We start from the raw sequence: 56,688 nt of genomic DNA, 5'->3' as shown, positions 1-56,688 counted from the left end.
CTTGTTGATCATACCGCGTACACACGGAGTATCTTCAAGTTCTACTGTATGGTTGATTTTACGAAGGCCTAATCCGCGCAAAGTAGCTTTGTGCTTAGGTAGGCGACCAATTGAGCTTTTAGTTTGAGTTACTTTAATAGTTGCCATCGTGTTCTTACTCCGAAATAGATTCAACAGTTAGACCACGCTTAGCAGCAACCATTTCTGGTGACTTAACGCTAGCTAGAGCATCGATCGTTGCACGAACGATGTTGATAGGGTTCGTTGAACCGTATGCTTTAGATAGAACGTTGTGTACACCTGCAACTTCTAGTACTGCACGCATCGCACCACCTGCGATAACACCCGTACCTTCAGCAGCTGGCTGCATGTAAACTTTAGAGCCCGAGTGACGACCTTTCACCGGGTGGTGAAGAGTGCCTTCGTTAAGCGCGATCGTAGTCATGTTACGACGTGCTTTTTCCATTGCTTTTTGAATCGCAGCAGGTACTTCACGAGCTTTGCCGTAACCGAAACCTACACGACCATTACCGTCACCAACTACAGTTAGTGCAGTGAAGCTCATGATTCGACCACCTTTAACCGTTTTAGAAACACGGTTAACAGCGATTAATTTTTCTTGCAAATCATTCGCTTGAACTTGTTGTTCTTTAGCCATCTTCCAACCCTACCTTAGAATTTCAGACCAGCTTCGCGAGCAGATTCTGCTAGCGCCGCTACTCGACCGTGGTATTGGAAACCAGAACGATCAAATGCAACAGCTGTTACGCCTTTTTCAAGAGCGCGCTCAGCAACAGCTTTACCAACTGCCTTAGCTGCATCAACGTTACCAGTGTATTTAACTTGCTCACGGATCGCTTTTTCTACAGTAGATGCTGCTGCGATAACCTCAGAGCCGTTAGCTGCAATCACTTGTGCGTACACGTGACGAGGAGTACGGTGTACTACTAGGCGAGTTGCACCCAGTTCTGCAATCTTACGACGTGCACGTGTAGCACGACGGATGCGAGATGCTTTCTTATCCATAGTGTTACCTTACTTCTTCTTAGCTTCTTTAGTACGCACATTTTCATCTGCGTAACGAATACCTTTACCTTTATAAGGTTCAGGCGCGCGGTAAGAACGAATGTCAGCCGCAACTTGACCAACTACTTGCTTATCGCAACCAGTTAGAACAATTTCAGTTTGGCTTGGACACTCGGCTTTAATACCCACTGGCAACTCGTGCTCAACTGGGTGAGAGAAGCCTAGAGTTAATGCTACAGCGTTGCCTTTCATAGCAGCACGGTAACCAACACCCTTAAGAGTTAGCTTCTTAGTAAAGCCTTCAGTAACACCAACAACCATGTTGTTTACTAGTGCACGAGCAGTACCTGCTTGTGCCCAAGCATTCACGACACCTTCTTTAGGGCCGAATGTTAGGTTGTTTTCAACTTGAGCGATCACAACTGCATCATTAAGAACGCGAGTTAATTCACCCTTAGCGCCCTTTACAGTGATCTCTTGACCGTTCAATTTCACCTCTACGCCAGCTGGAATAGCGACAGGTGCTTTAGCAACACGAGACATGTTCTACTCCTTAATTATGCTACGTAGCAAAGGATTTCGCCGCCTAGACCTGCTTTACGAGCAGCACGGTCAGACATAAGACCCTTTGACGTTGAAACAACAGCAATACCAAGACCACCCATTACAGAAGGTAGTTCGCCTTTCTTCTTGTAAACACGAAGACCAGGACGTGAAACACGTTTGATTTGCTCAATTACTGGTTTAGCTTGGAAATACTTAAGAGTGATTTCTAGCTCAGGTTTTGCTCCGCTTTCTACAGCGAAGTCTGCGATGTAACCTTCAGCTTTAAGTAGTGCAGCAATTGCAACTTTAAGCTTTGAAGAAGGCATTTTTACAGCAACTTTATTTGCTGCCTGACCGTTACGAACACGGGTCAGCATATCCGAAATCGGATCTTGCATGCTCATAGTCTTTACTCCAAATGATTAAGTGGCAATTACCAGCTAGCCTTACGAAGTCCAGGAATCTCGCCTTTCATGCAAGCTTCACGAACTTTGATACGGCTTAGACCGAATTTACGTAGGTAACCGTGTGGGCGACCAGTTTGGTTGCAACGGTTGCGCTGACGTGATGCACTTGAGTCACGTGGAAGAGTTTGCAGTTTAAGAACCGCATTCCAACGATCTTCTTCTGATGCGTTTACATCGCTGATGATAGCTTTAAGCGCTGCACGCTTTTCAGCGAACTGTGCTACTAGCTTCGCACGCTTAGCTTCGCGCGCTTTCATTGAATTTTTAGCCATAACAGTAACCCGTCACCTTACTTGCGGAATGGGAAGTTAAAGGCAGCCAGCAGAGCTCGGCCTTCCTCATCGGTAGCAGCAGACGTCGTGATAGTGATATCAAGACCGCGTACTCGATCGACTTTATCATAGTCGATTTCCGGGAAGATGATTTGCTCGCGAACGCCCATGCTGTAGTTACCGCGACCGTCAAAAGACTTAGCGCTAACACCACGGAAATCTCGTACACGTGGAAGAGCGATAGAAATCAAACGCTCCAGAAAATCCCACATGCGCTCGCCACGCAAGGTTACTTTACAACCAATTGGGTAGCCTTCACGGATTTTGAAACCAGCAACAGATTTACGCGCTTTAGTGATAAGTGGCTTTTGACCAGAGATGGTCGCCATATCAGAAGCTGCGTTTTCTAGTAGTTTCTTATCGTTGATTGCTTCACCAACGCCCATATTGAGGGTGATTTTCTCAATTCTAGGGACTTGCATGACGCTTGTGTAACTGAACTGTTTGGTCAGATCAGCGACTACAGACGACTTGTAGTAATCATGCAGTTTCGCCATAGTAGAACTCCAAATTACTTCTATTAGTTAGAAACGATTTCGTTGTTAGATTTAAAGAAACGAACTTTCTTACCATCTTCGAAACGGAAACCGATACGGTCAGCTTTACCAGTAGCTGCGTTGAAGATTGCCACGTTAGAAACGTCGATCGCTGCTTCTTGCTCTACAACACCACCTTGGATGCCTAGTGCAGGAACAGGTTTCTGGTGTTTCTTAACAAGGTTAATACCTTCTACGATAACTTTACCAGTTGCTAGTACCTTAGTTACTTTACCTTTCTTGCCTTTATCTTTACCAGCAAGAACGATTACTTCGTCATTACGACGGATTTTAGCTGCCATCTTTTTACGTGCTCCTTACAGAACTTCTGGAGCCAGTGAGACAATTTTCATGAATTTCGCAGTACGAAGTTCACGTGTCACTGGACCAAAGATACGTGTACCGATAGGTTGCTCACTGTTGTTGTTTAACAGTACGCAAGCGTTACGGTCGAAGCGAATGACAGAACCGTCTGGACGACGAACGCCTTTACGGGTGCGAACTACCACCGCCTTCAGTACATCACCTTTCTTAACTTTACCGCGAGGAATTGCTTCCTTAACAGTAACTTTAATGATGTCGCCAACGTGGGCGTAACGACGGTGAGAGCCACCCAGAACCTTAATACACATTACGCTGCGAGCGCCTGAGTTATCAGCTGCGTCCAGCATACTTTGCATTTGGATCATGTTAGTGCTCCGCTAAATATTAAAAAACTAGACCCATCTCGGGTCGGGCTGCCTCTTTAAAGGGACGCGAATTGTACCACCCTTTTTTTACATTGGGTAGTCAAAAAATAAACGGCCCCAAAATTATTTTTGGAGCCGTTTATTCAGTCAGAAAAAACTAATTAAATCTTAGCTTTCTCTAGAACTTTAACCAAAGTCCAAGACTTAGTCTTAGACAGTGGACGACACTCTTTGATTTCAACTAAGTCGCCTAGGCCACATTCGTTGTTCTCATCATGTGCGTGTATTTTAGTCGTGCGCTTAACGAATTTACCGTAGATTGGGTGCTTTACGAAACGCTCGATAGCAACAGTGATAGACTTGTCCATCTTGTCGCTAGTAACACGACCTTGTTGGGTACGAATTTTGTCGCTCATTATGCGCCTGCCTTCTCAGTCAAAACAGTTTTCACACGTGCGATATCACGGCGGACAGCTTTCAGAGTATGAGTTTGCTGTAGTTGACCAGTCGCAGCTTGCATACGCAAGTTGAACTGCTCTTTAAGCAACGCTAATAACTCAGTGTTAAGCTCTTCAACGCTCTTTTCGCGTAGATCTTGTGCTTTCATCACATCACCTGCTTAGTTACAAATGTAGTCTTGAATGGCAGTTTACGAGCCGCTAGGCGGAACGCTTCACGTGCCAATTCTTCAGGTACACCATCAACTTCGTACATAACCTTACCAGGTTGGATTTGGGCTACCCAGTACTCAACGTTACCTTTACCCTTACCTTGACGAACTTCAAGTGGTTTTTCAGTGATTGGTTTGTCTGGGAACACACGGATCCAGATTTTACCTTGACGCTTAATGTGACGTGTCATCGCACGACGTGCCGCTTCGATTTGACGAGCAGTTAGGCGACCACGGCCTACAGCTTTCAAACCAAAAGAACCAAAGCTAACTTCAGTACCTTTTGCTAGACCACGGTTACGACCAGTATGAACCTTACGGAACTTAGTACGTTTAGGTTGTAGCATCTGTCGACTCCTTACTTACGGCCTTTACGCGGTTTCTTCGCAGGCTTGTCAGCCTTAGGCTCAACAGCGTTTGCAGCTGGCATACCACCAAGGATTTCGCCCTTGAAGATCCAAACTTTAACGCCGATTACACCGTATGTGGTGTGAGCTGAAGAAGTTGCGTAATCAATGTCAGCACGTAGAGTGTGTAGAGGCACACGGCCTTCACGGTACCACTCAGAACGTGCAATTTCAGCACCGCCTAGACGGCCACTTACTTCCACTTTGATACCTTTAGCGCCTAGACGCATAGCATTTTGTACCGCACGCTTCATAGCACGACGGAACATAACGCGACGCTCTAGTTGAGACGCGATGCTATCAGCCACTAATTGACCGTCTAGCTCAGGCTTGCGTACTTCAGCGATGTTGATTTGCGCTGGTACACCTGCAATTTTAGCTACAGCTGTGCGTAGCTTCTCAACGTCTTCGCCTTTCTTACCGATAACAACGCCAGGACGAGCAGTGTGAATAGTCACACGGATGCTCTTCGCTGGACGCTCGATAACGATACGTGAAAGAGACGCTTTTGACAGTTCTTTAGTTAGGAACTGACGTACCTTGAAGTCGCCGTCTAGGTTGTCAGCGAAATCTTTGGTATTAGCAAACCATGTAGCATTCCAAGGCTTAACGATGCCTAGACGAATACCATTAGGATGTACTTTTTGACCCATTGCTTACTCTCCTAGTCTCTTAGCGATCTGCGACAACCACAGTAATGTGGCTTGAACGCTTCAAGATACGATCCGCACGGCCTTTAGCACGAGGCATAATACGCTTCATGACAGGGCCCTCATCTACGAAGATTTTAGCGACACGTAGATCGTCAATGTCAGCACCTTCGTTATGTTCCGCGTTAGCGATTGCTGACTCAAGAACTTTCTTAACTAGCTCAGCAGCTTTCTTGTTGCTGAATGTTAGAAGTTCTAGAGCTTGGTCAACTTTCTTACCGCGAATTTGATCTGCAACTAAGCGAGCTTTCTGAGGCGAAATGCGAGCAAAGTTATGTTTAGCTAATGCTTCCATCATTTACTCCTTAACGCTTCTTAGCTTTCTTATCCACGACATGGCCGCGGTAAGTGCGAGTTGGTGCAAATTCACCAAGTTTGTGACCGATCATCTCGTCAGTTACGAAAACTGGAACGTGTTGACGACCATTATGGACAGCGATGGTCAAACCGATCATTGTAGGAATGATCATTGAACGACGGGACCAAGTCTTAATAGGCTTTTTGTCTCCGCTTTCCACCGCTTTCTCTACCTTCTTCAGCAAGTGTAGGTCAATAAATGGACCTTTCTTGAGAGAACGTGGCATGGCTTATCCTCTTAAATAGATTACTTATTGCGACGACGTACGATGTACTTGTCAGTGCGTTTGTTGCTACGAGTCTTGTAGCCTTTAGTTGGCATACCCCAAGGAGAAACTGGGTGACGACCACCAGACGTACGGCCTTCACCACCACCATGTGGGTGGTCAACCGGGTTCATTACCACACCGCGAACGGTAGGACGAACACCACGCCAACGGCTTGCACCAGCTTTACCTAATTCACGTAGCATGTGCTCTGCGTTGCCTACTTCACCGATTGTTGCACGGCCTTCAGACAATACTTTGCGCATCTCGCCAGAACGTAGACGGATAGTTACGTATGCACCGTCGCGAGCAACGATTTGAGCATATGCACCAGCCGAACGAGCTAGCTGACCACCTTTACCAGGCTTAAGTTCAACGTTGTGTACAGTTGAACCTACTGGGATGTTACGCATTGGCATTGCGTTACCAGCTTTGATTGGCGCATCAACGCCAGACTGGATAGCATCACCAGCTTGAACACCTTTAGGTGCTAGGATGTAACGACGCTCACCGTCTGCGTACAGAACTAGAGCGATGTTTGCGCTACGGTTTGGATCGTATTCAAGACGCTCAACTTTCGCTGGGATACCATCTTTAGTACGTTTAAAGTCAATCAGACGGTAGTGTTGTTTGTGACCACCACCGATGTGACGTACTGTGATACGACCGTTGTTGTTACGACCGCCGTTCTTAGAGTTTTTCTCTAGAAGTGGCGCGTAAGGCTTACCTTTATGTAGGTCAGCATTAACAACCTTAACAACGTGACGGCGACCAGCCGAAGTCGGCTTACATTTAACAATAGCCATTTTTCAACTACTCCTGTTATTCCGCGCCGCCAACAAAGTCAAGATCTTGACCTTCGTTCAAAGTAACGTACGCTTTTTTCACGTCTGAACGACGGCCTTGGCGTAGCCCTTGACGCTTGGTCTTACCCTTAGTGATAAGAGTGTTTACAGACTTAACTTCAACTTCAAATAGCTTTTCTACAGCTGCTTTGATCTCTTTTTTAGTAGCATCCATTGATACTTTGAAAACGATAGTGTTCGCTTTCTCAGCAGCCATAGTTGCTTTTTCAGAGATGTGCGGTGCACGTAGAACTTTTAGTAGACGCTCTTCACGGATCATGCCAGCATCTCCTCAACTTGCTTAACTGCATCAGCAGTCATAAGAACCTTGTCAAATGCGATTAGGCTAACTGGGTCGATACCAGTAACGTCACGCACGTCAACTTTGTACAGGTTACGCGCAGCTAAGAATAGATTCTCGTCTACTTCACCAGTAACGATTAGAACATCGTTAAGTTCAAGTTCTTTCAGCTTAGCTGTTAGCTCTTTAGTTTTTGGTGCATCAACTGAGAAGCTTTCAACAACGATTAAACGCTCTTGACGAACTAGCTCAGAGAAGATGCTCTTCATAGCACCACGGTACATTTTTTTGTTTACTTTTTGGCTGTGATCTTGTGGTTTCGCAGCAAAAGTAACACCACCTGTACGCCAGATTGGGCTACGGATAGTACCAGCACGCGCACGGCCAGTACCTTTTTGACGCCATGGCTTAGCGCCACCGCCAGAAACTTCTGAACGTGTTTTTTGAGCACGAGTACCTTGACGAGCACCTGCTGCGTACGCAACAACTACTTGGTGTACAAGAGCTTCGTTGAACTCACGTCCGAAAGTAGTTTCGGAAACAGTTAGTGCGTTAGCACCTTTAACCATCAATTCCATTACTTACTCCTAGACGTTATGCTTTAACTGCTGGTTTGACGATAACGTTACCGCCAATTGAGCCAGGGACTGCACCTTTAATAAGAAGCAGATTGCGCTCAGCGTCAACACGTACGATCTCAAGGTTTTGAGTCGTTACACGCTCAGCACCCATGTGACCAGACATTTTTTTGCCTTTAAACACGCGACCTGGAGTCTGACATTGACCGATAGAACCAGGAGCACGGTGAGACAAAGAGTTACCGTGAGTCATATCTTGAGTACGGAAGTTCCAACGTTTAACAACGCCTTGGAAGCCCTTACCTTTAGATGTACCAGTAACGTCTACTTTTTTGATTTCGTTGAAAAGTTCAACAGTTAGTTCAGCACCAACTTCAAACTCTTCACCGCTTTCTAAGCGGAATTCCCAAAGACCACGACCAGCTTCAACACCTGCTTTCGCAAAGTGACCAGCTTCTGGCTTTGAAACACGGCTAGCTTTCTTAGCACCAGCAGTTACCTGGATAGCTGTGTAACCATCGTTCTCAAGAGTTTTAACTTGAGCAACGCGGTTCGCTTCAACTTCCACAACAGTTACTGGGATAGAAACGCCTTCTTCAGTAAATACGCGGGTCATACCCACTTTACGTCCGACTAGACCAATCATTCTTCTAATCTCCCTTAACCTAGGCTGATTTGAACATCAACACCAGCAGCAAGGTCTAGACGCATTAGAGCATCTACAGTCTTGTCAGTTGGTTCAACGATGTCGATCAGACGCTTGTGAGTACGAATTTCGTACTGGTCACGTGCATCTTTGTTTACGTGTGGAGAGATAAGAACAGTGAAACGCTCTTTACGAGTAGGTAGTGGAATAGGACCACGAACCTGCGCGCCGGTACGCTTAGCTGTTTCAACGATTTCCGCTGTAGAAGCGTCGATTAGTTTGTAATCGAAAGCTTTTAGGCGGATACGGATGCGTTGGTTCTGCATGAGACAGAGCTCCAATAATTAAAAATTACACAAACAATATCGCCACTCAAACTCGTTAAAACGAGAGAATGCCGATTGATTTATGTGAAACCGTAGTACCCAGATTGGGCACATTGTCAGCTAATAGGTGATTAACCTCAGTTATCTAAATTAGATAACTATGAGCTAAATTTTAATTAACTGCGAACATAAGCTGAGTATACATTACCTGACAAACCTGAATTTTATAAAAAACCTAGGACTTATCAGCTCCTCGCTGCTCATTGGTTCACAACTGGCTTAACCAGTGCGCTGCATTATACAGATCACAGTTTTACATGCAAGGGTTGTTTGAAAAATAAACGAACAAAATTCAACCAAACAAAAGGCAGGATAAGTGGAATGAAAGAGGGTTGATAATGACTATCAACCCTCTTTATATATAAGATATATGAGCTTTTTATTTAGCCGCAATACGCTGGCGCACGGCTTCAAATAAACAAATTCCCGAAGCAACAGAAACATTCAGACTTGATACTGAACCCGCCATTGGAATCTTTATCAGGTCATCACAAGTTTCTCGGGTTAAACGACGCATACCGTCTCCCTCAGCCCCCATGACGATGGCTAACGGTCCTGTTAGTTTGCTTTGGTAGATATCGTGAGTCGCTTCACCAGCCGTACCGACAAACCATACGCCTTTTTCCTGCATCGCACGCATGGTACGAGCTAAGTTAGTAACGCGAACAAGTGGCACCGTTTCTGCTGCGCCACATGCCACTTTGCTTACCGTCGCAGTCAATGGTGCTGATCTGTCTTTTGGTACGATAACCGCAGCCACACCCGCGGCATCAGCATTACGCAGACACGCGCCTAAGTTATGTGGGTCAGTGACACCATCAAGAACTAAGAATAGCGGTTGCTCAGCTTGGTCAACGATGAGCTCTAAATCGTGCTCGTTGAGCTGTCTAGCTGGTTTTACTTTGGCTATCACGCCTTGGTGGTTAGCACCTTGTGCTTTGTCATCCAGAACTTTACGGTTCATTTCTTGAATCGACACGCCTAGACGTGCAAGTTCATTCAGAACAGGCAGTAATCGATCATCCTGACGACCTTTCAGTACATAAGCTTCCACAAAACGAGCAGGGTCTCGTTCTAACACCGCTTTTACTGCGTGGATGCCATAAATTAATTCGTTACTCATGAGTTACCTATTTGTTCTTTTTTGCTCTTGCTTTGCCAGCTTGAGCTCGAGCTTTCTGTTTACGAGACTTAGCGGATTTACTCGTTTTGTCTTTTTGCTTACCACTACCGTCATCTGGACGTTTAGTGGGTTCAATCATTGGTACAGCTTTACTACCAAGGTTTGCAGCCGCTTTTTTGCCTTTCGCTTTTGCTTTCGATTCTGTCGCTCGTTTCTTAGCAGTCTTACCAGCGCCGCGTAGCTTACGACTTGTTTCAACGATTTCAAAGTCAATTTGTCTATCATCAAGGTTCACTGACAACACTTTAACTTTGACAGAATCGCCTAAGCGGTAGGTATTACCAAACGACTCTCCGATAAGTCTTTGACCAATCGGGTCAAATCGGTAGTAGTCATTCGCTAAAGTAGAAATATGCACCAAACCATCAATGTGCAAATCAGCTAAACGAACGAAGAAGCCAAATCCAGTCACGTTGGCAATGACACCTTCCAGCTCTTCACCAACATGGTCTTGCATGTACTCACATTTCAGCCAATCGGATACTTCACGAGTAGCATCATCTGCGCGGCGTTCAGTCATTGAACACTGCTCACCATAGTAGTTCATATCGTCAAATGAATAGTGGAAGCCACCCGTCGGAGTCCAACGGTCTTGGTTACGCCCTTCATGTTTGGCAATTAGATATTTAATTGCACGGTGCAACAACAAATCTGGATAACGACGGATCGGCGAAGTGAAGTGAGCATAACGCTTCAACGCCAAGCCGAAGTGACCAGCATTGTCAGGGCTGTATATCGCTTGCTTCATCGAGCGCAGCAACATAGTTTGAATCAGTTCTTTGTCTGGACGCTCACCGATCTGTTGCATCAAATGTGCATAATCGGTTGGGGATGGTTCAAGACCACCTGACAGCTCTAAGCCTAATTCACCAAGGAAATCTCTGAAGCCCATCAGACGTTCTTCACCCGGAGTTTCATGAATGCGGTATAACGCTGGCTCTTTTGCTTTTTCCACCAATGAGGCAGAAGCAATGTTCGCCATGATCATGCACTCTTCAATCAGCTTATGAGCATCATTACGGATAAGTGGCTCAATACTGTCAATCTTACGATCTGGCGTAAAAATGAACTTGGTCTCGACGGTTTCAAATTCGATTGCACCACGCTGCTCGCGCGCCACTTTCAATACTTGATACATCTTATGCAGCTCTTCAAGGTGCGGTACTAAATCACGATAACGCTCACGTAACTCTTCATCACCTTCTAAGATCTCGTGCACTTTAGTGTACGTCAGGCGAGCATGTGAGTTCATCACCGCTTCATAGTGTTTGTAACTCGATAACTTACCACTTTCAGAAATGGTCATTTCACACACCATACACAAGCGATCCACTTGTGGGTTCAGTGAACATAAGCCATTTGAAAGCACTTCCGGCAGCATAGGCACGACTTGTGACGGGAAGTAAACCGAGTTACCACGGTTAATCGCTTCTTTATCTAGCGCGGTATCAGGGCGAACGTAATAACTTACATCTGCAATCGCTACCCATAAACGCCAGCCGCCACCTTTTTTCGCTTCACAGAAAACCGCATCATCAAAGTCTCGCGCATCTTCGCCATCAATGGTCACTAACGGTAGTTCACGCAGATCGACTCGTCCCACCTTAGCTTCTTCTGGAACTTCTTCACCTAATCCTGCGACCTGTTTTTCAACTTCGTCTGGCCACACATGAGGAATTTGATGCGTACGGATGGCAATTTGTGTTTCCATTCCCGGTGCCATGTTTTCACCGAGTACTTCAACCACGCTACCCATCATACCGCGACTACGTGAGCCTCGGTCTGTAATCTCAATCACCACTACATTGCCCATTCGAGCACCGCTACGCTGCTCATTAGGGATCAAAATATCCTGATGAATACGTGAGTCGTCTGGCACCACATACGAGTAACCATGCTCGAAGAAGAAGCGACCGACGATTTGTGTTTTACGTTCTTCCAATACGCGAACTAAGCGCCCCTCTTTTCTTCCGCGCTTATCCGTACCTGCTGGTTGAACCAACACGTAATCACCATGGATGATGGTTCTCATCTGATGGTGAGGTAATAAAATGTCGTTGTCTTTGTTGGTGTTGCCTTCTGGACGTACCCAACCATAGCCATCTTTGTGACCAATTACATACCCTTTAATTAGTTCTAGTTTTTCAGGCAGTGCATAGCATTGACGACGAGTAAAGATGAGTTGTCCATCTCTCTCCATGGCACGAAGACGCCGACGTAGGCCTTCATACTGATCTTCGCCGGTGAGTTTTAGTGCTTCAAACAAATCGTTGCGATTCATTGGCACATTAGCTTGAGTTAAAAATTCGATGATGAACTCACGACTCGGGATCGGATTTTCGTAATTATCGGCTTCGCGATCCGCAAACGGATCAATATGGGTGGAATCAGACATAGGCAGACCTACTTAAAGTAAGAGGGGAATTAAAGTATATCCTACTGCGTGGTTAAGCTTAAGGATAAAAAGTGAGTAATACTAATAAGATAGTTCTGTTGCACTATCTTTGAAGTAATAAAAGTGAAATACAGTGAGGAAAGGTAAGAAATTCATGTTCAACCCTAGAGGCTGAACATGAACAGATAAATGTGTTTGCAGAATCAATTACGAGCTTTACCAGAAGGTTTCACGACGCTTCGCGCGCGCAATAATGTTCTCTGGCATTCGCATCTCTAACCCCTGTCGTAAGATATTAATACGACTATGCACTCTTTGATCTGCTGTTGCAGAGTTATAGAGCCAGCGATAAGCATCTTCATAATCCAGAGGGCTGCCGTAGTCTCTCAACAGCAATTCAGCCAACTGAATACGGGCGTTCAAATTCCCCATAGAAGCAGCTTCACGGAGATACGGAATAGCGCGCTCTTTATCTTGCTGCACTAACGTTCCGCGCGAGTAATAACGACCTAACTGCTCAAGTGCGGTTGGCAAACCTTGATGAGCAGCATTTTCCATGTAATACAGACCTAGCTCGACATCCTGATCGACACAGACACCCCACGCCAGCATATCGCCATACAAAAACTCGTATGACGGTAAATTGATGCGAGTGGCACGTGCAACGATATCTTCCACCAACTGACAATTGTCGGCTTTGACACGCTCCAAATGCTTGTTTTCTTCAATCAATTTTATGAGTTCAGCTTCTGTATAAATTGGTACAGGCTCCCCCACATCGGCCACAGCAGCGTGACTAAACGAGGAATGCAATGCCAATAATAGAGAAGCTGCCACCGTTCGTAGCTTCATACATGCACTCTTACTTAATTCCGATAGCCACACAACACCGCTTTTTTGAGTATAGCGTTATTACGCATAATGGCTGGTTTGATTTTTTATCGGCGATTAAGTGAATCTCTTTAGGTCAATCTTGTAAATAATCGGCAATTTATTGCCACCGACGTACAAAATAGCATCACTTGCGGCATAAAAAAACCGGCTCAATGAGCCGGTTCTATAAACAAGTATCTAGCTTACACGCTGAATGGGTGTACTTTGATGATTGTTTCGTTACGGTCAGGGCCTGTAGAGATGATGTCTACTGGAACGCCTGTTAGCTCTTCAATACGCTTGATGTAGTCAAGTGCAGCTTGAGGAAGAGCGTCGATAGACTTAGCACCGAAAGTTTTTTCAGACCAACCTGGCATGGTTTCGTAGATTGGCGTTACGTTATCGTAAGCATCTGCTGCCATTGGTGAAACTTCAGCGATTGAACCATCTGCCATTTGGTAACCAGTACAGATTTTGATTTCTTCTAGACCGTCTAATACGTCTAGTTTCGTCATACAGAAACCTGTAATTGAGTTGATTTGAATTGCACGACGCATTGCAACAGCATCGAACCAACCGGTACGACGTAGACGACCCGTTGTTGCACCAAATTCAGCACCTACAGTACCTAAATGCTTACCAACTGGATCTTGCTTCTCTTTACCATCATACAGCTCAGTCGGGAAAGGACCAGAACCTACACGAGTACAGTAAGCTTTAGCGATACCTAGAATGTAACCTAGGTGACGAGGACCAAAACCAGAACCTGCAGCAACACCACCAGCTGTCGTGTTAGAAGAAGTTACATATGGGTAAGTACCGTGGTCGATATCAAGCAGAGTACCTTGAGCGCCTTCGAACATGATCTTATCGCCACGCTTACGCGCTGCATCAAGTTCGTCAGTTACGTCGATAACCATTGACGTCAATAGGTCAGCATAACCCATTGCTTGCTCAAGCACGTCTTCGTAGCTTACGGGCTCAACTTTGTAGAAGTTTTCTAGTTGGAAGTTATGGTAAGCCATAACTTCTTTTAGTTTCTCAGCGAATGCTGCGCGATCGAATAGGTCACCAACACGTAGACCACGACGAGCAACTTTATCTTCGTAAGCAGGACCGATACCACGACCAGTCGTACCAATTGCTTTATTACCACGAGCAGTTTCACGCGCTTGGTCTAGAGCAATATGGTATGGAAGAATTAGAGGACAAGCTTCAGAAATGAAAAGACGCTCTTGAACAGGAACACCACGGTCTTCTAGACCTGTCATTTCTTTGATTAGTGCATCTGGTGAAAGTACAACACCGTTACCGATAATGCATTTCACGTTATTGCGAAGGATACCTGATGGAATCAAGTGAAGAACTGTTTTCTCGCCATCAATAACTAGAGTATGGCCAGCGTTGTGACCACCTTGGTAGCGAACCACATATTTTGCATCTTCAGTTAAAAGGTCTACGATTTTACCTTTACCTTCATCACCCCATTGGGTGCCAAGAACGACTACGTTATTACCCATCTTTCCAAATCTGATTGCTAGTTAAAAATGGATTCTAGCATCGAATTTGATTCGTTGCAGTCATTTTTTAGGCAAAAAATAGTCGAATAAATTCGTGCGCAGACATTCTCGTTTTTCAGATTAAAACTCAATCATCTGCATATATTTTTATGAGCAGATCACCTTTAGTATCAACACTTGCTCGATACATTCCTAAGCTATTCATCGCAAAGTGAATTTCACCATTAGCATCAACCGCAATAAGGCCTCCCTCACCGCCAATTGCCTTCAAATCACCTTGAATAATGTGTTCACAGGCGGTGTGAATATCTTCTTTTAAATAGCGCATTCTCGCCGCTACATCTGATGCGACCATTTTGCGAATGAAGAACTCGCCCATCCCCGTTGTTGATACAGCAACATTGCCATTTTCAGCAATCGTACCTGCACCTATGATTGGCGAATCACCAATGCGGCCAAACTTTTTGTTGGTGATTCCACCAGTACTTGTAGCTGCTGCTAAATTGCCTTGCTGATCAAGCGCTACGGCGCCAACCGTGCCAAATTTTTTGTCATCTGGATACTGTTTTTCTGTCGAGTACTTAGCTTCCGACAGTGCAAACAGGCCTTTCTCTTTCATGGACTGCAGTTGTTCATAGCGGCGTTCAGTAAAGAAGTAATCCTGCTCGGTATACTCATAACCCAAGCTAAAAGCGAACTCTTCGGCTCCTTCACCCATCAACAAAACATGGTCGCTTTTCAACATCACATCACGTGCAAGTTCAATCGGATTTTTAATATGGCGAACTCCCGTTACGGCACCTGCATCCATCTCTCGTCCATGCATCACGGAAGCATCCATCTCAACCATTTCTTTATTGGTTAATACCGAGCCTTTGCCTGCATTAAATTGAGGCGCATCTTCCAACACTTTTACCGCTGCGACCACAGCATCTAAAGCATCGCCCCCTTGCGCAAGAATGGCATGCCCCGTTTTAACCGATTTCTCTAACGCAGCCTCGATTTCACCTTTGAGTTCATCACTCATTTGTTCACGCAAAATTGTTCCGGCACCACCATGAATCGCAATAGAAAAAGGTTGCGGCATAAAAAGTCCTTACATATTGATAAAGCGAACATAAAAAAGCGTGAACCGATTGCTCGACTCACGCTTTCTTTTATAGGGCTAGGAGCTGCTTATAGCAAGCCCACCGCACAGTTTAGTGGCAGTGACCGCCGCCACAACAACCATCTTTGTGGTCATGGTCGTGATCATGGCTATGACCGTGACCACCACAACATTCGTGGTCATCATGATCGTGACCGTGGCCGCCACAGCCACCCGCTTGGTGTACGTGACCGTGTTCAAGTTCTTCAGCAGTTGCTTCACGAACTGCAACAACTTCTACATCGAAAGTCAGAGTGTGACCAGCAAGCATGTGGTTACCGTCAACCACAACTTCATCACCATCAACTTCTGTAATTTCTACAGGGATTGGACCTTGGTCAGTATCCGCTAGGAAGCGCATACCTACTTCGATCTCATCAACACCTTGGAATACGTCTGCAGGAACGCGTTGAACAAGATCATCGCTGTGCTCACCGTATGCATCTTCAGGTGCGATAGTTGCAGTGAACTTGTCACCTGCTACTTTGCCTTCTAGCTCTTTTTCAAGGCCAGTGATTAGGTTGTTGTGACCATGTAGGTAATCTAGTGGTGCTTCCACTGTGGATTGGTCAACAACGATGCCATCTTCCAGTTTTACTTGGTAAGCAAGGCTTACAACCACGTTCTTTTCAATTTTCATAACGGCTCCAGGGCGGTTTTGGTGCTTTTAGACACATTAAGTCATGCCTAAAAATAATCTAATGGTGGATATTATGGGGATCGTGAGCAGAAACTCAATTATTCCGGCTTAAAAATACCGATCATTTGCTCCTGAGCGTGTTCACTTTTCTCTACAGCTTTCGGTTTACGCTGTTCTGAATAATCACATTCAACGCATTCCACCAGCTCTATGTTGTTCTCTATCCACCAGCGTAAGGTATCTTGAGCTTTACAACTCGGACAACTCGCCCCTGCAATAAAGCGTTTTTTTATATTCACGTATTGGTTCCTACTACTTACTTGTTCTTTTAGTCTTTTTCCCAATAGCTACGAGACTGCTTATCACCGTCCATCTCGCGGCCAAAAATTTCTTCCAACTCTTTACGAGCTTCTTTGGCTCTTAAGTTAAGTCGCTTACCTTCATTGTGCTGAGGTAACAACTCTTTAAGCATTGCCATGTCCAACTTACGAAAATGAGCTTCGGCTCTTTTAGCTTCATAAGGATGCATACCTAACGAGATTAACGTTTGTCGACCAAGATCCAACGCACCTAAAAAGGTTTCGCGAGAGTAACGCTCAACACCGTGATTCATTAATTGGTAGGCTTCAACACGGCTACGTGCACGCGCCAATATTTGCAATTTAGGGAAGTGATGTTTGCAAAGCTCAACTATTTTCACCACTTCATCAGGCGCGTCGGTACAGATAACAATTGCCTCTGCTTCATCTGCACCCGCCGCTCGCAATAACTCAAGCTGAGTGGCGTCGCCATAGAATACTTTATATCCGTATTTGCGTAGTAATTTTATTTGGCTGGCATCACTTTCTAATACCGTAATTTTGATCTTGTTGGCATACATCAAGCGGCCAACAATCTGCCCAAAACGACCAAATCCAGCAATAATGACTCTCGGTTCTTTATCGAATACGTCCGATGCCAACTTTTCTTCATCGGAGTTATTCAAATTAAGTGCGAACCAGCGATTTTGAGCCGATAGCAATAACGGCGTAGTCACCATCGATAAGCTCACCACTACCAACAAAAAGGCGACTTGCTCTGATTTGAGCAGCCCTTGGCTGCTCGCGGCAGTAAAGATAACAAAAGCAAACTCACCGCCTTGGCTCAGTATTGCAGCCATTCGGCTACGAGCTTTAGCCCGAGTACCTGAAAAACGGGCGAGCACATAAAGAAGTAAACCTTTGACTGTCACCAGAGCGATCACAGCTAGCAATATGCTTAATGGTTCAAGAGCCAACAACCCTAAATCAACCGCCATTCCGACAGAGATAAAGAACAGGCCAAGCAACAAGCCTTTGAAGGGCTCGATAGCAATTTCCAGCTCGTGACGGAACTCACTTTCGGCCAACAGCACCCCAGCTAAGAAGGTACCAAGCGCCATCGACAAACCTAATTGCTGCATCAACAGTGCGATACCAATCACCAGCAGTAGCGCAGCAACGGTAAACAACTCTCGCACACCACTTAATACGATGTAGCGAAACAGAGGGCTCAGAAGGTAATGACCGCCCACCAATAAACCAACAATGCCACATAACATCCAGACGACATCAAGCCAGCTTCCGCCAGTATTACCTGCCAGTACGGGCAACAACGCCAACATAGGAATAACAGCAATATCTTGGAATAGCAGAACAGCAAAACCGGATTGCCCCGTTTCCGTTCGAGTTAAACCTCTTTCTTCTATCACGCGTAATGCAATTGCGGTTGAAGAGAGCGCCAACCCCATACCAATAACTAAACTGCTTTGCCAGCCGATGCCCAGCAACGAAGTCAAGCTTGCAATCACGGCTGTCGTCACCACAACCTGCGCGCCACCCAGTCCCAAAATTGGCCCACGCATTTGCCACAGTTTTCTCGGGTTTAACTCTAAGCCAATCAGAAACAGCAGCAAAACCACGCCAAACTCAGCAAAGTGCATAATCGCTTCAACATCGCTGATTAAGCCCAATCCCCAAGGTCCGATGATCACCCCCGCCAGTAAATACCCCAGAACAGAACCAAGCCCTGCCCTTTGCGCTAAAGGTACTGCCACCACAGCTGCGGTAAGGAAAACGGCTGTACTTTGTAGAAAATCACTACTTACTTCAGCCATGATGCTCTCCTTGCTCAGCTAACGGGTCCAATAACCACTGTCTATAGGCTTCTGCGTGTTGATATCGCTCAATGTCACTAACATTGCGTGACCAATACAGCACCATGGGGTCTATCCATTGCATACGACACAATGCCGCTGTCAGCTCAAATGGTTGTAAAATGTCTTTCAACGGATAACGGTTATAGCCCTTCTCACCAAAAGCATCGATGTTACCGCCAGTGGTGATGACACTACGCCAGACTTTACCCCGCAGCTCACTTTTGTTACCAAAGGCGAATCCTTTTGCCAGTATTCTATCCATCCATTCCTTAAGTAGCGCCGGACAGGAATACATATACAAAGGGTGCTGAAACACAATCACATCATGCTCTAACAAGCGCTGGCGCTCAGCTTGAACATCGATGAAAAAGTCTGGGTATGTGGCATAGAGATCAAGAATAGAGACGTGCTCAAGTGAAGAGATCTTTTTAATCATCACTTGGTTTGCAATGGAGTGATGTGGCTCAGGGTGAGCATAAATCACTAATACTTTAGGCTTTTGTAAAGCAGACGGCGTATCTTGTGTCATTCCTTGACGGCACTCCGTAACGTTATCAAATTGGTAACTGTTGCTATACCCAAACTAGTTGGAGTTGCAGCTAGGCGGCAAGTGAGTGAGTCCCCATGAGCATAGATAACTATGTAATTGGGGTGAACGAACGTAGCCAACACCGCTGCACCTTCAAGTAGGAAGGGCATAAGCATCATAACGTAAATTGCATAATGATCGACATTTATCCTCGTTGCCCCTACTATTCTGGGCGAAATCTCAACGGCAACTCTATTAATAGCTAAAACAAATTTATGATTATCTTCTCGGACATCCAACTACTACGTGGCGGAAAACCTCTGCTCGACCAAGCATCAGCAACCATCAACCCAGGCGACAAAGTGGGTCTAGTGGGTAAAAACGGTTGTGGTAAATCCACCCTATTTGCCCTCTTGAAAGACGAATTGTCTATTGATGCTGGCTCATTCAGTAAACCTGCTCAGTGGGAACTGGCTTGGGTAGCGCAAGAAACGCTGGCTTTAGAACGCAGTGCTTTGGAATACGTTATCGATGGCGACCGAGAATACCGAGATTTAGAACGTCAGCTTAGTGACGCAGAAGTTGCAGACAACGGTACACTAGTAGCTGAGCTGCATGGCAAAATCGAAACTATTGGCGGTTACAGCATCCGAGCTCGCGCTTCAGAGCTACTGGACGGTTTAGGCTTTAGCCAAGAACAGATGTCATGGAACCTGACTCAGTTTTCAGGTGGCTGGCGTATGCGTCTCAACCTTGCACAAGCACTGATTTGCCGCTCTGATTTGCTATTGCTCGATGAACCAACTAACCACTTAGATTTAGATGCCGTGATGTGGTTAGAGCGTTGGTTACAAAGCTATCCGGGAACTTTGATTCTGATTTCCCACGACCGAGATTTCTTAGACCCGATCATCAACCGTATCATTCATATTGAGAATCAGAAGCTTAATGAATACACGGGCAACTACTCATCGTTTGAAAATCAACGAGCACAAAAGATGTTGCAACAACAAGCCATGTATCAGAAGCAACAAAAGCAGATGACTCACATGCAGAGCTACATCGATCGTTTCCGTTACAAAGCTTCTAAAGCTCGTCAGGCGCAAAGCCGGATTAAAGCTTTAGAACGAATGGAAAAAGTGTTGCCAGCACAGTTTGATAACCCATTCAGCTTTGAGTTTCGCGAACCGTCTGCACTACCAAACCCAATTTTGATGATGGATGACGTGAGTGCGGGATACGACGATAACCTTATCCTAGAGAAGATTCGTCTTAATCTCGTTCCGGGCAGCCGTATTGGTCTGCTTGGTCGTAACGGTGCGGGTAAATCAACCCTAATTAAGCTGTTATCCAATGAACTGACTCCGCAAGGTGGTGACCTATCCTACTCACAAGGGGTGAAAATTGGTTACTTCGCGCAGCATCAGCTTGAAACGCTTCATCCAGAAGAGACACCTTTGCAACACATGATGCAAATCGCGCCTGAGAAAAACGAATTAGAACTGCGCAACTATCTGGGTAGTTTCGGCTTCAACGGTGATAAAGCACTAGAGAAAGTTGGACCGTTCTCGGGCGGTGAAAAAGCGCGCCTCGTGTTGGCTCTTATTGTGTGGCAAAAACCAAACCTGCTATTACTTGATGAACCAACCAACCACCTTGATTTGGATATGCGTCAAGCCCTGACTCTTGCACTGCAAAGTTTCGAAGGCGCGATGGTTATCGTCAGCCATGACCGCTATCTACTGCGCGCCACAACCGATGATTTGTATCTGGTTCATGACCGCCAAGTAGCACCCTTTGATGGTGACTTAACGGATTACTACAAATGGCTTCAGGATCAGCAAAAAGCAGAACGCAAAGAACAACAAGCTCAAGCTGCACCAAAAGACAATGCTAACAGCGCTGCGGCGAAGAAAGATCAAAAACGTCGTGAAGCAGAACTTCGCAAGCTGACTGCGCCAATTCGCAAAAAGCTGACACAACTCGAAGCGAAAATGGATAAGTTGAACGAAATTGTCGCGGACTCTGAACAACAATTATCGGAGTCCTCACTGTATGATGCAGAAAACAAAGCTAAACTTAACCAAGTTCTCGCTACACAAGCTCAGGCGAAATCCGAACTCGAAGAGATCGAAATGGAGTGGATGAGCGAGCAAGAGACGCTGGAAGAAATGGAACAGGAGTTCAACAGTCAATGACCCAAGAGCACGTCAGAATTTCACTCACGTTGGAACGACTATGGCAATTCAGCTTGCAGTACTACAGCGTTCGAGAAGTCAAAGAGGCGTGCTTACACCTGCAAAACCACTATAACGGCAACGTAAATTTGCTCCTGCTGCTCAAATGGCTTGATGAGCAGCAAGTAGCGTTTCATGAGCAAGATTGGCAAACGGTTATTGACTGTATCGGACGCTCAGAAACGCTACTACATAGCTACCGAGAGTTACGCCGTAAATTAAAAGCCACTCTTCCGGACACCCTATATCGCGAAGCACTGCAATTCGAATTGCAGTTGGAAAAGCAGCAACAGTCTGACTTAGTGGACTGCATCAATAGTCTGACTTTGATGAATAATGAAGACACACCTCTTACCCAACGTTACTGCCGACAACTCGGTGCCGAAAACCTCGCTAAACAGTTTGCCAAACCTGCACCCAAGAACTGAATCTTCCCGCTTATTTAATTGGGTATATACTCAATATAAACAGACCACTTAAAGTTGCAGTCACCAAAACTGCATCATTAAATAGGCAAAAATAATTGTATTAATTTGATGGTTAGCCGATGACCCAATTTGTTGCCGCTACAGGCTTGAAGAACCCACATTTACAGACATTAGTCCCGCGCTTTATTCGTAAGAAAGCGCTGTTTGAACCCGTCTGGCAAACGCTCGATACACCTGACGGCGATTTCCTCGACTTAGCGTGGAGTGAAGATGCACATAGTGAAAGCGCAGCGAAGAAGCCCATTTTCATCCTATTTCATGGTCTGGAAGGCTGCTTCTATAGCCCTTATGCCAATGGCTTAATGCAAGCCTTTGCCAAAGATGGCTGGTTATCGGTCATGATGCACTTCCGCGGTTGTAGCGGTAAGCCGAATAATTTGGCTCGCGCATACCATTCCGGCGAGGTAGAAGATGCCCGTTTAGTTCTGGAATATTTGAGAGAACAGTTTCCGAATCGCACTATCGTCGCTACTGGTATTTCTCTTGGAGGCAACATGCTGGTGAACTACTTGGCTGACTACAGTGAAGATCCAATAGTCACAGCTGCGACCGTAGTTTCCGCCCCCTTGGATTTAGCGGCCTGTGCTCAACGCATTGAACACGGTTTTTCAAAAATCTATCGCCGTTATCTGGTCTCATCACTGAAAAACAGTGCAATGAAAAAGCATCACCTGCTCAAAGGTGAACTAGGGCTTTCCTATCAGAGCATTAAACGCGTCACTCACCTCAGTGATTTCGATGACTTAATCACTGCGCCCCTACATGGGTTCAAAAATTCGCAAGACTATTACGAGAAATGCTCTGGTATTAACAAACTACAGCAAATTAAAGTACCCACTCAGATCATTCACGCTAAAGACGATCCATTTATGAATGAATCTGTGATTCCCAAATTCATCCTACCTGACAACATCGACTATCGCTTGTTTGAGCAAGGCGGGCACGTTGGCTTTGTATCCGGAAGCATCCTAAAGCCTGAATTTTGGCTGGAAAAAGCATTGCCTGCTTATTATGAAAGTTTGAAAGACGCTCAGGATTAAATATTCGTCAGCAATAAAAAATTCGCACCTCCATTAATGGGCTGGCGTGCGTTATATTGACGAAACAACATTAAGTAGAATTACGAGCAAGTTATGATTGTACCTTGGCAAGATATTGCACCAGAAACATTAGAAAACCTCATCAGCGAATTTGTGCTCAGAGAAGGCACAGATTATGGCGAAGTTGAAGTTTCTCTGGAGCATAAGATCGACCAAATCAAAGCATTACTAAGGAGCGGAGATGCGGTAATTGTCTATTCTGAATTACACGAAAGTATTGATATCAAAGTTAATAATCGATAATCAGTGACAATTGAAATTCCATGTTATAGTGGCTTCAACTCGGGCGATGAACAGATTTCAGCGCCTTATTATAGGATTTTTGGACAAGGTTAGTCATGTCAGCAAAACACCCAATTATTGCCGTAACTGGTTCATCAGGTGCAGGCACTACTACAACGTCAGAAGCATTCCGTAAAATGTTCAACATGATGAGTGTTAAACCCGCTTGGGTTGAAGGTGATAGTTTTCACCGTTTCACTCGTCCAGAAATGGATATTGAAATCCGTAAAGCCCGCGAACAGGGTCGTCATATCAGCTACTTCGGCCCAGAAGCCAACGACTTTGGCGCTTTGAGCGAGTTTTTCCGTCAATACGGTAAAGCAGGCACAGGCCAAATCCGACGCTATCTGCACACCTTTGATGAGGCCGTACCTTATAACCAAATGCCCGGAACATTCACTCCATGGCAAGAGCTTCCAGCTAGTACAGACGTACTCTTCTATGAAGGGCTACACGGCGGTGTAGTAGACGGTGAGGTTAATGTGGCGCAGCATGTCGATTTCCTGATTGGCATGGTACCGATTGTTAACCTTGAGTGGATTCAAAAATACGTCCGTGACACCCGTGACCGGGGGCACTCGCGCGAAGCCGTGATGGATTCGATAGTTCGCTCAATGGATGACTATCTCAACTACATCACACCACAATTTTCGCGCACGCATATTAACTTTCAACGGGTGCCGACCGTAGATACATCCAACCCACTGAATGCCAAAGGCATTCCTAGTCTGGACGAAAGTTTTGTAGTCATTCGCCTACGTGGAATTAAAAATGTCGACTTCCCATACTTACTGGCAATGATCGACGGCTCTTTTATGTCTCGCCACAACACCATTGTGGTTCCGGGAGGAAAAATGAGTTTTGCCATGGAATTGATTGTAAGACCAATCCTACAGCAACTCATTGAAACGGGGAAAATCGGCTAATCGAAACAAGGTTTTTGCGTTTAGTTTCCATACCGTGACCATGTGCACATTTTTGCGTAAAAAATCAAGGTAGGGACACGATTAAAATCAAGAAAATGTCGCTGAAAAAGGATACTATTCTTAACCGAAACACAAGATAGCTTGCAGCGACCATAAAGTCCTCTTATTCTAGTAAATCTATTTTAAGCTTTGCTAAATATGGATAGCAGCAAGCGTACCCTGCAGAGGAAGTGAGATATTATGGTTCTAGGTAAACCTCAAACCGACCCAACATTAGAGTGGTTTCTTTCACATTGTCACATTCATAAGTACCCTTCAAAAAGCACGCTGATTCACGCGGGCGAGAAAGCAGAAACTTTGTACTACATTGTTAAAGGTTCTGTTGCGGTACTGATTAAAGATGAAGAAGGAAAGGAAATGATCCTTTCTTACCTAAACCAAGGTGACTTCATCGGTGAACTTGGCTTGTTTGAAGAAGGTCAAGAGCGTACAGCATGGGTTCGAGCTAAATCTCCATGTGAAGTTGCTGAAATTTCATTTAAGAAGTTCCGTCAGCTTATCCAAGTTAACCCAGATATTTTAATGCGTCTTTCTGGTCAGATGGCTCGTCGTCTACAAGTAACAAGCCAGAAAGTTGGTGACCTTGCGTTCCTAGACGTAACAGGCCGCATTGCACAAACGCTTCTTAACCTAGCGAAACAGCCTGACGCAATGACTCACCCAGACGGCATGCAGATCAAGATCACTCGTCAAGAAATCGGTCAAATCGTTGGCTGTTCTCGTGAGACAGTAGGTCGTATTCTGAAGATGCTTGAAGAGCAGAATCTAATTTCAGCTCACGGTAAGACTATCGTTGTGTACGGAACTCGTTAATAGCTAACGCTATTACACAAAATTCAAAAGCCACCTTCTGGTGGCTTTTCTTTTTTCTGCTCTATTCGCTAACACATAAAGCTCGGTAAGTGATCACTCTTAACTAGGCAAGAGATTTACTATCGGTACTTTCAAAAATCTTATCCGCAGACGCAGCTACGAAGCCAGTATATAGCTCTCCGTTTGCCATTGGATAACGTTTCGCAAACTCGTAGAATCCACCAGGAACCGTTTCAGTACCATCACTGAATACTACTGGAACTTTATCTGCCATAGTTGAAGACTGCTCAAGCAATACTTCTGGCGTTCCTTTCACTTCACCGCCCGATTCATTGATAGTAAAACCTGCGCCACGCAAATGGTCATTCACTTGTTTTACTTCTGTAAATGCCTTGAGCTGGTTTACGTTAACTGTAAAGTGGTTAGCCCCATAACCATGCGCAGCTAACCAAGAAGCATACTCGCTCTCTTCTGCCAGCAACTGGTAATCAGCAAAACTGATGTCCCACAAACGACCTCCATAAAGGAATGCATCACCTTCGAGCTTAGTTGCATCTACTTGCTCAACCAGCTTGGCAACTATCTCTTGAAGCTGTGGTGAACACTCTTCAACTTTCAGTTCACTGATGAATACTTTTGGCTGAAGCGGATCCGGATGCTCAAAGTGTTTAGCAACCAGCTTTTTGCTTTCAAAAACATAATCGCCACAATCTTTGTAGCCGAGGGCTAAGAAAGGTTTTGCTAACGTTTCTAGACCAAGAGGAGCAACATTGAAAGTACGTAGTGCAATATGGTCATTGATTAGCGCTTCATCTTCTTCTAACAAGCTATGGACTTTATCTGCAGAAGGACAAAGGCGAGTGATGTAATCATTCCACAATGATTGAAACAGAACTTCTGGCGTCATAGTGCCTCCTTGGCTTCATGAACACGACGTATTGGATTGGAAAAGAGGCTAACTAAAGCCGGTTACTATTCTTTTATAGATTTAAGTGGTTATTGGTTTTCAGGTTTAAACAAACAGGCTTCACCTTTCGATGAAGCCTGAATAACTTTGTTATAGCTCTACACCTGGGCTTAGTGTCGCTGGAAGCTCGGTTGCAGAACCTTCCATTGACGCCATTGGGTATGCACAGTAGTCCGCCGCGTAGAATGCACTTGGACGTAAGTTACCCGAAGCACCCGGACCACCAAATGGAGCATCACCACTTGCACCCGTTAGCTGACGGTTGCGGTTCACGATACCTGCGCGAATATGGTCAACAAAGTATTCCCACTCCGCATCTTCTGTTGTAACTAAGCCAGCAGACAGACCAAAGCGAGTATCGTTAGCCAGCTCAACTGCTTGCTCTAAAGTTTTGTAGCGAACCAATTGCAGTAATGGGCCGAAGTATTCTTCGTCAGGCAGTTGCGCGATTGGCGTAACATCAATGATACCCGGTGATACGAACGCAGCACCTTTGCTTTGCGCTTCAACAAGGCTCTTACCACCTAGGGATTGTAGGTTGGCTTGGGCATTAAGAATGAAGTCCGCCGCCGCTTTAGAGATTTGAGGCCCCATAAATGGTGCTGGCTCAGCAAATGGCTGATCCATACGCAGCTTCTTCGTCGCTTCTACTAAGCGAGCAACCAGTTCATCACCTTTCGCACCCACAGGAACATACAGACGACGCGCACAAGTACAACGTTGACCAGCACTGATAAATGCAGATTGAATAATGGTGTAAACCGTTGCGTTCAACTCACCAAAATTCTCAGAAATTACCATTGGGTTGTTACCACCCATCTCTAGCGCCAGCATCTTGTCTGGCTGACCAGCAAACTGGCGATGAAGAATGTGCCCTGTATTCGCGCTACCCGTAAACAACAGGCCATCAATCCCTTTAGACTGAGCCAAAGCAATACCAGTCTCTTTGCCGCCTTGAACTAGGTTGATAACACCCGTTGGTAAACCAGCGGCTTCCCAGAGCTTCATAGTGACTTCTGCCGTCCATGGTGTTTGCTCTGAAGGTTTGAACACAACAGTATTACCCGCAAGAAGAGCAGGAACAATGTGCCCATTCGGTAAGTGGCCAGGGAAGTTGTAAGGACCAAACACAGCCATAACACCCAGTGGGCGGTGGCGCAGAACAATTTGGTTGCCCGCAGCTTCACGCACGGTTTCGCCAGTGCGGTCATGGTACGCACGAATAGAGATAGCAATTTTGCCAGCCATCGCAGCCGCTTCAGTGCGAGTTTCCCAAATTGGTTTACCCGTTTCTTTCGCGATCACTTCTGCAATTTGCTCGCTGTTCTCTTTAATTTTTTCCGCAAAAGCGAGAACCACTTTCTCACGCTCTGCGAAAGGCAGTTTTTTCCAGCTAACAAATGCATTGCGAGCAGAAGCAACGGCTTCTTCTACTTGCTCTTGTGTTGCACTTTGACCTTGCCAAATGACCTCATCGTTATAAGGGCTTGAAGATGAAAGCATTTCACCCTTACCTTCCAACCACTGTCCTGCGATCCACTGAGTCATAATGTGTTCCTTAAATTCTTTTACTGAGCCAAAATTCGAATAAAGTCGCCATTATCTACTTTCAGTGCATTTGCTACTTTTGGAGAGATAATTGCGCTGCCGTTTTCACGGTTGAATGCTGCTTTTGCGGCGGTCGCTCGAAAGTTTTCAAACGATGTATTACAGATTAAAAAATCTTGCGAGCTTGAGTGTTCAGCAATAATAACCTTCACTCGAACTGAGTTACGCACCGAGTCGATATTGTTGATATCACACTCCACACTTGGGCCCGCATCAAAGATGTCGACATAATTGCGACAAGTAAACCCTTCCTTCTCCAACAATTTAAGAGCAGGTCGTGTCTTTTCATGCACCTGACCAATCACTTCCTGTGCTTCTTTGCTGAGCAAGTTGATATATATCGGCAGTTTAGGCATCAAATCCGCAATAAAACCTTTCTTACCAATGCCGGTCAGATAGTCAGCCATAGTGAAATCAATTGAGAAAAAGTGTTCTTGCAGCCATTGCCAGAATGGCGAATTGCCATCTTCGTCGGAAACACCACGCATCTCAGCGAAAATAGTCTTGGAGAATCGATGTGGGTGTTCGACCATCATCAAGAATCGGCATTTAGACATCAGTCTGCCGTTGAGACCTTGACGAAATTCTGGGCGTAAAAACAGTGTGCAGATTTCCGAACAACCAGTGTAGTTATTGCCAAAAGTCAGCAACTTAACCACATTGTTTACATTCAGCTTTGGTGATGAATGCACTATGGTGCTGATGTGATAAGAATAAAACGGAACATCCCAACCGACAGCGGCTTCAATTCCCGTTGTCCCAGCCACTTCACCCGTTTCTGAATCAAAACCGACCATCAGGTAGCCTTCATCCGATGGTGAAGTAACGTCTGGTTTAGTAAAACTGTATTCAGAGTGTTTGATACGGTTGGTTAACAGTTCTTCGTTAACCGGTAATGAAGTGAAACCATGACCAGATTCGACAGCACAAGTGTGCAACGCGTCGTAATCGGACATAGAAATTGGGCGTACAACTAGCATCAATACTTCCCTCCAGATGCATTTAGGGCCTAATCATTAGGCCCTTGTAGGCTCACTCGATTGGGTGAGCCTCGTAGCTTAATTTTTACACAAGTGATGCGATTGCTTTCTCCAAACGCGCTAAGCCTTCTTCTATTTCTTCTTTTTCGATAATGAGTGATGGTGTCATACGTACCACGTTTGCACCCGCCATCAGAATCATCAAACCTTGTTTACCAGCAGCAACAAGAATGTCACGCGCACGACCTTGCCACTCTTCATTTAGAGCTGCGCCAAGAAGCAAACCTTTACCACGAACTTCAGAGAACACATTGTACTTAGCATTGATCTTCTCTAAACCTTCACGGAACAGTGCTTCACGCTCAATAACACCCGCTAGAGTTTCTGGCTGGCTGATGATGTCTACTACCGCTTCTGCAACCGCACATGCTAGTGGGTTACCACCGTATGTAGAACCGTGAGTACCTGGCTTAAAGTGCTCAGCCAGCTCAGTAGTGGTTAGCATTGCGCCGATAGGGAAACCACCACCAAGAGACTTAGCAGTACTTAAAATATCAGGAGTAATGCCTAGACCTTGATAAGCGAAGAAGTGACCAGTACGACCGTTACCTGTTTGAACTTCATCAAAAATCAGTAGTGCATTGTGCTTATCACACAACTCACGAACAGTTTGAATGAACTCAGGTGTTGGAGACACAATACCACCTTCACCTTGAAGCGGCTCGATCATCACAGCACAAGTACGATCTGAGATGTGTGCACGCAACGCTTCAACGTTGTTGTACTCAAGGTGAGTAATATCACCCGGTTTTGGACCAAAGCCATCAGAGTAAGCCGCTTGGCCACCGACAGTGACGGTAAAGAAAGTACGACCGTGGAAACCTTGTTTAAATGCGATGATTTCAGATTTTTCAGGGCCGAATTTATCTGCAGCATAACGACGAGCTAGCTTTAGTGCTGCTTCGTTTGCTTCTGCACCAGAGTTCGAAAAGAACACTTTTTCTGCAAAGCTGACTTGTGTCAGTTTCTTCGCCAAACGCAATGCAGGTTCATTTGTCATAACGTTGCTTAGGTGCCAAAGCTTGTTGCCTTGTTCAGTCAACGCTTTAACCAACGCAGGGTGACAATGACCTAAACAACTCACAGCGATACCACCAGCAAAGTCAATGTACTCATTGCCTTGTTGATCCCATACTCGTGAGCCTTGTCCCTTAACCGGGATGAATTCCATCGGGTTGTAGCAAGGTACCATTACCTCATCAAACAGACCGCGTTCTACATTAATTTCAGTTGTCATTGTTCGTCCCTTTCTTGATACCGCATGCTTTGTAGATCGTCGACCTAACTACAAAAGTATAAGCTTGAAATTTTGTATTGCATTTCAGTTAATGCAGCATTGTATTTACAAATTATTAACTATTTCAATAGTGATTTATCCTTTGTCAGCCATTTTCAGACTGATAAATGACACCACCGTTGAGTATTTATGCAACAAGCCATCGCTTTTATGAAGTATTTTCTTTATTCCGTCACAAAATAATTAGTCGAACCCCATTAGAAACAAGGAGTCCGGATAAATCGAGAGGAAATATCACGAATAAAATTGCATCAAAGACAAATCGTATTTTTGATATTAGGAAAATGAAGAATAGTGATCGCGGTCAGGAAAAGTTCACTTATTTGCTACAGAAAAATATTGCAGCAGCGGTAATTACTCCACAAATAGTAGTTATGCAGTAATTAGACCTGAGAAATAGCCTCTACTTCCGACAAATAGTTATATTTAACAACCGAAGACTCTAGCGGCGCAGAAAGTTGGCAAGCAGCTCGTGGCCCTGTTCTGTCTTGATCGATTCAGGATGAAACTGAACCGCATCAATCGGTAAGCTCTTATGTTGATAACCCATGATTTCATCCAGACTACCATCAGGTAATTCAGTCCATGCGGTTACCTCTAGACATTCTGGTAGAGAATCCGTTTTCACTACCAAAGAGTGATAACGAGTCACAGTGAGAGGATTATTCAAACCAGCGAAAACACTTTTACCCGTGTGCGTAATTGGCGAAGTTTTTCCGTGCATCACTTGGCGCGCACGAACCACTTCTCCACCAAATACCTGTGCTATCGCTTGGTGCCCTAGGCAGACACCCAGAATCGGCAATTTTCCGGCAAAGTATTCAATCGCTTTTAAAGAGATTCCAGCTTCATTAGGTGTACAAGGTCCCGGAGAAATAACGAGATGGGAAGGGTTCAAATCCTCAATCTGTTGCAAGGTGATCTCATCATTGCGCACAACTTTCACGTCAGCACCAAGCTCGCAGAAGTATTGGTACAAGTTATACGTAAAAGAGTCGTAGTTATCGATGATGAGTAGCATAAGCCAAGGTATCTGTTGCAATGAAAACACCCCGCATTCTACGAATCCACCGCTAAGATTCAATCAATAAGTTTACTGGTGTTACATTGACAATCGCTCTCTGCGCACATTTTTTAAACAATTCTCTCTAACCTTCCATTAATTAGCTAACATTAAATTAGATAATTCTAATTTAATAAAAAGGACGAGAGAATGAAAAGGACAATAGTTATCGGTGCCGGTTTAGGCGGTATGTCAATCGTGTATGAACTGAGACAAAAACTGCCCAAAGACCATGAAGTTATGATCATTAATGAAAGTGAAGAATTTCACTTTATTCCATCAAACCCTTGGGTTGCGTTAGGCGAAAGAAAAAAAGAACAGGTCGTACTCGATCTCAGACCTTATGTGGATAAATTCAATATCCCATTCAATACCTCTGGGGTTGCAGAGATCTTACCGAAAGAGAAACGCTTAATCACAGGTGACGGTAACGAATACAGCTATGACTATCTGGCTATTTGTACTGGGCCTAAGTTGGCATTCGAAGCCGTAACAGGTGCCGGACCAGACAACGGATTTACTCAATCGATCTGTACTGTCGACCACGCGGTAAAATCACATCAGGCATTAGAAGAGTTGGTTAAAAACCCTGGCTCCGTTCTTGTCGGTGCACTACAAGGTGCAAGCTGCTTCGGCCCTGCTTACGAATACATTCTTTCATTGGAAACTCATCTGCGTAAGCTCAAAGTCAGAGATCAAGTACCCATTACCTTTGTGACCAACGAACCTTATATTGGTCATATGGGATTGGGTGGTGTCGGTGACTCAAAAGCGCTTATGGAGCATGAGTTCCGTGAACGCGGAATCAAATGGATATGTAACTCTAGGGTCAAAGAGTTTGAATCGGGTATGGCGCATATCGAAGAACTCAACCGCAAAGGCGAAGTGGATTTCGAGCATAACCTCCCCTTCTCCATGGCGATGTTCTTACCGCCATTTAAAGGATCTCCTGCTGTAGCGGCTGTTCCTGAACTTTGTAATCCGAAAGGTTTTGTCATTACAGACCAGTTCCAGCGTAGTCCTGTTTATCCGGAGATTTTTGCTGCTGGAGTTTGCGTCGCCATTCCACCATTGGAAGAAACGCCCGTTCCTGTGGGCGCGCCAAAGACGGGGTTTATGATTGAATCGATGACCACCGCTATTGTCGAAAACATTCTTAGCCTAGAACGAGGCGAAGAAATGCATACAAAACCTACATTGAATGCGCTGTGTTTGGCTGACATGGGCGATAAAGGTGCTGCGTTTATAGCGCTTCCACAAAACCCGCCACGCAATACCAACTGGACCTCAATGGGGCAATGGGTTCACATCGCCAAAATTGCCTATGAGAAATACTTCCTCTACAAAGTGAAAAAAGGCACCAGCGAGCCTATTTATGAAAAGTACATTCTCAAAGCCGCCGGAATTACCCGAACTAAAGAGTAATCCAGATACGTTAGATACAACAAAGGCCAGCAAATGCTGGCCTTCTGATATTGAAACCGATTATCGGTACAACACGAAATTAGTATGGACGCGCAACAAAACCAACCGCTTCGTATACTTTTTTCAGCGTTTGCAGTGCACGAGCCGATGCCTTTTCCGCGCCATCACGCATAACACTGTTTAAGTATTCGCGATCGTTACGGATACGTGCGTATTCCGCCTGTACAGGTTCAAGCATAGCGACCAAGGCTTCGCCAACATCTTTCTTAAACGGACCGTACATTTCAACACCTGCATACTCTGCTTCAATCTCAGCAAAAGTTTTACCTGTTGCCGCAGAGTACAAACCCATTAGGTTAGAAATACCCGCTTTATTCTGCACATCGTGTGCAATACGTGGAGGTGTTTCTGTATCGGTTTGTGCTTTGTTGATCTTCTTGATGATCGACTTAGGGTCTTCCAGCAGAGTAATTACGTTTTTACGGTTATCGTCTGATTTAGACATCTTCTTCGTTGCATCCTGCAAGCTCATCACACGTGCATTGACCGTTGGGATATAAGGCTCTGGTACTGTGAAGATTGGCGCTTCTGGCGCATAGATGTTGTTAAAACGCGTTGCGATGTCACGTGCCAACTCTAAGTGTTGCTTCTGGTCACTGCCCACAGGAACTTGGTGCGCACCATAAAGCAGAATATCAGCTGCCATCAGCACTGGGTAATTAAATAGACCAGCGTTCACATCATTAGCATAACGTGCTGATTTGTCTTTAAACTGAGTCATACGGCTCAGCTCACCCATCTGGGTGTAACAGTTCAATACCCAACCAAGTTGAGCATGCTCCGGTACGTGAGACTGAACAAAAAGCGTGCTCTTCTTCGGATCAACACCAACTGCCAAACAAATCGCCAACGCGTCCAGAGTCGCTTCATGCAGTGCTTTAGGATCTTGGCGAACCGTAATTGCATGTAAATCAACAACGCAGTATTGGCAATCATAGTCATCTTGCATTTGTTGCCATTGACGTAGAGCACCCAAGTAGTTACCGATACTTAGTTCGCCGGATGGCTGAACACCACTCAATACGATGGGTTTGCTCATGGGTATGATTTCCTTGTTACTAATAAGAATAAAGGTCTAACAATCTAATGCGCTGATTCGGTCTATACCTGATTATTTCAGCGCGATTTAGCAGTGTACTCATTAACGAGTATTTTTCTAGTTTAGAAAATGGTTTTTATGCCGAAACTGCAACGATATCGAGTAATTGTGCAATATCATCAGCGACAAAATCTGGCTTAGCATTCGCAATAGGCTCACCGTGGTTGTAACCGTAAGTTAAACCAAACGATGCACAACCCGCGTTTTTGGCCGCAAGAATGTCGTTCTTAGAGTCGCCTACCATCAGCATTTGGCTAGCATCAACTTGGTGCTTTTCCAAAAGCCAGTTTAAAGCCATAGGGTCAGGCTTTTTATTTGGGAAAGTGTCACCACCAATCACATCAGTAAAGTACTGAGCAATGTTGTGTTGTTCCAGTACGTGAGGAACAAACTTTGATGGTTTGTTGGTGACCAACGCCAAAGTGAAACCCGCTTGATGCAGAGAGGCTAGCGTCTCTTTCACATTGCTGTAAAGGTGACTTAGCTTGTGCCCTGTTTTTTCGTAAAAATCATCAAACAGCTCACGAGCTTTTGCATGCACATCTTTATCCAATTCAGGATCGATCACCAGGCTGCGACTCAGAGTTCTGCCGATAAGAATATCAGCACCGTTGCCAACGTAATCTCTCACTTCAACTTCAGTGACACCAGGGTAACCTAACGCTTGTGCTGCTTGGTCAGCTGCAACGGCTAAATCTGGAACGCTATCTAATAAAGTGCCATCTAAATCAAAAGCTATCAGCTTAATTTGGTTCACTATCTACTTCCCTAACTTTCTCTTTGTATTAATAATTATTTTTCAACACGAGCCAGTTCAGCGCGCATGTCATCAATGACTGCTTTGTAATCTGGTTGGTCAAAAATAGCTGAGCCAGCAACAAACATATCTGCACCTGCTTCAGCGATTTCACGAATGTTATCCACTTTCACGCCACCATCCACTTCTAAGCGAATGTCACGGCCACTTTCATCAATCAACTTACGCACCGCGCGCAGTTTATCCAAAGTGTGAGGAATGAATGACTGTCCGCCAAAACCTGGGTTTACCGACATAAGCAGAATCATATCTACTTTATCCATCAGGTAATCCAAGTGACTTAACGATGTCGCAGGGTTTAAAACCACGCCCGCTTTACAGCCGTGTTCTTTAATCAGTTGCAGTGTGCGGTCAACGTGCTCTGAAGCTTCCACATGGAAAGTAATCATTGATGCGCCCGCTTTAGCAAAATCAGGAATGATGCGATCGACCGGCTTAACCATCAAATGCACGTCGATTGGGGCGGTAATGCCATAGTCACGCAGAGCTTTACAAATCGGTGCACCAAAAGTCAGGTTAGGTACGTAGTGATTATCCATCACATCAAAGTGCACAACGTCAGCACCCGCTGCGAGCGCTTTTTCGACGTCTTCTCCCAGACGAGCTAAATCTGCGGAAAGAATGGATGGAGCAATGAGAAAATCTTTCATACCTGACCTCTTAGGCTTATTGAATGCAAGCTGAACACAATGTGTGCGACATTCTACCTAAGGGTGGCTTTAGATCCTAGCGTTAAGGTTTTTTCGTTTATCGAAGAAGGGATATGATAGGAAGAGACTTGGGGAAGATTCGTATAAGGAAACCTTCCCATGCTTTAACAACTAATTGCGACCGTTAACAACCCGCTTTGAACAGAGCTAACAGCTCATCCACTTTGTTACGTCCCGAGCCGTTACGGCTAATGGTACGCTTCACTTTAACCACATTTAACTGAGCACCGTGATACAAACGGCGGGTCAAAATCGTATCGTGGTTAGAAATCAAGACTGGAATATTACGTTCTGTCGCGGTTTTTTCTGCGATATCCGCCAAAGCAGCTTGGTCATCTAACGTAAAACCGGCACCTGAATAAGAGGTGAAGTTCGCCGTGTTTGACAATGGCGCATACGGTGGATCACAGTAAATCACACTGTTACTAGCAGCTTTACGGAATGTCTCTTCATATCCCGCGCAGATAAAGGTAGCTCTCTGTGCTTTCTGAGCAAAAAATTCCAGCTCTGATTCAGGGAAATAAGGTTTTTTATACGAGCCAAATGGGACGTTGAATCCGCCTTTTTTGTTGTAACGGCAAAGACCGTTAAATCCAAAACGGTTCATATATAAGAATGCCAGTGAACGATACAAAACATCATCAGTACGATTAAACTGCGAACGAACATCGAGATAGAACTCTTTGCGGTTGTTCTCAGCCACAAACCAACGTTTGGCTTCTGAAATATAGTGCTGTGGGCTCTCTTTCAACAGATTGTAGAGATTGACCAAATCTGGGTTGATATCCGCCAACAGATAGTGCTTATACTCTGTGTTCAAGAATATAGAGCCTGCACCAACAAATGGTTCTACCAACTCTTCAGCAGATGGTAAGTGGCGTTGGATGTCTTCGACTAGGCCATATTTACCACCAGCCCATTTCAGAAAGGCACGCTGCTTTTTCATCTACTGCTCTAATTCTTTACCACAAAAATAAGGCTGCGAAATGTAACACATTTTATCAGTGAGCTCAGGTTTATTTCGCACGATCTATCTCTCTATGCACTTGGCTTAATGATTTTGCCCAAGGACCAAGTTGTTGCAAAGGTTTCGACAAGGTTTCCACCGCATCTCTTGCCAACTGGATGGTTGGATAGTTGCTATAAGTAATGATGTACCATTCCACATCATTTCTTAATGTTGGGTAAACATTGACTTTGCCTTGTAACTGATACTGATTGATAAAGCGCTGCGCATCAGGAAGCGAATTTACCGCAGCCAATTGCAAGGTATAGCTACGAGGAGACATCGCTTTTAACTCTTCACGTGCAAACGAGAAGGTAATTTTCACTTCAGCCGCTGGTGCGACTTGAGGCTCAGCTTGTTTAGGTTGTTCGATATCTACCGTCTGCGCTGGTGTAGATGTTTCAGTGGTTTGAGAGCCAGAGGTTTGAGGAACCGCACTTTCTTCCACTAGATTATCAATCTTCGAAGTATCAACGTTTTCTGGTTTGCCTTCTAGCAGCGCATCAACGACATCAGACGTGATGACAACGCGTTGTTGTTCGTCATCAGACATACCCACGCCCTGTTTATCCTCAACAACATCTGGAGGAAGCGCACCAGAATCATCAGTAGCACCATTGCTTGTTAGACTAGACGAGTTACTGTCGGCTTCGTTGTTCGTGTCCACCGTCTGACTATCTTCATTCAGCGTAGGAATAACCGTTTGTTCTTTTGTCAGTGTCAGTTGCTGCGCTTTGTCGTCTGGAGAAGGTTGTGATAACCACCACCAGTAACCACCACCAATCAATAGAATTAGTGCCAGTACCAGTAGCGCGGCTTTCATTGGCGAGCCAATGATTGAACGAATCACAATACGTTTTTCCATTTTCTGTTCTCCCAGCGCCATAATTTCTCCCGGTAAGTTTTTCACTTTTTTATAAGCAGCTCTTACGCGGCGTTCATGTTCATCATCAACATAACGCATAACTCGTTGTTCAAACAAGCGATCTGCTTCATCACGGCTTAAAAGTTCAACTTCTAAATCAACTGGTTTATGTTCCTGTCCGTAGCTTAAACGCGTTAGGACGGCGTCTAAACCGGTAGACTGAGCGAATAATACTACGTTCACTGTCCATAATGGATTGGTTTGAGATTCTAAGATCCACATCCACAATTCAGAGACCAACGTCTCAGACAACAAGTGCGCATCATCAATCACAACCACAATGTCGCATTGCGTCTGATCGAACAGGTGTGAAAAACTTTCGACTAGAGAGTCTTTGGGATTGAACAGAGATTCAGAGCTAAGCTGAGAGAGAATGGTGGTACGGCGTTGTTCGTCGTCTTGATTAGGATGACACATGAGCAAAGACTGATTCTTGTCATTTGCCCACGCTTCAAGGTAACGCTGTGCCAGCCAAGATTTACCTGCACCTTGGCTACCACAAACATTGATTAAATTTGAGCTAAAACGAGTAAGAAGCTGCAAACGCTCCAGTAACTCGGTCTGAGAATCTAACTCCAGTACATGTGCCAAATTCATCGTTCATCCTAAAGGAAAACAGCATTACCCTGAAGTAAGCACCCCGCTATAGGGTGCGGCAATAATCTATCGCCTGCTCAATAATGGTTTCCGGCACGCCTTTCACTACGTCAGAAGTACCAATGCTGGTTGGTAATACCAAACGTAACTCACCCGCTAGTACTTTCTTATCGCGCATCATATGTTTCATGAAGTCATCGAAAGACATACTTTCTGGGGTATGTACCGGTAATTTTGCTCTTTTAAATATAGATAGGATTCGCTCAACTTGTTGTTCGGTAATTAAACCTTGTAGTTGGGCAGTTTTCGCCGCCATCATGGTGCCAGCAGAAACCGCCTCGCCATGTAACCAGTTGCCATAACCCAGCTCCGCTTCAATCGCGTGACCGAATGTATGACCTAAATTCAACAATGCACGAATGCCTGACTCTTTTTCATCTTGAGCAACAACTTCTGCTTTAATCTGGCAACAACGAGCAATCGCATACGTCAGAGCTTGCACATCCAACGCATAGAGTTCATCCATATGTTGTTCTAACCAAACGAAAAAAGCTTCGTCGTAGATGATACCATACTTGATCACTTCAGCCATGCCTGCGGCGAATTCTCGCTCAGGAAGAGTGGCAAGACAGTTTGTATCGATGATGACCGCTTTCGGTTGGTAAAACGCACCGATCATGTTTTTACCCAGAGGATGGTTAACTGCGGTTTTACCACCAACAGAAGAGTCCACTTGAGAAAGCAAGGTCGTCGGTATCTGAATAAAATCGACACCACGCTGGTAGCAAGACGCAGCAAAACCAACAAGGTCGCCAATAACACCGCCGCCCAAAGCAATAATAACAACATCTCGGCTGTGATTATGCTCAAGCAGGAAGCTCAAAACCGTATTGAATGTTTCTAAGGTTTTGTATTTTTCACCGTCAGGCAGCTCTAAGACAGAACTGATACAACCTTTCTGGTCGAGTAACGCTGTGATCTTATCCGCATACAGTGGCGCCACTGTATGGTTAGTGATGACAACGACTTTTTGTTTTGGGGAAAGAGAAAGAAGAGCCGGATCATTAAATAATCCGGCACCAATTGAGATTGGGTAGCTACGTTCACCTAAGCTGACCGTGATCCGTTCCATGGTCTGCACTCCAATAAAAAGAACAAATTAATGTTCTTCTAGCATTTTTACGATCTGGTTGGCTACCACTTTTGCACTTTGATCATCTGTACGCACGGTAATATCCGCGATTTCTTCATACAGTGGGTTACGATCATCAGCGAGACTTTCTAAAACTTCTCGCGGGCTATCCGTTTGTAGCAAAGGGCGCTTTTTGTCGCGGTTTGTGCGAGCAAGTTGCTTTTCAATGGTGGTTTCTAAATATACGACAATACCACGTGCAGATAGGCGGTTACGGTTTTCTTTGCTCAATACTGAGCCACCACCCGTCGCTAAAACGATACCTTGCTGTTCGGTGAGATCGTTAATCACAGTTTCTTCGCGCTTGCGGAAACCTTCTTCACCTTCAACATCAAATACCCATGCGATATCTGCACCAGTGCGCTCTTCGATCACTGTATCAGAGTCTAAAAACTCCATATGCAGTTGTTGAGCTAGGTGTCGACCAATTGTACTTTTGCCGGCGCCCATAGGACCGACAAGAAAAATATTGCGTTTCTCAGCCATGTTTAGCAGTAATTTACAACGTTAATTCAATGACATCGCCACAAAATTCGCCGGACATAAGTCAACGATAGGAATGCTTGTGGCACCTATTCCTCACAGATATTTCGTGATAAGACCCGAAATTATCTAGATCTGGTGGCACTAATGCAACTTTAATTTTCTTTGATAATGAATAAAGGCGATAAGTTATTGAATAACCACCTTAGGCGTAACGAATATTAGTAGTTCACTTTTGCCCATTTTTTCGTAGCTTCGACGGAATAAAGCACCTAATAGCGGAAGATCACCTAATAAAGGCACTTTCTCAACCGAGCTGGTTAGACTGTGCTGAAAAATACCACCCAATACGACTGTTTCACCATTGTTGACCAATACTTGGGTACCGATTCTCTGCGTATTAATCGCAACTGCTTCACCTGTACCTGTTTTTACGACATCTCCTACACGGTCTTGAGTCACACTGAGGTCGAGAACCAAACGGTTATCGGGTGTTATTTGTGGCGTTACCATTAAGCTCAAAACCGCCTTACGAAACGAAACGGTGGTCGCTCCGCTGGAAGAGGCTTCTAAATAAGGTAATTCCGTACCTTGCTCGATATATGCAGGCTTCTTATTGGTAGTGATCAGTCTCGGGCTGGAAATAATTTCGGCTTTAGACTCTCTTTGCAACGCAGAAAGCTCCAAATCCAACAGTGTATCTGCACCCAACTTAGCAAGTTGGAAAGCAATGCTTGATGCGCCCGCAGTAGTCGCGGCTAAATTTACATTCAGAAAATCGTCTAGCGGAACCATACCTTTCCCGCTATCACCGCCTTCACCACCAGATTCATACAGATCCGAGACAAACAGATTACTTTCAATACTTCCTCCGGATGTATGACTGCCATTAGTTGACGTGAATCCCCAGCGAACCCCAAGCTCTTCTAGGTCACCTTCATTGACCGTCACGATTCGGGCTTCAATCTGAACCTGTTTCACGGGCACATCCAAAGACGTTACGATGTCTCGAATCACGCTAATGTTCTCTGGCAATTCACGAATCAATAATGCATTAGTTCTTTCGTCAATACTGATTGAACCTCTTTCAGAAAGCATACTTAGCGTCCCTTCGCCATTAATCATCTCGGCAATATCTGAGGCTTTGGCAAAGCTAATTTTAATGATATCGGACTGTAAATCGCCCAACGCTTCTTCCATTCGCGCCTTCTCTAGTTCTTGTTGCTCACGTAAGTCAAGCTCGCTCTTTGGTGCCACCAAAATGACGTTACCATCGATTCGTTTGTCCAAACCTCTCGCTTCAAGAATGATATTGAGTGCTTTTTGCCATGGCACCCCATCCAACCTCAGTGTCATATTGCCCGTTACCGAATCGGAAACCACGAGGTTAAAGCCGTTATAGTCCGCAATGAGCTGTAATACATTGCGAACAGGGATATCTTGAAAATTAAACGAGATAGGCTTGTTGTCCTGTTCTAACAATGGTTCCTTGTCTTGTTTAGGTTGTGGCTCAGACTTGCGGATCACCACCTTTAATACATTCTTAATTAGCTGGTAGTCGTATTGATAATCCCCTTTCACTTTCACCTCAAGAAGACCATTTGGTTGCTGACGAAATACTTCAATAGTCTCTACAACAGTAGCGAAATCAGAGACATCCAGAACAAACAGTTTATCGTCTGAAATTTGTGTATTGATTAGCTCAACATTTAAACCTTTGTCGTTTTTTGAGACATCCACAACTGACGATGCAGAGGCTAGCTCAATGATGATGACCGCCGCTTTATCTGCATTAATTTTGAAATCAATATTGTTGAGTTGGTTTGGAATCGCATTGTCGCCATTTGCTAGTACCACAGGTGTAAGACAAAGACTGGTGGTTACCAACACACGCCTGAGAGCTAGAAGCCCTATTTGAAGCCATTTATTCATGATCGTTTTCTCCACAATCTACTTCAGAGCCAGCTTGATGCTGCGCTGATTCCAACACCCTAAGCCATCTGGCAAAGTCTCTTTGATTAACAAGTACTGCTTGGTGACCTCATACACTTTTCCATGATTGATGCCGATGTATTGTCCCTTTGCTACATAAGCCAGCTTTCCTTCTGGAGTCTGAATCAGTGCTGACGTACTTTTGCCATTACTCATTACGCCTTTAAACTTCAATTGGCTTAGCGCAAAGCTTTCTAAAAGATCCTTTTGCTTACGCAGCGCAGGTTGCCAACAATCTTTTTTCGCCTTGGGTTGATTTTGAATCACCGCTTCTCTTGGAAGATCGAAAGGCTCTCTTGCATTGGTATTCACGTATAAAAAGGCTTCAAAAGGTACGATTGGTTGCCGTGGAACGATCTCCTTTCGCGCTTGAAGCGTGACTTGCTCGATATAATCTGAAAGTGAATCTTCATTCGCCTGACAACCGATCAATCCGATACATATCAAGATCCAACAACAGGATTTACTCTTCATTGTTGACCTCCTGAGGTTAGCGAATCCGGCTGATACTGATAGGTAAAGGCTCGTACATTGACGCTCAATTTCTGGCTGTCCTGACTGGCTCGCTGAAAATCAACGTTCTCGAAATAGATAATCCTTGGCAACTGAGCGATGGCTTGTGAGAACTGGCCAATATGGTGATATTCACCTGTCAGCTCAAGATTAAGAGGCAGGCGATATAAAAATGCTTGTTGTTCTTTTTCACCCCAATCCATCCGATTGAAACTCAGTTGATGTTTGATGCCCAGTTCATTGACCGCCGCCAACATACTGGCCAGCTCTTTCTGCTCGGGTAGTTGCTGTAACAAATAGTCATAACGTTCTGAGAGTTCATCGAGTTGAGCTTTGAGTTGCGGCAGAGTTGCAGCTTTATGCGCTTTAATTCGAATGGTGGACTTTAGCGTTTGTTCTTCTTCAATGAGCGCGCTCAAATGCTCTTGCTTGGGCACAAGATAAAACCAATATCCCGCACCTTGAATTAGCACCACGACAAGTAGCAACACCACGAGCTGTGGCAATCGTGGCCAATCCAATATTTCGTCAAGCTCTAGGTTTTTAAAATCACCCATTCGTCACCTCCTTTAAAGGTGCTGCGTCACTTGCTTCCATATGGAACGAAAACGACACTTGAAAGCTCTGAAATTGCTTGCCAAACCGATGGCTGCCAGACACGATAGAATGCATTTCAACATCCGAGATATAAGAAGAGTTCTCCAACAGATCCAACATCGTCGCAAGTCGCGCAGTGCTGTCACTGATACCCCGAAGCTCAATGCTGTGACCATTCATGCTCATTTGGTCTACGTACACCCCCTCTGGAATGAGTCGGGGGATGTGATCCATAAACTGAGTGGTTTTGTTACGCTTTTTCTGCAGTGACTCAACCATATCGAAACGAACCATCAGGTCCTGATACTCTTTTTCAACTTGCTTGAGTGAATTGATTTGTCTATCCAGTTCCGCGATGTGCCGATTCAAAAACTCAACACGGCCTTGCTCTCTAGTCACTTGATCATCGACATACCATCCCGCAGCCCATTGCATGGCGACAGCGAAACCAACCGCCAGTAAAGAGATATGAATAAATCGCTGCCTGTGAGCTTTCTTTTGAGCCTCTCGCCACGGAAGAAGGTTAATGCTATGCAGCATGTTCAACCTCCAACCAATTGATGCCGCGTGCGGCAAGTCCTGCCGCCGTGGCAAAAGCCGCTACAGGCAATTCAGAACGGTAACGCTTGCTCGCTTTGTCATGGAATACGCTAAATGGGTCTAACACGCCGCACATGAGGTCGACCTTCTCTATCAACGCGCTTTGTATCGCGTCGATATTTGCCCCACCACCGGTTAACCAAATTCCGGTAAGACTTGCCGCACCGTTCACCGATATGAACAACTGAATTTGCTTGGCGATCTTCTCCACCAGCTCATTGACGTTGTCTTTTATTACAACAGAATCTTCATTTTCTGATTGAGTCGATACCTGAGAAGCACCTTCTGCAATCTGCTTATAAAAAGGTGCTTTATTGGCAAAATCTAAGCACAAGGTGGTTTGGGTATGACCGACATCCACCAGCAACCAATCAGTGCGTGCATAAGTTTTGCTGAACAGTTGCCACAACTGAACTAAAGCATGGGTTTGCACTTCAGCCAGAATCGGCTTAAAACCCGCTTTTTCCAAAGCCACTGTACGGCTCTCTACAACATCTCGCTTAGTGGCATACACTTGGTAGGCTGCTATATTATTTTGGCTAGTCTTTGTCTCAGGCGATGGATGCTTTATGACTGGAATAAAATCCAGACTGACCTCTTCCATCAGGTAAGGAGATTGATGAGAAAACGCTTGATGAATAGCGAACTCGCGTTCATTAGGTTCAAGCTCACTATCTATTTGTAATACTTTACTAATTACGGTGTTATCGGGGATGGCAATAACAACTTTTCGACTAAATAAAGGTAAACCCTTTTTTAGTTCTTTGAGTTTCTTTACAATTTTCTGATAAACCAAGGCATGGTTATCAGCGAAAATATCGTCAGCAACTCGTATTTCCTTATAACCTAACAGCGTATACTTACTGTCTGCAGGTTTTAGGACCACTGCTTTAATACTATGGTGGCCGATATCGACACCCATAACTAATGATTGAACCATATAGCTCTACTCCAATAAGAAAGCTCCGCTCATTACGCCTATTAAATGGGGAAATAAGCGGTAACTACTTTTGAGAGCTAAATTTTTAGCTTAGAGTACTAGGGTTTGCATTAAGGCAGCCTCTACTAAACAGGGATTCTCCGGTGAAGTTCATAAAGCGTTTAATAATTTTTTCATTGATTTGCACAGCTCTTGGAGTCAGTACAATTTTTGGTTTCTATTTATATGTGAAACCAGAGCTGCCTGACGTCGCTACTTTACGTGACGTTAAGCTGCAAACTCCAATGCAAGTCTTTAGTAAAGATGGCAAGCTCATCGCTCAGTTCGGTGAGAAGCGTCGTATTCCTCTTAAACTGGAAGAGATGCCAAAAGAGCTGATTGAAGCGATCATTGCAACCGAAGACTCTCGTTTCTATGACCACTACGGTTTTGACCCGATTGGAATTACCCGTGCGGCCTTTGCGGTTGTTGCATCAGGTAGTGCATCTCAAGGTGCAAGTACTATCACTCAACAGTTGGCTCGTAACTTCTTCTTGTCTAACGAGAAGAAAATTATGCGTAAAATCAAAGAGATTTTTATCGCAATCCATATTGAACAGCTGTTATCAAAAGAAGAAATTCTTGAGCTATATCTGAACAAAATCTACTTGGGCTACCGTTCATACGGTGTTGGGGCAGCCGCGCAGTCTTACTTCGGCAAAGAAGTAAAAGATTTAAGCTTAGGTGAAATCGCGCTTATCGCAGGTCTGCCAAAAGCACCATCAACGATGAACCCTATCTACTCTTTAGAACGCGCAACCAACCGCCGTAATGTGGTTTTGGCTCGTATGCTTTCTGAAAAGTACATCACTCAAGAACAGTATGAACAAGCTCGTGCCGAGGTTCTGCCAACCAACTATCACGGCGCAGAGATCGAACTTAACGCGCCATATGTGGCAGAGATTGCACGTGCTTGGATGATTGAACGCTACGGCGAAGATGCTTATACCTCAGGAATGAACATTTACACCACGGTAGATTCTAAACGCCAACAGGCGGCGAACTTGGCCGCAATTCATAACTTGATTGCCTACGATGAACGCCACGGCTACCGTGGAGCAGAAAAAGAGTTGTGGAAATCTGGTCAAGCGGTTTGGACTGAAGAACAAATTGTTGAACATCTTAAAAACGAACCGACTTATGGTGAACTTTCTCCTGCGGTTGTTCTGAACACTGAAGCAAAATCAGCGACAGTTTGGGTTAAGAACCAAGGTGAATTCACTATTGATTGGAATAACATGAACTGGGCTCGTCGCTTTGTTACTGATGATCGCCAAGGTCCTCTTCCAACCAGTACCAAAGAAATCCTAACAGCTGGTGAACAAATCTGGGTACGTAAAGTCTCTGAAGATGAGTCCGAAAATCCGGTTTGGCAGTTAAGCCAAGTTCCAAATGCCAACACGGCTTTTGTTGCTATGGATCCTGAAAACGGTTCGATAGAAGCACTTGTTGGTGGTTTTAACTTTGTTCACAACAAGTTCAACCGAGCGACTCAATCTGTACGCCAAGTAGGTTCAAGTATTAAGCCGTTTATCTATGCTGCAGCTATAGATAAAGGATTAACACTGGCAACACTCATCAACGATGCGCCGATTAACCAATGGGACGAAAGCCAAGGCACAGCATGGCGTCCTAAGAACTCACCACCAACATACACAGGTCCAACGCGTGTACGTATCGGTTTGGCGCAATCTAAGAACGTAATGGCCGTTCGCGTATTGCGTGAAGTAGGCTTGGAAGATACTCGCCAATACCTGACTCGCTTTGGTTTTGATATCGACCAACTACCAAAATCTGAGACTATTGCGCTTGGTGCAGGCAGTTTAACGCCAGTAAAAATGGCGCAAGGTTATTCTGTATTTGCCAACGGTGGTTACTACGTTGAGCCATACTACATTCAAAAAGTAGAAGGCCCGTACGGTGAATTAGAATTTGAAGCCGAACCGACGATTGTTTGTCGTCAAAACTGTCCAAAAGCTACAAACGAGTTTGATGAGCAAGACGCTGAAACTCACATTGCTAAGCAAGTTATCTCTGAGCAGACAGCATTCCTTGTTCGCGAAATGATGTACAGCAACATTTGGGGTGGCGGTAATTGGGCGGAAAAAACAGGTTGGAACGGCACAGGTTGGCGTGCTCAAGCCCTTAAGCGCAGAGATATCGGCGGTAAAACAGGTACAACCAACGACTCTAAAGATGCTTGGTACAACGGTTATGCTCCGGGCATTGTTGCGATTGCTTGGGTAGGTTTTGATGAACACAGCCGAAACCTAGGTAAGACAATACCAAATCCAAATATCGAAGATGATGTGGCAGGCGCTGAAGCGGGTGCAAAAACGGCTCAACCAGCATGGATTGAGTTTATGAGCCAAGCACTTGAAGGTGTACCAGAACAAGAGAAAGCTTTGCCAAACAACATTGTTCGCGTGCGTATTGACCGCGATACAGGCTTACTGACGAACAAACAGGATGAGACCTCAATGTTCGAGTATTTCTTGAAGGGCACAGAGCCAAAAGAGTACGTTCAAGAAAGCCTATCTGGTGATATTTACTCAAATAGCGGTGGCGACGAGTTGTTCTAGATAACTCTGCTGCATCAAAAAGAAAAAAGAGGCTTAACAGCCTCTTTTTTATGCACGTTATTCTTGTCAGGCTTGAGCTTCTAAAGTTTCTTTCATCAACTTAGCTAGAGTTTCAAAGCGCTGACGCAAAGGTGAACCCGGTCGGTAGGCCACCACAAGTCGACGTGAAGGCTCAGGGTTTACCGCTTTTATATAGCAAACACCGTCTTTGACCTTTTCTTTAGGCAGAGAAAGTTTCGGCAATAAGGTAATACCTGCTCCTGCGGCGACCATATTGCGCAGCGTTTCTAAACTGGTGGCTTTAAAGCGAACATCATCTTTTGCGCCCGCTGCAAAACAGAAACCTAATGCCTGATCTCGCAGGCAGTGCCCATCGCCAAGCGCTAACACTGTCTTGCCGTTAAGATCTAACATGTCGACTTCATCACGAGTAGCCCAAGGATGATCACATGGAACAGCGATGCTCATTGGTTCGTCATAAACTTCAATCTCTTTAAACTGAGCCGTTTCATCTACCGCAGCCAGAACTAAACAGTCCAACTTACCATCTTCCAACTGCTGCACAAGCTGGTGAGTTTGAGCTTCGTGCAGAAAAAGCTCCAGTTCAGGGAAATGCTCTTTCAGAGATGGCACAATCCTAGGCAACAAATAAGGACCAAGAGTCGGAATAAATCCAATATGCATCGGCCCCGTCATTGCGCCAGTCTGCTTGCTCGCCATATCCTTGAAGGTTTTTACTTCACTTAAGATGCGTTTCGCCTGATCAACCAATTGCAGACCAGACTCAGTAAAAAGCACACGTCGACTGCTTCGTTCCAGTAAAACTGTACCCAGTTCATCTTCCAATTTACGAATCTGACCACTTAGTGTTGGCTGACTAACAAAACACGCTTCCGCTGCTTTGCGAAAATGTTTGTGCTCAGCCAACGAAACCAAATATTCAAAGTCCCGAATATTCATTATTCACCCCGATAGAATTGAACTATCAAAACCATAACATCAACTGATTGGGTCTATCAAAGATTTTGTGACTAATTTAATCTATATGACGATAATGAGGTTAAACCCGATACGATGATTTCTTTAAGGTAAGAAGAGATGGCTTGCAATAACTGCCAACAAAATTGGTTTTGGAAGAAGATAGGTAAATGCCAGCGCTGCATGGATCAGCTCACCGTTTTGTCTGTGCTTTGCTGGGTGGTATGGTTTTTCTTCTTTAAGCAAGATCCACGCAGTATTGAATCTATCGCGCTGATAATCGCAGGCTTTGCTTTCAACGCTCTGCTTTTTCTACACCTGTGGATGAAATTCGTCATTCTTCCTTGGCGCAAACGACAAGGGAAAGACGATTAGAGACGTGTTAAGAGACATCAATTATTAGGGAACGTATAACGGAGGGAAAATGATTACTCCAGAAAAAGAAAAAGCCCTAAAATCAATAATTGTTTTAGGGCTCTCTTAGATTCTTCTAAGAAAAAGCAGTGGTATTAAAGTAGACCGTGCTTTTTCTGATTGGTTCCGGAAAATTTTGATCTTTTTCGATCTTATTTTCCAGACTTAAGATTCAATAGCTTATGCAACTTTCATCTTAGTAATAAGCTGCTCTGAAACATTCACTTCAAGCGCAACTTCATCACAAGCATGCTGACGAGGACATTTCTCGCAATCTTTAAGAACTTTCTCAGGCAACAAAGTTTTTGACGTTGGAATAAAGTCTAGCTTCATAAAGAACTCAGGGGTACGAGTCAGAACGAATACTTTCTTGATCGCCATTTGGCGCGCTTTACTCACTAGATATTGAACAATCGCCGTACCCTGCCCTTGACCTTGCCAGCCCGCTTCAACGCCGAGTGAACGAATTTCAGCTAAGCCAGAGTCATAGACATACAGAGAAGCACAGCCTGTGATTTCGCCATTATGTTCCGCTACCGCAAATGAACCAATGTCGCGCACGATTTCATTACGAGAACGCGGTAGGTTTTCACCCATATTCGCCCAGTAAGTTACCATGCCCTCTAATGCTTCAATGTCTGTTAGACGAGCAGGACGCACCTTCACAGATGTGGCATCTCGTTTAGATAAACGTGACTCTGCTTGCTCGACTGCATAAGCCACCTGATGAGGCGCTACGCCACCAAGAGCACTACGTTTTTCCAAACAAGACTCAATGGTCAGAATCGCATACACATCGTCTTCAATCACTGGCGAGAAGGCTTTCAGCTCTTCTAGCGTTAACTCTTCCAACGCGCAGCCTTTTGCAATGGCAGCAACCACAGTGACACCCACGATATGATGCGCTTCACGGAATGGAATGCCTTTCGCTACTAGGTAATCCGCTAGCTCGGTTGAGTTTGCATAGCCTTGTTTCGCCGCTTCTAGTGTACGTTCACCGTTCACTTTGATGCCTTCAAAACATAGCGCCGCCATTTCCATACAATCATTCCAAGTATCCAAAGCGTCGAACAGACCTTCTTTGTCTTCTTGCATATCTTTGTTGTATGCCAACGGTAGCGCTTTAACCGTCATCATCATGCCCGCTAACGAACCGTAAACACGACCAGTTTTACCACGGATAAGCTCAAGCGCATCTGGGTTTTTCTTTTGCGGCATCAGTGATGAACCGGAAGTAACGGTATCTGCCAACTCAATGAAACCAGACTCACCTGAGTTGTAGAAAATCATATCTTCAGCTAGACGAGAAAGGTGCAGCATCGAGATAGACGCGACAGACATTAACTCCATCACGTGATCACGGTCTGAAACGGAATCCAGTGAGTTACGAGTCGCGCGACGGAAGCCAAGGTTATGAGCCAGCTTTTCACGATCCATTGGATACGCTGTACCAGCAAGAGCACCAGAGCCTAGCGGACAAGTATCAAGACGCTTAATTGCATCACTCACACGTGAATAATCACGCTCAAACATCTCAACATAAGCTAGACACCAGTGAGCAAAAGTCACAGGCTGGGCACGTTGCAAGTGGGTATAACCCGGCAGCACTGTGCCTTGATGTTCTCTTGCTACTGCAACCATTTTGCTTTGTAAACGATCAAGTGCAATAAGCAGTTGTTGACCTTGCTGACGACACCAAAGTTTCAGGTCAGTCGCTACTTGGTCGTTACGTGAACGGCCAGTATGAAGCTTTTTACCTAAGTCACCAACTTTACCGATCAGCTGCTGCTCTACCCATGAGTGGATATCTTCAGCATCTGAACGCAAAATCTGCTCAGGGTCTTCCATCACTTCAAGCTTGAGCTCATTTAATGCCAACTCAAGTTTTTGCTGTTCGTCTTCACTCAGAACATTGACAGAAAGCAGAGCTTTCGACCACGCAATAGAACCCACAATGTCTTGCTCAGCCAATCGGTAGTCAAAGCGCAATGAATCATTAAACTCTTTGAATCTCGTATCTGCTGCCTGGGTAAATCTTCCGCCCCATAATGCCATTGTGCTTCTCCTGCATCTAATTCCTTGGTTAATTGACCAAAGAATACTTCATTTCTGCCAGTGTTTAAGTGTTTTTTATAATTAAGGATCGCGCTTGAGCGATCCTTTTTTTGTTTCTATCTTAGTTCCCTTTGACGGGAACTTAGGGATTACTTCTTAGCTTCGTTCAATGCTTTGATACGGCTAGCCAAAGAGTAAAGACGGATGAAGCCGCCTGCATGGCTTTGGTCGTAAACTTCATCAGCACCGAAGGTTGCAAACTCTTCTGAGTACAAGCTGTTTTCAGAACGTTTTTGTGTTGCAGTTGCTTGGCCTTTGTAAAGTTTGATCACCACTTCACCGTTAACGTCTTCTGCTAGTGCATCTGCCGCAGCAAACACTGATTTACGTAGTGGAGTGAACCAACGACCGTCATAAACTAGGTGAGAAGCTTTGATACCGATTTCTTCGCGGAATTCAAATGAAGCTTTATCCAGTACAAGTTGTTCAACGGCACGTAGCGCTTCCATCATGATCGTGCCTCCCGGAGTTTCGTAACAACCACGAGACTTCATACCTACAAGACGGTTTTCAACGATATCGATACGACCAATACCATGTTTCACGCCTTTCTCATTCAGTGCAATAAGCGCTTGGTATGGAGAAAGTTCTTTACCATCTACAGCTACCACTTGGCCTTTTTGCACTTTCAGAGTAACGTATTCCGCTTCATTTGGCGCTTGCTCTGGGTCAACAGTCCACGCCCAGCAATCTGCGTTTGGTGCATTCCAAGTGCTTTCCAACACACCACCTTCTGTTGAGATGTGCCATGCGTTTGCATCACGAGAGTAGATTTTAGTCAGTGATGCTGCACATGGGATATTGCGCTCTGCTAGGTAGTCAAGACACTCTTCACGGCTAACAAGGTCCCATTCACGCCAAGGAGCAATAACATGTAGATCTGGTGCTAGTGCTGCAAATGCACCTTCGAAACGAACTTGGTCGTTACCTTTACCAGTACAGCCGTGAGCAAGTGCGTCTGCACCTACTTTACGTGCTACTTCTACTTGCGCTTTTGCAATCACAGGACGAGCCATAGAAGTACCTAGTAGGTATTTACCTTCGTAGTATGCACCTGTTTTTAGCGTTGGGTAAATATAGTCTTTTACTAACTCTTCTTTCAGGTCAACGACGTAACACTCTGATGCACCAGAAGCGATAGCTTTTTCTTCGATACCAACTAATTCTTCTGCGCCTTGACCAACATCAGCAACGAATGCCACTACTTCACAGCCATAGTTTTCTTTCAACCATGGAATGATTACAGATGTATCTAGACCGCCAGAGTAGGCTACGACAACTTTTTTGACTTGAACTTTGCTCATTTTATATCTCCAAATTTCTGGCTCTGCACTTGGCGGTCAGGGCTCAGGATTCCTTTAAATTCTTTTGTTTAAAGAGCAACGTTAACTAATCGATTTAAATTCGTTGCTCTTTAATAGCTATTTCTAAATGATTACTGAGGTAAAAATTGAGTACCGATACTTTCACCTGAAAACAACTTGGCAAGCTTTTCTGGATAACGCCATGTCGCCACTTCAATAGGACGACCAAGCTCTTTCGCGGCATCCAATGCAGCATTTACTTTTACGATCATGCCGTCGGTAATCACTTTACCTTCAATTAAGCTTTTTGCTTTTGACTCATCAAGGGATGCAATCAGATGACCTTTGCCATCCAGTACACCACTCACGTCAGATAAAAGAACTAACTCTGCATCCAGTGCGCTGGCAACAGAGACTGCCGCTTGGTCAGCATTTACGTTCATCATTTGACCGTCTTTTGTCAAACCAATTGAGCTGATGATAGGAACGACACCGGCTTCAAGCAGAAGCTTAGTCACAGTGCCATCACCTGCCGTTGATTTACCGACAGCGCCCAGTTCAGGGTCGAGTTCTTCTACTACACATAAACCGCCATCAGCCAGACATAAACCCACAGCGTTTAAGCCATCTTTAATTGCCTGACCTTGCAGCATCTTGTTCGCTGTGCCTGCGAGTGCACCAGCAATTACACCAATTTGGTCGTAAGGCGTTACACGTAGACCGTCTTTTTTAACGGTTGGTAACTGCAACTTCGCCATGAGATCATCCACAAGGTAACCGCCACCATGAACGATAACAATTCGTCGCTGAGCTTGGGCTTGATACTGTGCGATTGCGCTGAAAAGCTTACTTAGCGTCTCTGAACAAGACAGAGCTGCGCCGCCTAACTTAATCACCAATGGATCTAGTTTTGTATCCGTCATATATAACCCTTACACCAGAGCAGTTAGCTCATCGAAACCGTAATGAATGTTTAAACATTGCATCGCTTGACTCGATGCACCTTTTAATAAATTGTCGATTGCTGAAACGACAATGATATGTTCGCCCTGCACTTTCCAACCAATATCGCAGAACGGAGTAAATTCAACATCTTGGATGCGCGGCAATGAATCCAAGCGCAGACGCACAGCCGCTTTACCTTGGTAAGCTTGAGTAAATGCTTGCTGCACTTGTGCTGCCGTTACACCTTGAGCTAACTTCATCGTAATCGTGGCTAAAATACCGCGTTTAAAATTGCCCAAATGCGGTGTAAATATCACGTCACGAGCAAGGTGAGTAGCAATTTCTGGTTGATGACGATGGTTAAACACGCCATAAGGTTGCAAGCTCACTTCACAAAAACTGTTGGTCAGTGTCGCTTTACGACCCGCACCCGAAACACCACTGGTAGCATTGATCACAGGCCACTGTTGTACATCTAACAAATCATTTTCAATCAGAGGCTTAATCGCTAGTTGAGACGCGGTTGGGTAACAACCAGCTACAGCAACCAGTTGACTCTGTTTGATGTTTTCTAGATTCCACTCAGCCAAGCCATAAGCCGCTTTTTTTAACCAATCAGCATGCTGATGTTCAAAGCCATAGTATTGAGTATAGAAACTCTCACCATCCACACGGTAAGCGCCAGAAAGATCAAAAACTTGGCAGTTGTTGGCCAGAAAAACAGGAGCAAGATCATGACTGACTTCATGTGCAGTCGCGAGAAACACCACGTCACACTCTTGCGCGACTTTTTCAACATCCACTAAAGGTTGCACTGGCACATCAAGCAGACCTGATAGTTTGCCGTGTAACTGACCAATTGACTTTCCTGCATCAGCGCTGTTGGCTGAAACGTATAAACCTGATAGCGTGAGATCAGGGTGTTTGTGCACCATAAGAGCCAGTTCTGCTCCGGTATAGCCGCTTGCGCCGATGATGGTGGTTTTTAACATCTCAAAACGTCCTAAATCGAGTAAAAAATCGACAATTAAAAATGACTATAAATCTTTAAAATTGGCACTTTTATCGGTTTTTTATTCACTAAAAGTGATTTAATATGTGTTTTACAGTTTCAACGTAATTCTGTCAATAGTAGGAGCAAATAATATATGCAATTGCCAAGTTTCCTTGAGGTTTATGAAGGTCTTATTTCAACCTCATCCATCAGCTCCACCGATAGTCGTTGGGATGAAGGCAACGAACAAGTCATTTCTAAATTGGCAGACTGGTGCAGCGCTTTAGGATTTCAAGTGGACGTGGTTCAAGTTGCGCCAGGAAAACAGAACCTGATTGCTAAAAAAGGCGAAGGTGAAGGTGGCTTATTACTATCCGGTCACAGTGATACCGTTCCTTTCGACGAGGGTCGCTGGAACTTTAATCCGCATGCGTTGACTGAAGCAAATAACCGCTTTTACGGTTTAGGCACTGCGGATATGAAAGGCTTCTTTGCTTTTATTTTAGAAGCAGTGAAGAAAGTGGACTGGAGCAAGCAAAAAAAGCCTCTTTATATATTGGCTACGTGTGATGAAGAAACAACCATGCTCGGAGCGCGTCATTTCACGCAAAATACGCCATTCAAACCTGATTACTGCATTATTGGTGAGCCAACCAGCTTAGTGCCAGTTCGTGGTCATAAAGGACATGTGGCAAATGCCATTCGTGTTACGGGGAAATCGGGTCACTCTTCAAACCCTGCACTAGGCGTGAATGCAATTGAGATTATGCATGAAGTGCTTTATGCACTAATGCAACTACGCGACAAATTAGTCAAAGAGTATCACCACCCCGGTTTTGATATCCCAAGTCCAACCTTAAACTTAGGACATATCCACGGAGGCGATAGTCCGAACCGTATCTGTGGTTGCTGTGAACTGCACTATGATGTTCGCCCTCTCCCCGGCATTAGCCTTGATGGTTTGGACAACATGCTGCGTAGCGCACTGACTCAAGTACAAGAGAAATGGCCGGGACGAATTGAGATCGAACCGCTGCACGATGCCATTCCTGGCTATGAATGTGAACATGACCATCCTTTTATTGCAGGGATAAGCGAAATCACCGGCGTTGAAGCTCAAACGGTAAACTATTGTACTGAAGCTCCTTTCCTACAAGAGTTATGTCCGACACTGGTCATGGGACCGGGTTCTATCGACCAAGCTCACCAGCCAGACGAATTTTTGGCCTTCGAGTTTATCGACCCAACCATTAACATCCTTTCTAAGGCGATGTACAAGTACTGCTTCTAGTTCACGACTTATAACCGCCAAACAACAAGGCGTAACACATTAATAACAATGTGATTAACGTCTTGTTGTTTTGTAAGAAAATTCCAACAAACCACTCAAATTGAGCAAACTTACATTGCACACAAACAGGTAAAAACTGGCAAAGATATCACCAGCATCATTTGACTAGACTGGGCAAACTTAGATAAATTGTCTTTCTAACAAGGAACACAGGATGTAATTTTTTTACAAGGCAGGATGACAATGAACGAACAATACTCTGCACTCAAAAGTAACGTAAGCATGCTTGGGCATCTATTGGGTAAAACCATTCAAGATGCAGATGGCGACGTTATTTTAGAGAAAGTGGAAACCATTCGTAAGCTTTCAAAATCTGCAATGGCAGGTAATCAAGCGGATCGGAATCTACTGATTGAAGAGATAAAAAGCCTTCCCAACGAGCAGTTGACTCCAGTGGCTCGTGCTTTTAACCAATTTTTGAATTTGACCAATATCGCTGAGCAGTACCACACCATTTCACGTCATTGTGAAGAGAATGTGTGTGAACCAGATTCAATCCATGCTCTGTTTTCAAAACTCAGCCAAAATTCTATTAGTAAACTCGATACCGCACAGGCACTACGCGAACTCAACATTGAACTAGTATTGACCGCTCACCCAACAGAGATCACTCGTCGTACGATGATCAACAAGTTGGTAAAAATAAATGAGTGTCTATCTAAACTCGAGTTAACTGAACTCTCTTCTAAAGAGCGTCATAAAACTGAACGCCGTCTAGAGCAATTAATTGCTCAAAGCTGGCACTCAGACGTCATTCGTCAACAACGCCCAACACCGTTAGACGAAGCCAAATGGGGCTTCGCTGTTGTAGAAAATTCTCTATGGCAAGCCGTACCTGAGTTCCTACGAGATCTTAATGAACGTGCAAAAGAGTACTTGGGTGAAGGTCTACCTCTAGACGCTCGTCCAGTTCACTTCTCATCTTGGATGGGTGGTGACCGAGACGGTAACCCATTTGTCACTCACACCATTACTCGTGAAGTATTGCTACTTTCTCGTTGGAAAGCGGCGGACCTTTATCTAGGCGACATCAACGAGCTGGTTAGCGAGCTATCGATGACCAAATGCAGTGATGAGTTACGCCAACTTGCGGGTGAAAATGAGCACGAACCGTATCGTGCAATTCTAAAAGGCTTACGCTCACTGCTCCAAGAAACTCTCGAAGTTCTGGATGCTAAAGTGCACGGAGAAAAACTTCCGAAGAAAGCACCACTGCAGGACATCAGCCAGCTTTGGGACCCACTTTACGCGTGTTATAAGTCACTGCATGAGTGCGGTATGGGCGTTATCGCTGACGGTTCACTGCTAGACACTTTACGCCGTATCAAAGCATTTGGCGTCCACTTGGTTCGTCTTGATATCCGTCAGGAAAGTACTCGCCACGCGGATGTTCTGTCTGAGCTAACTCGTTACTTAGGCATCGGTGATTACAATCACTGGAGCGAACAAGACAAGATTTCATTCTTAACCAATGAATTAAGCTCTAAGCGCCCTCTTCTTCCTCGTGATTGGCAGCCTTCTGAGCAAGTTCAAGAAGTTCTTGATACTTGTAAGATCATTGCTGCACAACCACGCGCAGCGTTCGGTGCTTATGTCATCTCTATGGCTCGCACTGCTTCAGATGTGCTTGCCGTGCACCTATTGCTTCAAGAAGCAGGCTGTCCTTACCGTATGGACGTGTGTCCGCTATTCGAAACGTTGGATGACTTGAACAACGCTGAAGACGTTATCAAGCAACTGATGAGTATCGACCTTTACCGAGGCTTTATCCAAAACCATCAAATGGTGATGATCGGTTATTCAGATTCAGCGAAAGATGCGGGCGTAATGTCTGCTGGCTGGGCGCAATACCGTGCAATGGATTCACTGGTGAAAGTGTGTGACCAAGAAGGTATTGAACTGAC

63 protein-coding genes (2 of these 63 running past the window's edge) are annotated in these 56,688 nt (G+C 44.9%); 12 read left to right on the top strand and 51 right to left on the bottom strand.

What is annotated here, in order from left to right:
- From rpmD to kefG, 29 genes are all read right to left on the bottom strand, one after another.
- On the bottom strand, positions 1 to 147 hold the 5' portion of the coding sequence (rpmD, locus tag L3V23_RS14535) for a 50S ribosomal protein L30 (RefSeq protein ID WP_000201159.1). 30 nt of this gene lie to the left of the window's left edge; 147 of the gene's 177 nt are visible here — the first part of the coding sequence; the start codon lies at positions 145 to 147; the stop codon falls past the left edge of the window.
- Between the two features lie 7 nt (positions 148 to 154).
- Positions 155 to 658, bottom strand: coding sequence for a 30S ribosomal protein S5 (gene rpsE / locus L3V23_RS14530; RefSeq protein WP_004728614.1), 504 nt, complete (start codon positions 656 to 658; stop codon positions 155 to 157).
- Between the two features lie 14 nt (positions 659 to 672).
- Positions 673 to 1,026 (bottom strand): 50S ribosomal protein L18, encoded by a 354-nt coding sequence (gene rplR / locus L3V23_RS14525; RefSeq protein ID WP_005435088.1) that lies wholly within the window; start codon positions 1,024 to 1,026, stop codon positions 673 to 675.
- Positions 1,027 to 1,035: 9 nt separating this feature from the next.
- Positions 1,036 to 1,569: a 50S ribosomal protein L6 gene (gene rplF / locus L3V23_RS14520; RefSeq protein ID WP_042485213.1), complete on the bottom strand. Its 534-nt coding sequence runs from the start codon at positions 1,567 to 1,569 to the stop codon at positions 1,036 to 1,038.
- Between the two features lie 14 nt (positions 1,570 to 1,583).
- On the bottom strand, positions 1,584 to 1,976 hold the full coding sequence (gene rpsH, locus L3V23_RS14515) for a 30S ribosomal protein S8 (protein WP_042485211.1): 393 nt from the start codon (positions 1,974 to 1,976) through the stop codon (positions 1,584 to 1,586).
- A gap of 29 nt (positions 1,977 to 2,005) precedes the next feature.
- A complete protein-coding gene (gene rpsN / locus L3V23_RS14510; RefSeq protein WP_042485209.1) occupies positions 2,006 to 2,311 on the bottom strand; it encodes a 30S ribosomal protein S14 in 306 nt (101 codons plus the stop codon).
- Positions 2,312 to 2,328: 17 nt separating this feature from the next.
- The gene (gene rplE, locus L3V23_RS14505; protein ID WP_042485207.1) at positions 2,329 to 2,868 is read right to left on the bottom strand and encodes a 50S ribosomal protein L5; all 540 of its coding nucleotides are present in this window, start codon (positions 2,866 to 2,868) and stop codon (positions 2,329 to 2,331) included.
- Between the two features lie 23 nt (positions 2,869 to 2,891).
- Positions 2,892 to 3,209, bottom strand: a complete 318-nt coding sequence (rplX, locus tag L3V23_RS14500; RefSeq protein WP_042485205.1) for a 50S ribosomal protein L24 — start codon at positions 3,207 to 3,209, stop codon at positions 2,892 to 2,894.
- A gap of 15 nt (positions 3,210 to 3,224) precedes the next feature.
- The gene (gene rplN, locus L3V23_RS14495; protein WP_042485201.1) at positions 3,225 to 3,596 is read right to left on the bottom strand and encodes a 50S ribosomal protein L14; all 372 of its coding nucleotides are present in this window, start codon (positions 3,594 to 3,596) and stop codon (positions 3,225 to 3,227) included.
- Positions 3,597 to 3,757: 161 nt separating this feature from the next.
- Entirely contained in the window at positions 3,758 to 4,012 is a 255-nt protein-coding gene (rpsQ, locus tag L3V23_RS14490; protein WP_042485199.1) for a 30S ribosomal protein S17, read from the bottom strand.
- Positions 4,012 to 4,203: a 50S ribosomal protein L29 gene (gene rpmC / locus L3V23_RS14485; RefSeq protein ID WP_042485196.1), complete on the bottom strand. Its 192-nt coding sequence runs from the start codon at positions 4,201 to 4,203 to the stop codon at positions 4,012 to 4,014. The genes rpsQ and rpmC overlap by 1 nt, the downstream gene beginning before the upstream one ends.
- Positions 4,203 to 4,613 carry a 50S ribosomal protein L16 gene (rplP, locus tag L3V23_RS14480; RefSeq protein ID WP_004728605.1) on the bottom strand — a complete coding sequence of 137 codons (411 nt, stop codon included), beginning with the start codon at positions 4,611 to 4,613 and terminating at the stop codon, positions 4,203 to 4,205. The genes rpmC and rplP overlap by 1 nt, the downstream gene beginning before the upstream one ends.
- 11 nt (positions 4,614 to 4,624) lie before the next feature.
- Positions 4,625 to 5,326: a 30S ribosomal protein S3 gene (gene rpsC / locus L3V23_RS14475; RefSeq protein WP_042485192.1), complete on the bottom strand. Its 702-nt coding sequence runs from the start codon at positions 5,324 to 5,326 to the stop codon at positions 4,625 to 4,627.
- A 19-nt stretch (positions 5,327 to 5,345) separates the two neighbouring features.
- The gene (gene rplV, locus L3V23_RS14470; protein WP_042485189.1) at positions 5,346 to 5,678 is read right to left on the bottom strand and encodes a 50S ribosomal protein L22; all 333 of its coding nucleotides are present in this window, start codon (positions 5,676 to 5,678) and stop codon (positions 5,346 to 5,348) included.
- A 10-nt stretch (positions 5,679 to 5,688) separates the two neighbouring features.
- A complete protein-coding gene (gene rpsS / locus L3V23_RS14465) occupies positions 5,689 to 5,967 on the bottom strand; it encodes a 30S ribosomal protein S19 (protein ID WP_042485188.1) in 279 nt (92 codons plus the stop codon).
- A 20-nt stretch (positions 5,968 to 5,987) separates the two neighbouring features.
- Complete coding sequence (rplB, locus tag L3V23_RS14460; RefSeq protein ID WP_042485185.1) at positions 5,988 to 6,812, bottom strand: 50S ribosomal protein L2; 825 nt, start codon at positions 6,810 to 6,812, stop codon at positions 5,988 to 5,990.
- 16 nt (positions 6,813 to 6,828) lie between these two features.
- A complete protein-coding gene (gene rplW, locus L3V23_RS14455; protein WP_042485182.1) occupies positions 6,829 to 7,131 on the bottom strand; it encodes a 50S ribosomal protein L23 in 303 nt (100 codons plus the stop codon).
- Positions 7,128 to 7,730, bottom strand: a complete 603-nt coding sequence (rplD, locus tag L3V23_RS14450; protein ID WP_042485179.1) for a 50S ribosomal protein L4 — start codon at positions 7,728 to 7,730, stop codon at positions 7,128 to 7,130. The genes rplW and rplD overlap by 4 nt, the downstream gene beginning before the upstream one ends.
- Before the next feature lie 16 nt (positions 7,731 to 7,746).
- Positions 7,747 to 8,376, bottom strand: a complete 630-nt coding sequence (rplC, locus tag L3V23_RS14445; protein ID WP_042485177.1) for a 50S ribosomal protein L3 — start codon at positions 8,374 to 8,376, stop codon at positions 7,747 to 7,749.
- Positions 8,377 to 8,390: 14 nt separating this feature from the next.
- On the bottom strand, positions 8,391 to 8,702 hold the full coding sequence (rpsJ, locus tag L3V23_RS14440; RefSeq protein ID WP_001181007.1) for a 30S ribosomal protein S10: 312 nt from the start codon (positions 8,700 to 8,702) through the stop codon (positions 8,391 to 8,393).
- A 439-nt stretch (positions 8,703 to 9,141) separates the two neighbouring features.
- A complete protein-coding gene (gene rlmB / locus L3V23_RS14435; RefSeq protein ID WP_102953989.1) occupies positions 9,142 to 9,885 on the bottom strand; it encodes a 23S rRNA (guanosine(2251)-2'-O)-methyltransferase RlmB in 744 nt (247 codons plus the stop codon).
- A 7-nt stretch (positions 9,886 to 9,892) separates the two neighbouring features.
- The gene (gene rnr / locus L3V23_RS14430) at positions 9,893 to 12,340 is read right to left on the bottom strand and encodes a ribonuclease R (RefSeq protein WP_042485166.1); all 2,448 of its coding nucleotides are present in this window, start codon (positions 12,338 to 12,340) and stop codon (positions 9,893 to 9,895) included.
- Between the two features lie 216 nt (positions 12,341 to 12,556).
- Positions 12,557 to 13,192 carry a tetratricopeptide repeat protein gene (locus tag L3V23_RS14425; protein ID WP_042485162.1) on the bottom strand — a complete coding sequence of 212 codons (636 nt, stop codon included), beginning with the start codon at positions 13,190 to 13,192 and terminating at the stop codon, positions 12,557 to 12,559.
- Positions 13,193 to 13,416: 224 nt separating this feature from the next.
- Positions 13,417 to 14,733 (bottom strand): adenylosuccinate synthase, encoded by a 1,317-nt coding sequence (locus L3V23_RS14420; protein ID WP_102953988.1) that lies wholly within the window; start codon positions 14,731 to 14,733, stop codon positions 13,417 to 13,419.
- Positions 14,734 to 14,860: 127 nt separating this feature from the next.
- Positions 14,861 to 15,820, bottom strand: a complete 960-nt coding sequence (locus L3V23_RS14415; protein ID WP_102966303.1) for an isoaspartyl peptidase/L-asparaginase — start codon at positions 15,818 to 15,820, stop codon at positions 14,861 to 14,863.
- Between the two features lie 112 nt (positions 15,821 to 15,932).
- Entirely contained in the window at positions 15,933 to 16,520 is a 588-nt protein-coding gene (gene slyD, locus L3V23_RS14410; RefSeq protein WP_102966304.1) for a peptidylprolyl isomerase, read from the bottom strand.
- 98 nt (positions 16,521 to 16,618) lie between these two features.
- Positions 16,619 to 16,819, bottom strand: a complete 201-nt coding sequence (locus L3V23_RS14405; protein WP_102941172.1) for a YheV family putative zinc ribbon protein — start codon at positions 16,817 to 16,819, stop codon at positions 16,619 to 16,621.
- Between the two features lie 29 nt (positions 16,820 to 16,848).
- Complete coding sequence (kefB, locus tag L3V23_RS14400) at positions 16,849 to 18,654, bottom strand: glutathione-regulated potassium-efflux system protein KefB (protein WP_102966305.1); 1,806 nt, start codon at positions 18,652 to 18,654, stop codon at positions 16,849 to 16,851.
- The gene (gene kefG, locus L3V23_RS14395; RefSeq protein ID WP_102966306.1) at positions 18,647 to 19,225 is read right to left on the bottom strand and encodes a glutathione-regulated potassium-efflux system ancillary protein KefG; all 579 of its coding nucleotides are present in this window, start codon (positions 19,223 to 19,225) and stop codon (positions 18,647 to 18,649) included. Before kefG ends, kefB begins: the two co-directional genes overlap by 8 nt.
- A 275-nt stretch (positions 19,226 to 19,500) precedes the next feature.
- Here kefG and L3V23_RS14390 point away from each other — a divergent pair, with 275 nt between their 5' ends.
- The 6 genes from L3V23_RS14390 (at position 19,501) to crp (ending at position 25,131) form a co-directional block, all read left to right on the top strand.
- On the top strand, positions 19,501 to 21,423 hold the full coding sequence (locus L3V23_RS14390) for an ABC transporter ATP-binding protein (protein WP_102966307.1): 1,923 nt from the start codon (positions 19,501 to 19,503) through the stop codon (positions 21,421 to 21,423).
- Positions 21,420 to 21,890 (top strand): TIGR02444 family protein, encoded by a 471-nt coding sequence (locus L3V23_RS14385; RefSeq protein ID WP_102966308.1) that lies wholly within the window; start codon positions 21,420 to 21,422, stop codon positions 21,888 to 21,890. The genes L3V23_RS14390 and L3V23_RS14385 overlap by 4 nt, the downstream gene beginning before the upstream one ends.
- Before the next feature lie 119 nt (positions 21,891 to 22,009).
- Entirely contained in the window at positions 22,010 to 22,990 is a 981-nt protein-coding gene (locus L3V23_RS14380) for a hydrolase (RefSeq protein ID WP_102966309.1), read from the top strand.
- A 93-nt stretch (positions 22,991 to 23,083) separates the two neighbouring features.
- Positions 23,084 to 23,293: a YheU family protein gene (locus L3V23_RS14375; RefSeq protein WP_042485134.1), complete on the top strand. Its 210-nt coding sequence runs from the start codon at positions 23,084 to 23,086 to the stop codon at positions 23,291 to 23,293.
- Positions 23,294 to 23,388: 95 nt separating this feature from the next.
- The gene (locus tag L3V23_RS14370; protein WP_042485131.1) at positions 23,389 to 24,258 is read left to right on the top strand and encodes a phosphoribulokinase; all 870 of its coding nucleotides are present in this window, start codon (positions 23,389 to 23,391) and stop codon (positions 24,256 to 24,258) included.
- 240 nt (positions 24,259 to 24,498) lie between these two features.
- Positions 24,499 to 25,131 (top strand): cAMP-activated global transcriptional regulator CRP, encoded by a 633-nt coding sequence (crp, locus tag L3V23_RS14365; protein ID WP_004728582.1) that lies wholly within the window; start codon positions 24,499 to 24,501, stop codon positions 25,129 to 25,131.
- A gap of 103 nt (positions 25,132 to 25,234) precedes the next feature.
- Here the strand turns inward: crp and L3V23_RS14360 are convergent, their stop codons facing one another.
- The 4 genes from L3V23_RS14360 to L3V23_RS14345 all read right to left on the bottom strand — a co-directional run bounded on the left by L3V23_RS14360 (position 25,235) and on the right by L3V23_RS14345 (position 29,983).
- Complete coding sequence (locus L3V23_RS14360; RefSeq protein WP_102966310.1) at positions 25,235 to 26,038, bottom strand: DUF1338 domain-containing protein; 804 nt, start codon at positions 26,036 to 26,038, stop codon at positions 25,235 to 25,237.
- 150 nt (positions 26,039 to 26,188) lie between these two features.
- Entirely contained in the window at positions 26,189 to 27,646 is a 1,458-nt protein-coding gene (gene astD, locus L3V23_RS14355; protein ID WP_102966311.1) for a succinylglutamate-semialdehyde dehydrogenase, read from the bottom strand.
- A gap of 20 nt (positions 27,647 to 27,666) precedes the next feature.
- On the bottom strand, positions 27,667 to 28,686 hold the full coding sequence (gene astA, locus L3V23_RS14350; protein ID WP_102966312.1) for an arginine N-succinyltransferase: 1,020 nt from the start codon (positions 28,684 to 28,686) through the stop codon (positions 27,667 to 27,669).
- Positions 28,687 to 28,771: 85 nt separating this feature from the next.
- Positions 28,772 to 29,983, bottom strand: coding sequence for an aspartate aminotransferase family protein (locus L3V23_RS14345; protein WP_102966313.1), 1,212 nt, complete (start codon positions 29,981 to 29,983; stop codon positions 28,772 to 28,774).
- A gap of 167 nt (positions 29,984 to 30,150) precedes the next feature.
- Between L3V23_RS14345 and L3V23_RS14340 the strand changes: the two genes are divergently transcribed.
- Positions 30,151 to 30,426 carry a hypothetical protein gene (locus L3V23_RS14340; protein ID WP_146029421.1) on the top strand — a complete coding sequence of 92 codons (276 nt, stop codon included), beginning with the start codon at positions 30,151 to 30,153 and terminating at the stop codon, positions 30,424 to 30,426.
- A gap of 59 nt (positions 30,427 to 30,485) precedes the next feature.
- Here L3V23_RS14340 and L3V23_RS14335 read toward each other — a convergent pair whose 3' ends face one another.
- Entirely contained in the window at positions 30,486 to 31,064 is a 579-nt protein-coding gene (locus L3V23_RS14335) for an aminodeoxychorismate/anthranilate synthase component II (protein WP_102962921.1), read from the bottom strand.
- A 192-nt stretch (positions 31,065 to 31,256) separates the two neighbouring features.
- On the opposite strand from L3V23_RS14335, the gene L3V23_RS14330 reads away from it, so the two are divergent.
- Positions 31,257 to 32,531 carry an FAD/NAD(P)-binding oxidoreductase gene (locus L3V23_RS14330; RefSeq protein WP_102966314.1) on the top strand — a complete coding sequence of 425 codons (1,275 nt, stop codon included), beginning with the start codon at positions 31,257 to 31,259 and terminating at the stop codon, positions 32,529 to 32,531.
- 79 nt (positions 32,532 to 32,610) lie between these two features.
- Here L3V23_RS14330 and trpS read toward each other — a convergent pair whose 3' ends face one another.
- From trpS to pilM, 12 genes are all read right to left on the bottom strand, one after another.
- Positions 32,611 to 33,630 carry a tryptophan--tRNA ligase gene (trpS, locus tag L3V23_RS14325; protein ID WP_042485112.1) on the bottom strand — a complete coding sequence of 340 codons (1,020 nt, stop codon included), beginning with the start codon at positions 33,628 to 33,630 and terminating at the stop codon, positions 32,611 to 32,613.
- 136 nt (positions 33,631 to 33,766) lie between these two features.
- The gene (locus tag L3V23_RS14320) at positions 33,767 to 34,447 is read right to left on the bottom strand and encodes a phosphoglycolate phosphatase (protein WP_102953974.1); all 681 of its coding nucleotides are present in this window, start codon (positions 34,445 to 34,447) and stop codon (positions 33,767 to 33,769) included.
- A 35-nt stretch (positions 34,448 to 34,482) separates the two neighbouring features.
- Entirely contained in the window at positions 34,483 to 35,157 is a 675-nt protein-coding gene (gene rpe / locus L3V23_RS14315) for a ribulose-phosphate 3-epimerase (RefSeq protein WP_042485107.1), read from the bottom strand.
- Between the two features lie 184 nt (positions 35,158 to 35,341).
- Positions 35,342 to 36,163 (bottom strand): Dam family site-specific DNA-(adenine-N6)-methyltransferase, encoded by an 822-nt coding sequence (locus tag L3V23_RS14310; RefSeq protein ID WP_042485105.1) that lies wholly within the window; start codon positions 36,161 to 36,163, stop codon positions 35,342 to 35,344.
- 70 nt (positions 36,164 to 36,233) lie between these two features.
- Positions 36,234 to 37,745: an AAA family ATPase gene (locus L3V23_RS14305; RefSeq protein ID WP_102966315.1), complete on the bottom strand. Its 1,512-nt coding sequence runs from the start codon at positions 37,743 to 37,745 to the stop codon at positions 36,234 to 36,236.
- 46 nt (positions 37,746 to 37,791) lie between these two features.
- The gene (gene aroB, locus L3V23_RS14300) at positions 37,792 to 38,877 is read right to left on the bottom strand and encodes a 3-dehydroquinate synthase (RefSeq protein WP_102966316.1); all 1,086 of its coding nucleotides are present in this window, start codon (positions 38,875 to 38,877) and stop codon (positions 37,792 to 37,794) included.
- 27 nt (positions 38,878 to 38,904) lie between these two features.
- Positions 38,905 to 39,423: a shikimate kinase AroK gene (gene aroK / locus L3V23_RS14295; RefSeq protein WP_042485096.1), complete on the bottom strand. Its 519-nt coding sequence runs from the start codon at positions 39,421 to 39,423 to the stop codon at positions 38,905 to 38,907.
- 186 nt (positions 39,424 to 39,609) lie between these two features.
- The gene (locus L3V23_RS14290; RefSeq protein WP_102966317.1) at positions 39,610 to 41,352 is read right to left on the bottom strand and encodes a type IV pilus secretin PilQ family protein; all 1,743 of its coding nucleotides are present in this window, start codon (positions 41,350 to 41,352) and stop codon (positions 39,610 to 39,612) included.
- Between the two features lie 18 nt (positions 41,353 to 41,370).
- Positions 41,371 to 41,886: a pilus assembly protein PilP gene (locus L3V23_RS14285; protein ID WP_102966318.1), complete on the bottom strand. Its 516-nt coding sequence runs from the start codon at positions 41,884 to 41,886 to the stop codon at positions 41,371 to 41,373.
- Positions 41,883 to 42,482 (bottom strand): type 4a pilus biogenesis protein PilO, encoded by a 600-nt coding sequence (pilO, locus tag L3V23_RS14280; protein WP_102966319.1) that lies wholly within the window; start codon positions 42,480 to 42,482, stop codon positions 41,883 to 41,885. The genes L3V23_RS14285 and pilO overlap by 4 nt, the downstream gene beginning before the upstream one ends.
- A complete protein-coding gene (locus L3V23_RS14275) occupies positions 42,475 to 43,062 on the bottom strand; it encodes a PilN domain-containing protein (protein ID WP_102966320.1) in 588 nt (195 codons plus the stop codon). The genes pilO and L3V23_RS14275 overlap by 8 nt, the downstream gene beginning before the upstream one ends.
- Positions 43,052 to 44,062, bottom strand: a complete 1,011-nt coding sequence (gene pilM / locus L3V23_RS14270) for a type IV pilus assembly protein PilM (protein ID WP_102966321.1) — start codon at positions 44,060 to 44,062, stop codon at positions 43,052 to 43,054. The genes L3V23_RS14275 and pilM overlap by 11 nt, the downstream gene beginning before the upstream one ends.
- A gap of 143 nt (positions 44,063 to 44,205) precedes the next feature.
- Between pilM and L3V23_RS14265 the strand changes: the two genes are divergently transcribed.
- Positions 44,206 to 46,683 (top strand): PBP1A family penicillin-binding protein, encoded by a 2,478-nt coding sequence (locus tag L3V23_RS14265; RefSeq protein ID WP_102966322.1) that lies wholly within the window; start codon positions 44,206 to 44,208, stop codon positions 46,681 to 46,683.
- Positions 46,684 to 46,749: 66 nt separating this feature from the next.
- On the opposite strand, the gene oxyR is transcribed toward L3V23_RS14265, so the two are convergent.
- Positions 46,750 to 47,643 (bottom strand): DNA-binding transcriptional regulator OxyR, encoded by an 894-nt coding sequence (gene oxyR / locus L3V23_RS14260; protein WP_102962850.1) that lies wholly within the window; start codon positions 47,641 to 47,643, stop codon positions 46,750 to 46,752.
- A gap of 138 nt (positions 47,644 to 47,781) precedes the next feature.
- On the opposite strand from oxyR, the gene L3V23_RS14255 reads away from it, so the two are divergent.
- Positions 47,782 to 48,036 carry a DUF3624 domain-containing protein gene (locus L3V23_RS14255; protein WP_102966323.1) on the top strand — a complete coding sequence of 85 codons (255 nt, stop codon included), beginning with the start codon at positions 47,782 to 47,784 and terminating at the stop codon, positions 48,034 to 48,036.
- Between the two features lie 219 nt (positions 48,037 to 48,255).
- Here the strand turns inward: L3V23_RS14255 and argH are convergent, their stop codons facing one another.
- The 4 genes from argH to argC form a co-directional block, all read right to left on the bottom strand.
- On the bottom strand, positions 48,256 to 50,130 hold the full coding sequence (gene argH, locus L3V23_RS14250; protein WP_042485068.1) for an argininosuccinate lyase: 1,875 nt from the start codon (positions 50,128 to 50,130) through the stop codon (positions 48,256 to 48,258).
- A 149-nt stretch (positions 50,131 to 50,279) separates the two neighbouring features.
- Positions 50,280 to 51,494 (bottom strand): argininosuccinate synthase, encoded by a 1,215-nt coding sequence (locus L3V23_RS14245; RefSeq protein WP_102966324.1) that lies wholly within the window; start codon positions 51,492 to 51,494, stop codon positions 50,280 to 50,282.
- Between the two features lie 131 nt (positions 51,495 to 51,625).
- A complete protein-coding gene (gene argB, locus L3V23_RS14240) occupies positions 51,626 to 52,417 on the bottom strand; it encodes an acetylglutamate kinase (RefSeq protein WP_102966325.1) in 792 nt (263 codons plus the stop codon).
- A gap of 9 nt (positions 52,418 to 52,426) precedes the next feature.
- Positions 52,427 to 53,431, bottom strand: a complete 1,005-nt coding sequence (gene argC / locus L3V23_RS14235; protein WP_102966326.1) for an N-acetyl-gamma-glutamyl-phosphate reductase — start codon at positions 53,429 to 53,431, stop codon at positions 52,427 to 52,429.
- Positions 53,432 to 53,587: 156 nt separating this feature from the next.
- Between argC and argE the strand changes: the two genes are divergently transcribed.
- Positions 53,588 to 54,724: an acetylornithine deacetylase gene (gene argE / locus L3V23_RS14230; protein WP_042485055.1), complete on the top strand. Its 1,137-nt coding sequence runs from the start codon at positions 53,588 to 53,590 to the stop codon at positions 54,722 to 54,724.
- Between the two features lie 243 nt (positions 54,725 to 54,967).
- Positions 54,968 to 56,688, top strand: the 5' portion of a protein-coding gene (ppc, locus tag L3V23_RS14225) for a phosphoenolpyruvate carboxylase (protein WP_102962920.1). The gene runs 913 nt beyond the window's last position; only the first 1,721 of its 2,634 coding nucleotides appear in the window; its start codon is at positions 54,968 to 54,970; the stop codon falls past the right edge of the window.

It is taken from the genome of Vibrio sp. A1-b2 (assembly GCF_021726015.1).
Taxonomy (GTDB): Bacteria; Pseudomonadota; Gammaproteobacteria; order Enterobacterales; family Vibrionaceae; genus Vibrio; species Vibrio diazotrophicus.
Note: the sequence above shows the minus strand (reverse complement) of the source record. Positions and strands in the feature narration are given on the sequence as shown.

Coding starts and splice junctions, on each gene's coding strand:
- kefG (WP_102966306.1), bottom strand. CDS start 19,225: ATGACACAAGATACGCCGTCTGCTTTACAAAAGCCTAAAGTATTAGTG.
- argE (WP_042485055.1), top strand. CDS start 53,588: ATGCAATTGCCAAGTTTCCTTGAGGTTTATGAAGGTCTTATTTCAACC.
- astD (WP_102966311.1), bottom strand. CDS start 27,646: ATGACTCAGTGGATCGCAGGACAGTGGTTGGAAGGTAAGGGTGAAATG.
- L3V23_RS14310 (WP_042485105.1), bottom strand. CDS start 36,163: ATGAAAAAGCAGCGTGCCTTTCTGAAATGGGCTGGTGGTAAATATGGC.
- L3V23_RS14335 (WP_102962921.1), bottom strand. CDS start 31,064: ATGCTACTCATCATCGATAACTACGACTCTTTTACGTATAACTTGTAC.
- L3V23_RS14330 (WP_102966314.1), top strand. CDS start 31,257: ATGAAAAGGACAATAGTTATCGGTGCCGGTTTAGGCGGTATGTCAATC.
- L3V23_RS14415 (WP_102966303.1), bottom strand. CDS start 15,820: ATGCCGCAACCTTTTTCTATTGCGATTCATGGTGGTGCCGGAACAATT.
- rplB (WP_042485185.1), bottom strand. CDS start 6,812: ATGGCTATTGTTAAATGTAAGCCGACTTCGGCTGGTCGCCGTCACGTT.
- rpsH (WP_042485211.1), bottom strand. CDS start 1,976: ATGAGCATGCAAGATCCGATTTCGGATATGCTGACCCGTGTTCGTAAC.
- astA (WP_102966312.1), bottom strand. CDS start 28,686: ATGCTAGTTGTACGCCCAATTTCTATGTCCGATTACGACGCGTTGCAC.
- argC (WP_102966326.1), bottom strand. CDS start 53,431: ATGTTAAAAACCACCATCATCGGCGCAAGCGGCTATACCGGAGCAGAA.
- L3V23_RS14305 (WP_102966315.1), bottom strand. CDS start 37,745: ATGAATTTGGCACATGTACTGGAGTTAGATTCTCAGACCGAGTTACTG.
- L3V23_RS14255 (WP_102966323.1), top strand. CDS start 47,782: ATGGCTTGCAATAACTGCCAACAAAATTGGTTTTGGAAGAAGATAGGT.
- L3V23_RS14380 (WP_102966309.1), top strand. CDS start 22,010: ATGACCCAATTTGTTGCCGCTACAGGCTTGAAGAACCCACATTTACAG.
- rplW (WP_042485182.1), bottom strand. CDS start 7,131: ATGATCCGTGAAGAGCGTCTACTAAAAGTTCTACGTGCACCGCACATC.
- rlmB (WP_102953989.1), bottom strand. CDS start 9,885: ATGAGTAACGAATTAATTTATGGCATCCACGCAGTAAAAGCGGTGTTA.
- L3V23_RS14345 (WP_102966313.1), bottom strand. CDS start 29,983: ATGACAACTGAAATTAATGTAGAACGCGGTCTGTTTGATGAGGTAATG.
- rnr (WP_042485166.1), bottom strand. CDS start 12,340: ATGTCTGATTCCACCCATATTGATCCGTTTGCGGATCGCGAAGCCGAT.
- L3V23_RS14340 (WP_146029421.1), top strand. CDS start 30,151: ATGACACCACCGTTGAGTATTTATGCAACAAGCCATCGCTTTTATGAA.
- rplF (WP_042485213.1), bottom strand. CDS start 1,569: ATGTCTCGTGTTGCTAAAGCACCTGTCGCTATTCCAGCTGGCGTAGAG.
- oxyR (WP_102962850.1), bottom strand. CDS start 47,643: ATGAATATTCGGGACTTTGAATATTTGGTTTCGTTGGCTGAGCACAAA.
- rpsE (WP_004728614.1), bottom strand. CDS start 658: ATGGCTAAAGAACAACAAGTTCAAGCGAATGATTTGCAAGAAAAATTA.
- L3V23_RS14285 (WP_102966318.1), bottom strand. CDS start 41,886: ATGAAGAGTAAATCCTGTTGTTGGATCTTGATATGTATCGGATTGATC.
- L3V23_RS14245 (WP_102966324.1), bottom strand. CDS start 51,494: ATGAGCAAAGTTCAAGTCAAAAAAGTTGTCGTAGCCTACTCTGGCGGT.
- L3V23_RS14275 (WP_102966320.1), bottom strand. CDS start 43,062: ATGCTGCATAGCATTAACCTTCTTCCGTGGCGAGAGGCTCAAAAGAAA.
- rpsJ (WP_001181007.1), bottom strand. CDS start 8,702: ATGCAGAACCAACGCATCCGTATCCGCCTAAAAGCTTTCGATTACAAA.
- rpsS (WP_042485188.1), bottom strand. CDS start 5,967: ATGCCACGTTCTCTCAAGAAAGGTCCATTTATTGACCTACACTTGCTG.
- rpe (WP_042485107.1), bottom strand. CDS start 35,157: ATGAAAGATTTTCTCATTGCTCCATCCATTCTTTCCGCAGATTTAGCT.
- rplX (WP_042485205.1), bottom strand. CDS start 3,209: ATGGCAGCTAAAATCCGTCGTAATGACGAAGTAATCGTTCTTGCTGGT.
- L3V23_RS14360 (WP_102966310.1), bottom strand. CDS start 26,038: ATGACGCCAGAAGTTCTGTTTCAATCATTGTGGAATGATTACATCACT.
- pilO (WP_102966319.1), bottom strand. CDS start 42,482: ATGGGTGATTTTAAAAACCTAGAGCTTGACGAAATATTGGATTGGCCA.
- aroB (WP_102966316.1), bottom strand. CDS start 38,877: ATGGAACGGATCACGGTCAGCTTAGGTGAACGTAGCTACCCAATCTCA.
- trpS (WP_042485112.1), bottom strand. CDS start 33,630: ATGAGCAAACCCATCGTATTGAGTGGTGTTCAGCCATCCGGCGAACTA.
- rplR (WP_005435088.1), bottom strand. CDS start 1,026: ATGGATAAGAAAGCATCTCGCATCCGTCGTGCTACACGTGCACGTCGT.
- rplP (WP_004728605.1), bottom strand. CDS start 4,613: ATGCTACAACCTAAACGTACTAAGTTCCGTAAGGTTCATACTGGTCGT.
- L3V23_RS14390 (WP_102966307.1), top strand. CDS start 19,501: ATGATTATCTTCTCGGACATCCAACTACTACGTGGCGGAAAACCTCTG.
- crp (WP_004728582.1), top strand. CDS start 24,499: ATGGTTCTAGGTAAACCTCAAACCGACCCAACATTAGAGTGGTTTCTT.
- L3V23_RS14420 (WP_102953988.1), bottom strand. CDS start 14,733: ATGGGTAATAACGTAGTCGTTCTTGGCACCCAATGGGGTGATGAAGGT.
- aroK (WP_042485096.1), bottom strand. CDS start 39,423: ATGGCTGAGAAACGCAATATTTTTCTTGTCGGTCCTATGGGCGCCGGC.
- L3V23_RS14370 (WP_042485131.1), top strand. CDS start 23,389: ATGTCAGCAAAACACCCAATTATTGCCGTAACTGGTTCATCAGGTGCA.
- kefB (WP_102966305.1), bottom strand. CDS start 18,654: ATGGCTGAAGTAAGTAGTGATTTTCTACAAAGTACAGCCGTTTTCCTT.
- rplD (WP_042485179.1), bottom strand. CDS start 7,730: ATGGAATTGATGGTTAAAGGTGCTAACGCACTAACTGTTTCCGAAACT.
- rpsQ (WP_042485199.1), bottom strand. CDS start 4,012: ATGAGCGACAAAATTCGTACCCAACAAGGTCGTGTTACTAGCGACAAG.
- L3V23_RS14290 (WP_102966317.1), bottom strand. CDS start 41,352: ATGAATAAATGGCTTCAAATAGGGCTTCTAGCTCTCAGGCGTGTGTTG.
- L3V23_RS14375 (WP_042485134.1), top strand. CDS start 23,084: ATGATTGTACCTTGGCAAGATATTGCACCAGAAACATTAGAAAACCTC.
- pilM (WP_102966321.1), bottom strand. CDS start 44,062: ATGGTTCAATCATTAGTTATGGGTGTCGATATCGGCCACCATAGTATT.
- rplE (WP_042485207.1), bottom strand. CDS start 2,868: ATGGCGAAACTGCATGATTACTACAAGTCGTCTGTAGTCGCTGATCTG.
- rplN (WP_042485201.1), bottom strand. CDS start 3,596: ATGATCCAAATGCAAAGTATGCTGGACGCAGCTGATAACTCAGGCGCT.
- slyD (WP_102966304.1), bottom strand. CDS start 16,520: ATGAAAATTGAAAAGAACGTGGTTGTAAGCCTTGCTTACCAAGTAAAA.
- L3V23_RS14425 (WP_042485162.1), bottom strand. CDS start 13,192: ATGAAGCTACGAACGGTGGCAGCTTCTCTATTATTGGCATTGCATTCC.
- rplC (WP_042485177.1), bottom strand. CDS start 8,376: ATGATTGGTCTAGTCGGACGTAAAGTGGGTATGACCCGCGTATTTACT.
- argH (WP_042485068.1), bottom strand. CDS start 50,130: ATGGCATTATGGGGCGGAAGATTTACCCAGGCAGCAGATACGAGATTC.
- rpsN (WP_042485209.1), bottom strand. CDS start 2,311: ATGGCTAAAAATTCAATGAAAGCGCGCGAAGCTAAGCGTGCGAAGCTA.
- argB (WP_102966325.1), bottom strand. CDS start 52,417: ATGACGGATACAAAACTAGATCCATTGGTGATTAAGTTAGGCGGCGCA.
- rpsC (WP_042485192.1), bottom strand. CDS start 5,326: ATGGGTCAAAAAGTACATCCTAATGGTATTCGTCTAGGCATCGTTAAG.
- rplV (WP_042485189.1), bottom strand. CDS start 5,678: ATGGAAGCATTAGCTAAACATAACTTTGCTCGCATTTCGCCTCAGAAA.
- rpmC (WP_042485196.1), bottom strand. CDS start 4,203: ATGAAAGCACAAGATCTACGCGAAAAGAGCGTTGAAGAGCTTAACACT.
- L3V23_RS14385 (WP_102966308.1), top strand. CDS start 21,420: ATGACCCAAGAGCACGTCAGAATTTCACTCACGTTGGAACGACTATGG.